Below are 56,119 nucleotides of genomic sequence, written 5' to 3'. Positions count from 1 at the left end.
AGCTGAAATAAAGCGATGACGCTTATTTAGTTATACTATAACGTATTGATCTCGTCCCTTGTGAAGGCGTCTGCATGACTACTCACCTTTTCCCGCTGCACCGTCCGGTCACGCTCGCATCAGCCTCGTCGCTTCCGCCGTCTCGCCACGTCATGGACACCACGCCCAGCGTCCTGTCAGCCATCTTCGAGGACGACGTCAACCTGGCCGTCTGGCAGCGCAGCCTGCCTTCCCACCTCGCGGACTTTTCCACGCTCGTGCTGAGCCTCGATCAGCGCCTGACCGATGAACGTGTCGTGGAGGTACAGGAAGACGTACCTGTGACCCTGACCGATCTGCTGGTCGGCACGCAGGACCTGTTGGGCTACGAGGCCTTCGTGGCCGACGTGACCTGGTTGATGGAAGCGTTCGCCTGTCTGGTCGGTGCGCGTCGGCTGGGATTGCGGGTGCGGGCGCTGCGCGGTGCCATGTGCCCACGTTTTCATGTCGACCAGGTGGCGCTGCGCTTGTTGACCACTTATGCAGGTGCTGGCAGTGAATGGCTGCGCGACGCTGCCGATGCAGAGCGTCCCGAGTGCCTTCACCGGCTGAGCGAAGGGGACGTGGCCTTGCTCAAAGGGGAAAACTGGTCGGGCAACGAGGGGCGCGGCCTGGTGCACCGCTCGCCCAGCGCTGCCCCGGATGCTGGCCGTCTGTTGCTGAGCATTGACTGGTTACAGTGAGGTTGATTAGTAATGGTCTTCCTTCGGCCAGACCCAGACGTCTCCCATGCTGCGTGACATACCGACCCACATCATTGCCGGGCCCCTGGGTGCCGGCAAGACCAGCCTGATCAGGCACTTGCTGTCGCAACGACCGAACGCCGAGCGCTGGGCCGTACTGGTCAACGAGTTCGGGCAGATCGGCCTGGATGCGGCGCTGCTGGATGCCCGCGATCCTGATATTGCAATCAGCGAAGTGGCGGGGGGGTGCCTGTGCTGCGTCAACGGTGTGCCCTTCCAGGTGGCGCTGGGTCGACTGCTGCGCGCACACCGGCCCCACCGGCTGTTCATCGAGCCTTCAGGGCTTGGGCATCCTCTCGAACTGGTCTCGCAATTGGGAAGGCAGCCTTGGGCAGGGGTACTGTCGGTACAACCACTGGTGACTGTTCTGAATGGCAGTGCCTTGGCCATGGGTGCACAGCTTTCGCAGCCACAGCAGGAAGCAATCGCACAGTCGGCGAAGCTCATCATCAACAAATCCGAGCATGTGGACAACACTGCGCGCTTGTTGATAAGTCAGGCATGGCCTGAAAAGCCGATGATCTGGACGGATCACGGGCGTGTGAAACTCACGGATATGCCTGCCCGTGATTCAGCTATAAGTAATTCATTATATGTGGATTTGCCCCCGGCCCGCCTGGACGAAGCCCCATTGCAGTCGGTATGGACCGACAAGACGCGGCCGCTGGTTGCAGTGCACGAGGGCGGATCGGAGTGGAGTTGGGGAGGGCGGTGGCATCCAAACCAGCGGTTTTCCCTGACAGGGATAACCGAGGTGCTGACGTCACTGGATACGCTGCGCGTCAAGGCAGTTATCCACAGCCAGGAAGGATGGGTATCCTTCAATGGTGTCGGAAACGAGCGTGCCCCATGGCAGGCGAGCGAATGGAGACGGGACTCACGGATCGAGCTGATTTTTCCACAGGTTCAGGAAGCCGAACAGCTGGGAAAAGCCTTTTCACGTTGCCTTGTGGATAACTGATCAGGGGTTCCAGCGATCGTGGGTACGCCGCCACTGTTGCATCTCGATGACGTTATCCACAGGGGCTGAAGGCTCGGCCTTGAAGGGGTAGGGAGCCAGTTCGATGTGGATGGCATGGGCACCGAACTGCGTGGCGGTGCCTGGGTGACGGTGTTCGCCCGTGACGGTGAACTCGAAGTCGTAGACCCGTCCCAGGCGCCGCTTGCCGCGCGCATCTGGGATGAACCCGATCCGCCGCAGTGCCACGGTGTCGTCCAGCAACTCCAGGTCGAGCTTGGCGCAGTGCTGCTTGACCCGCTCCAGGGCGCGTTCACGCAGGCCGTGGTTGTGCCACAGCCAGGACCCCAGGGTCAGCAGCACCATCAGGCCGAAGAGGTTCTCCAGGGTCAACATCTGCACAGGCTCCAAGAAAGTGTGATCAGCTTAACCGGACCGGGAGCTTGTCGTACAGGCGCTGGGCGGAGCGTCGCCACGGGCGGCACGGACTTATCCCCAAGTTCGATGAGGCGTCGATCTCATGCGTCGGCGTCGTCGGTTCGCAGGTTCTGATAACGCTCCTGCAGCTCCTGGCGAATTTGCCGACGCTGCTGGCCTTGCACGAAACGGCGTTTTTCTTCGCTGCTCTGGGGCTGGCGGGGCGGCACAGCGACAGGGCGTCGATTGTCGTCCACCGCGACCATGGTGAAGAAGCAACTGTTGGAGTGCCGTACGGAGCGTTGCCGAATGTTCTCGGTCACAACCTTGATGCCCACTTCCATCGACGTAGTGCCGGTGTAGTTCACCGACGCCAGGAAGGTCACCAGTTCACCGACGTGCACAGGCTCGCGGAAGATCACCTGGTCGACCGACAAGGTCACCACATAGGTACCGGCATAGCGGCTGGCACACGCATAGGCCACTTCGTCCAGGTACTTGAGCAGCGTGCCGCCATGGACATTGCCGGAGAAGTTGGCCATGTCCGGCGTCATGAGCACGGTCATCGAGAGTTGGGCGTTTCCAGGTTCCATAATCAGGCTCACGGTTCGGTTGCGATAAAGCGGGGCGACGGAGCGCCCCTGAAGCCAGGGTGCATACGCGAGGGCAGGGGCCGGGGCAAACACGCTGGCCCCCAGGATGCCAAATGAATGTGTCCATCTGTTTCTGCATATTGCACCCGCCGCGTGCGGCAAGTGGCGATGTTACCCTGAGCGTGCTCATGCAAGGTGAGCATTCTTTCACCTAGAACAGTCTGTACTTGCGGCTCGTCGCACCCCGTTCGGGAGTGGGCGGCCGGGCCCGTGCAACGATGACAAGGAGTAGCAACCGCCATGCACGCCGTCGGCTTCATCCAGGACCTGGCCGTGATCATGCTGGTGGCAGGCATGGTCACCATCATCTTCCACCGCCTCAAGCAACCGGTGGTGCTCGGCTACATCGTCGCAGGCTTCATCATCGGGCCGCACACCCCGCCCTTCGGGCTCATCCACGATGAAGACACCATCAAGATCCTCGCTGAACTGGGGGTGATCTTCCTGATGTTCTGCCTGGGCCTGGAATTCAGCCTCAGGAAGCTGTTCAAGGTCGGCGCCACGGCCTTCATCGCGGCGTTTCTCGAGATCGTCCTGATGATCTGGATCGGGTTCGAGATCGGCCGCTGGTTCGGCTGGAGCACCATGGATTCGCTGTTCCTCGGTGCGATCCTGGCGATCTCCTCGACCACCATCATCGTCAAGGCCCTGAACGACCTGAAGATGAAGAACGAGCGTTTCGCCCAGCTGATCTTCGGCGTGCTGATCGTCGAAGACATTCTCGGCATCGGCATCATCGCCTTGTTGTCCGGTATTGCCGTCAGTGGCAGCGTCAGCTCCGGCGAGGTCTTCTCCACGGTGGGCAAGCTGTCGCTGTTCATGATCGTGGCGCTGGTGGTCGGGATCCTGGTCGTGCCCAGGCTGCTGGCCTACGTGGCCAAGTTCGAAAGCAACGAAATGCTGCTGATCACGGTGCTGGGGCTGTGTTTCGGGTTCTGCCTGCTGGTGGTCAAGCTCGAATACAGCATGGTGCTGGGCGCCTTCCTGATCGGCGCGATCATGGCCGAGTCACGCCAGTTGCTGAAGATCGAGACCTTGATCGAACCGGTACGTGACCTGTTCAGCGCGATCTTCTTCGTGGCGATCGGCCTGATGATCGATCCCCAGGTGCTGGTCGAGTACGCTTGGCCGATCGTGGTGATCACACTGGCCGTGGTGCTGGGCAAGATGCTGTCCTGTGGCCTGGGTGCGTTCATCGCCGGCAACGATGGCCGGACTTCCCTGCGTGTGGGCATGGGGCTGTCGCAGATCGGGGAATTCTCGTTCATCATCGCCGCCCTGGGGATGACCCTGCAGGTCACCAGCGATTTCCTCTACCCGGTGGCCGTTGCCGTCTCGGCGATCACCACCTTGCTGACGCCGTACCTGATTCGCGCGGCGGACCCTTTGTCGATCAAACTCGGGCGAGTCATGCCTGGCCGCCTGTCCCGCGTGCTCTCCCTGTACGGCGAATGGTTGCGCAGCATCCAGCCCCAGGGCGAAAGCGCCATGCTGGCGGCCATGATCCGGCGCATCCTGTTGCAGGTCGGCGTCAACCTGGCGCTGGTCATCGCCATCTTCTTCAGCAGCGCCTATTTCGCCGAGCGGCTGGGCGTCTACCTGAGTCAGTGGATCAGCGATGTCGCTCAGCAGAAAGCCTTGATCTGGGGGGCAGCGTTGCTGGTGTCCCTGCCGTTCCTGATCGCGGCCTACCGCAAGCTCAAGGCCCTGTCGATGCTGCTGGCGGAGATGAGCGTGAAGCCCGAGATGGCCGGGCGTCACACGCACCGGATGCGCCGCGTGATCGCCGAAGTCATCCCGTTGCTGTCGTTGCTGGTGATCTTCGTGCTGCTGTCAGCCCTGTCGGCCAGCATTCTGCCCACCAGCGAATTGCTGTTGATCATCGCCGTAGTGGCGGCAGGCGTGGTGGCATTGCTGTGGCGCTGGTTCATCCGTGTGCACACGCGGATGCAGGTGGCCCTGCTGGAAACGCTCGAGAACAACCGCGACCATTGACCCTGAAGAAAAAGGGGTCGCCCGTCCATGACGAGCGACCCCAGGCGCTGACCGATCACACCAGTCAGAAGACAGTGAGACGTGCTCAGCTTTCCAGCCAGACATCCCGGGCCCAGTGCCAGACCGATTCCCAGCTCTCCTCGGTGACGATCTCTTCTTCGCCCGACCACAGCACCACGGTGCCGTCTTCTTCGACGCAGTAGTAATCGCCCCCATCCTCGCACAGCGGGATCAGGTCGCGCGGTACACCGGCATCCCAGGCAGTGGACGCCACGTCTGGCAGGTAGGTGTGGGACTGCGGATCGGTCACGGTGACCGGCTCCAGGCTGCCATAGACGACGTCGCTGACGTTCAGCAAGAATTCCTTGAACACAAACGGAATGTTGATGAACAGCTGCTCTTCGATCTCAACCAGCAGGTCCTCGTCCGGAAGCTCCAGCGGCACCGGTACCGGCTCGTTGGCTTCACGGAGTTGCTCGATCACTTCTTCCACGGTTCATATCCTCTGAACTTGATGACAACGCTGCGCGTTATACCCTAGTCGGCCACTGTGCCAAAAACAAAAACCCCGGGGAAGGCCCCGGGGTTTTCGACGACCCGATCGCGATCAGGCGTTCTGACGGATACCCGCCAGCAGCCAAGGCTGGTTGTCGCCGTGGGCGCGTTCCATGTGCCAGCTTTCGCTGAAGGCTTCACCCTGGTCGAAGCGCGACGTCTTGGACACGCCACGGAAGGTCAGAGTGGCATCGGTCTTGTCGGCCCGCTCGTCGATACCGTCGAGTTGTACCTCGAGGTTGTCGATGTAGGTGGACTGGAAGCCGTCACCCAGGTCAGCGCGCTCACGCTTGAGGAAGGTCAGCATCTGTGGCGTGACGAACTCGGAGATCTTGTCCATCTCGTTGGCGTCCCAGTGCTGTTGCAGCGACTGGAAGTGCGTACGGGCGGCGGACAGGAAGTTCTGCTCGTTGAACCAGGCCGGCGCCTTGATGACCGGTGCTGCAGCCGAGGCCGCCGAACCGCCGAAGACCGAGGCTTGCGGGGCCTGTTGACCGTGAGCTTCACGCTGGAATGGCGCCTGGCCGGCAGCACCGGCCACATGGGGCTGCTGCTGACGACGACGGGCGGCGATGAAGCGGAAGATCAGGAAGGCCACCAGCGCGATGATCAGGAAGTCCAGGATCTGCATGCCCTGGAAACCGTCGCCCATGAACATCGAGGCCAGCAGGCCGCCAGCAGCAAGGCCCGCGAGAGGGCCCAGCCAACGCGAGGCGCCGCTGGCCGCAGCAGGCGCACGGCCTGGTGCGGTCGGTGCTGCGGCCGGCGTGGTGGGTGTGGCTTGGCGTGTCTGGTGGATGGGCGCGGCGCCAGAGCTCTTGCCGCCGCCGAATCGCTTGGCGTTGGCATCCAGGCTCAGCGTCAAACCGACGCACAACGCCAGGAAGATGCTAAGAAAACGTTGCATAAGTGGGATTTCCCGTTTGATGGATTGCACGCGCGTCATGGTGCACAGGTTGGCGCGCGCCTGACCAGCCCCATAATGTTTCGAGCTTTTGCTTGATTGAACGGAAGAAGCCGCTGCGCTAGCGGCCTCTTCCGAAGTACGACCATGAAAAGATCGTAAAGGCGGTAGGAAAATTCAGATGGCTTCGAGCTTGGCGTAGCCCAGCATGAGCCACTTGCTGCCTTCGGCAAAATTGACCTGTACCCGTGCCTGCGGCCCGGAGCCCTCGAAGTTGAGGATCGTGCCTTCGCCGAACACTGCATGCTGGACACGTTGACCCAGGTTGAACGCGGTCTGCGGGATGTTGGCATTGGCGAACAGGCTGCCCGACTGGGTCTGGGTGCCACCGAACGGTCGACTGACGGAATTCGACAGCCGCACTTCCTGGACCAGCCCTGCCGGGATCTCCCGTACGAAGCGCGAGACCTTGTTGTAGGTCTCGCTGCCATACAGGCGACGCGTCTCGGCGTAGGTCATGACCAGCTGGCGCATCGCACGGGTGATGCCCACATAGGCCAACCGCCGCTCTTCCTCGAGACGGCCAGGCTCTTCCAGGCTCATCTTGTGCGGGAACAGGCCCTCTTCCAGACCGACCAGGAACACATGAGGGAATTCCAGACCCTTGGCGCTGTGCAGGGTCATCAGCTGGATGCTGTCCTCGTGCTCGTCGGCCTGCGTATCGCCGGCTTCCAGCGATGCATGGCCCAGGAACGCCGACAGGATGGACAGCTCGCCGTCGTCTTCGCTGGACTCGAAGTTGCGCGCCGCGCTGACCAGTTCCTCGAGGTTCTCCACCCGAGCCTGGCCCTTCTCGCCCTTTTCTTCCTGGTGATAGGGAATCAGCCCGGACTGCTCGATGACGGTCTGGGTCATGGTGTGCAACGGCATGTCGTTGACCTTGATCGTCAGCTGGTCCATCAGCTCGATGAACGCGCCCAGGGCACTGGCCGCTCGCCCTTTGAGCGCCTTGTGCTCGAGCAGTTGGCACATGGCCTGCCACATGGACACCTGGGCATGACGGGCATGCTCGCGAATGGCCTCGACGGTCTTTTCACCGATACCGCGTGGCGGCACGTTGATCACCCGCTCCAGGGCGGCGTCGTTGCCACGGCTTTCGATCAGGCGCAGGTAGGCCATGGCATTCTTGATTTCCGCCCGCTCGAAGAAGCGCTGGCCACCGTAGATGCGGTAGGGAATGCGCTCGCGCAGCAGCGCTTCCTCGAGCACCCGTGACTGGGCATTGGAGCGGTAGAGGATGGCCACCTGATGCCGCGGTGTGCCCTGCTTGAGGATGCCTTCGATGGTCTCGACCACGTAACGCGCTTCGTCGTGCTCGTTGTAGGCGGCGTACAGGCTCAGCGGCTCGCCGTCGCCGACATCGGTCCACAGCTCCTTGCCCAGCCGCCCGCTGTTGTTGGCGATCAAGGCGTTGGCGGCCTTGAGGATACCCGCCGTGGAACGGTAGTTCTGCTCCAGGCGGATCAGCTCGGCGTCCGGGAAGTCGGCGGTGTACTGGTGGATGTTCTCGATCTTCGCGCCACGCCAGCCGTAGATCGACTGGTCGTCGTCGCCGACCGCCATCAGGCTCTCGCCCCCGGCTGCCAGCAGGCGGAGCCAGGCGTACTGAACGGCGTTGGTATCCTGGAACTCGTCCACCAGCACGTGGCGGAAGCGCCGCTGGTAGTGCTCCAGCAGGCTGGGCTTGTCGCGCCACAGGTCCAGCGCGCGCAGCAGCAGCTCGGAAAAATCGATGACCCCGGCCCGTGCGCAGGCCGCCTCGTAAGCTTCGTAGATGCCGCGCATGGTACCCAGGAACAGGTCGCCCCCGGGCTGGATGTGCTGGGGGCGCAGGCCCTCGTCCTTCTGGCCATTGATGAACCACTGCGCCTGACGGGCAGGCCAGCGTTGCTCGTCCAGCCCCAGTTCGCGAATGACCCGCTTGACCAGACGCTGCTGGTCGTCCCCATCGAGGATCTGGAAGTTCTGGACCAGCCCGGCTTCCTGCCAATGCGCGCGCAGCAGGCGGTGTGCCAGGCCATGGAAGGTGCCGACCCACATGCCGGCCGGGTTGATGCCCAGCAATTGCTCGATCCGGTGGCGCATTTCGGCCGCCGCCTTGTTGGTGAAGGTCACCGACAGGATCGAGTGCGGCGAAGCACGCTCGACCTGGATCAGCCAGGCGATGCGATGCACCAGCACCCGGGTCTTGCCGGAGCCGGCGCCGGCCAGCACCAGCTGACGTCCGACCGGCGCGGCGACAGCCTGGCGCTGGGCATCGTTGAGGGAATTGAGCAGAAGAGAGAGGTCATCGGTATGCATCCGGCCATTCTAGGTGGGCAGCTCAGGCCAGAGCAAACGCCGCAGGCAAATAATCGCAGGCCCCGAGACCCGTCGGTCGGCTCAGGCAGGCACTCAGATGTCTCGGCTGAGGATCGGCATCCACTGCGTTCCCTTTTCCGAGCTGATTTCCAGCCTCGACCAGCTGTTGAGGCCAGGTTCTGCGAACTGCACGAGTTGCTCGGTGACCACCTGTGGATGAATGCCTTCCAGCCGTTCGAACGTCAGATGCAGGACCTCCCAGCCGCCACGATGACGGACGGCAGGCCTCGACAGTACGGGCACGATGCCTGCGTGAGGCACGGTAACCCGGCCGAACACGCTGAAGCTTTCGTGGCCTGGACGGGTATCGTTGAACGCGACGAAGGTAGGCGTTTCGATATTCATGAGATGTCTCCTGCGAGGGTGAGCAGCGAATCGGCTGCGTGTGCATCCTCGTGAAAACGCTCGGCGCCAGGCAGCAGGAAGGCGTTCAGCTGCGCCAGTGACTGCCTTGTGCGAACAGATCCAGCAGGTCGAAGGCCTGTCAGGCCCATCCCCATCGGTGGGGCGCATTGCCAGGAAAGCGGTCTCGGCCCTTCACGGCCCAAGGCTCGGACTGGGCGGTTCCGTGTGTATGTAGTATAACTACAAGAAAGCTACAGCCCGGCCTGCCGATCATCACCGAGTCCTTTCCTGTGAATTTGTTGCAACACATCGCCCAATCCCGCCATCTGCTCCGCAAGTCGGAGCTCAAGGTCGCCGATCACGTTCTGCTGGACCCAGCGGCGGTCATGCACAGCTCGATGGCCGACCTGGCGCACAATGTGGGCATCAGCGAACCGACCATCGTCCGATTCTGCCGTGCGATCGGTTGCTCGGGTTTTCAGGACCTCAAGCTCAAGCTGGCCCAGAGCCTGGCGGCAGGTGCCAGCTTCGGCCAGTTCGCCATCCACGAGGACGACTCGGTCGCCGACTACAGCCTGAAGATCTTCGACACCACCCTGCACACGCTCATGGAGGTGCGCGAACACCTGGACGCTCAGGCGCTCGAGCAGGCCGTGCAGGCCATGGCCCAGGCGCAGCGGGTGGAATTCTATGGTTTCGGGGCGTCCGGTGCGGTGGCTGCCGATGCACAGCACAAGTTCTTCCGCTTGCTGCTCAGCGCCGCGGCCTATTCCGATCCGCACATGCAGGCGATGTCGGCCGTCACGCTCAAGCCAGGCGACGTCGCCGTGTGCATCTCCCAGTCAGGCCGCTCCAAGGATCTGCTGATCACCGCCAACCTGGTGCGTGAAACGGGCGCCAGCCTGATCACGCTGTGTCCGAGCCAGACGCCTCTGGCCGAGCTGTCGACGGTCAACCTGGCTATCGACGTGCACGAAGACACCGAGATCTACACCCCGCTGACCTCGAGAATTGCCCACCTGGTGGTGATCGACGTGCTGGCCATGGGCGTGGCCATGGCGCGAGGGCCGAGCCTGGTCAACCACCTCAAGAGCGTCAAGCGCAGCCTGCGCAGCCTGCGTCTGTCGCCCAAGTCGGTGAAGGCTTCGGAAGACTGACACGACCGTCGATCGCCTGTCATGGCGCCGTCATCGTTCGTGCACGCAACGGTCAAACGGCTCCCCCACCCTGAGGCTCCCGCACTCGATCAGGGAGACAGGCACATGAACCGTGACGTCGATGGCTCGTTCAAGCCCAACGCAAGGGCGCGAAAGCAGCAGGAAAAGGACCAGCGCCAGATGGCGTACCGCCGGGCGATCGAGAGCTACTGCGAGCAGCGCCAGCTGCTGCAGACGATCACCGATTACCCGGACCTGTGCGAGATCACCCTATGGCAGGTGGCGGCCGTGACGCCCCCGAAAAGCGCTGCGCAATCTCGTTGACCCGCGTGCGTTCACCGCGCACGAACGTCTGGAACGCCAGGGCCACCGGTGACTGCCGTTTGGCCTTGGAATGCACCAGGCACCAGCTGCGGTACAGCGGCAGCTCTTCGACCGGCAGTTCGCAGAGCAGGCCAGTGGCCAATTCCAGGTGGACGGCATGGCGGGTGAGCAATGCCACGCCCAGGCCAGCGATGGCGCATTCGCGTTGAGCATCGGCGGAGGCGACCTCCAGGGTCTGCCCGAAATGCACGCGCTTTTCCTTGAAGTATTCCTCGAAGGCCAGGCGCGTTCCCGAGCCTTGCTCGCGCAGCAGCAGGGTGTGCGCTTCCAGGTCCTGCAAGCGCAGGCAGCCTTGCCGGCTCAACGGATGCGCCGGCGGGGCCACGGCCACCAGCGGGTTGTTCAGGAAGGGCAGGAAGTCGAGTTCCAGGTCTTGCGGCACCATGGACATGATCACCAGGTCGTCACGGTTGTCCGACAGGCGACGAATCACCTGGGCGCGGTTGACCACAGTCAGCGTCAGGTTCACTTCCGGATGACGCTGGCGGAAGGCCGCGAACAAGTGCGGCACGAAATACTTGGCACTCGATTCGACCGCCAGTTTCAGTTGGCCCTGCAGTGAACCTTGCATGTCGGACAGTTGCATGTCCAGGTTCTCCAGGCGGCCGAAGATATCCCGGCTGGCCCGTTGCAAGGCTTCGGCCGCGTCGGTCAGGTAGAGCTTCTTGCCGACGTATTCGAACAAGGGCTGCCCGACCAGCTCTTCCAGCTGACGGATCTGCAGGCTGACTGCCGGTTGCGTCAACGACATTTCCACGGCCGCCCGGCTGTAGGAACGCAGGTCGCATACCTCATTGAAAATTTGCAGCTGCCGCAATGTCATGCGCATCAATGACTTACGCACCGTTCATTCGCTCCGGCCAGGTCAGGGGCTTTCAGTATAAGTTTCTGCTTATGCTGCACCTAACAAATATTGATTTTTGTTTATTCATCAGCAGCGCTAGGGTGAGCCAGCGACTGATCGACAGCATTGGGTCACGCAAGGACCGGCATGGCCGGGTCGTTTTGTTTCATCGGCTTTGGGAAGACTCTAGTGATAAAAAAAATCCTGATCGCCAACCGGGGTGAAATTGCTGTTCGGATCGTGCGCGCCTGCGCCGAAATGGGGATCCGCTCGGTGGCCATCTATTCCGACGCGGATCGCCACGCGTTGCACGTCAAACGTGCGGACGAGGCCTACAGTATCGGGGCCGAGCCACTGGCCGGTTACCTGAACCCGCGCAAACTGGTGAACCTGGCGGTCGAAACCGGCTGCGACGCGCTTCACCCAGGTTACGGGTTCCTGTCGGAAAACGCCGAGCTGGCGGAGATCTGCGCCGAGCGTGGGGTCAAGTTCATCGGCCCGGCCGCCGAGGTGATTCGCCGCATGGGCGACAAGACCGAAGCACGGCGCGCCATGATCCAGGCCGGCGTACCGGTGACGCCAGGCACCGAGGGGAACGTCGCCGACATCCAGGAGGCGCTCGCCGAGGGTGAGCGCATCGGCTATCCGGTGATGCTCAAGGCCACCTCCGGTGGCGGCGGCCGCGGTATTCGCCGCTGCAACAGCCGTGAAGAGCTGGAGCAGGCCTTCCCCCGGGTCATCTCCGAGGCCACCAAGGCCTTTGGCTCGGCCGAAGTGTTCCTGGAAAAGTGCATCGTCAATCCCAAGCACATCGAGGCGCAGATCCTTGGCGACAGCCAGGGCAACGTGGTGCATCTGTTCGAACGCGACTGCTCGATCCAGCGCCGCAACCAGAAGCTCATCGAGATCGCGCCGAGCCCTCAGCTCACCCCCGAGCAGCGCGCCTACATCGGTGACCTGTCGGTGCGTGCGGCCAAGGCGGTGAACTACGAGAACGCCGGCACCGTGGAGTTCCTGCTCGCCGAGGGCGAGGTGTACTTCATGGAAATGAACACGCGGGTGCAGGTCGAGCACACCATCACCGAGGAAATCACCGGGATCGACATCGTGCGCGAACAGATCCGGATCGCCTCGGGCCTGCCGCTGTCGGTCAAGCAGGACGATATCCAGCACCGCGGCTATGCCTTGCAGTTCCGGATCAACGCTGAAGATCCGAAGAACAACTTCCTGCCCAGCTTCGGCAAGATCACCCGTTACTACGCCCCGGGAGGGCCTGGTGTACGGACCGATACGGCGATCTACACCGGCTATACCATTCCACCGTTCTACGACTCGATGTGCCTGAAGCTGGTGGTCTGGGCGCTGACCTGGGAAGAGGCGATGGACCGTGGGCTGCGTGCGCTGGACGACATGCGGGTACAAGGGGTCAAGACGACGGCGGCGTACTACCAGGAAATCCTGCGCAACCCGGAATTCCGAAGCGGCGAGTTCAATACCAGCTTCGTCGAGAGCCATCCGGAGCTGACCCACTACTCGACCAAGCGCAAGCCCGAAGAACTGGCCCTGGCCATCGCTGCCGCCATCGCCGCTCACGCCGGCCTTTGAGATTCGAGCGGCGCGCGTCGGGCCTCGGCCAGGTCGACCCATCGGCCTTCGCCAGCAGCCAGACGCGTGCAGCCCCAAGGAGATAACAATGTCCAAGAAAATCCACGTTACCGATACCATCCTGCGCGATGCCCACCAGTCCCTGCTCGCCACGCGCATGCGCACCGAGGACATGCTGCCGATCTGCGAAAAGCTCGACAAGGTCGGCTACTGGTCGCTGGAAGTCTGGGGCGGTGCGACCTTCGACGCCTGCGTACGCTTCCTCAAGGAAGACCCGTGGGAGCGTCTGCGCAAGCTGCGCGCGGCCTTGCCCAACACTCGCCTGCAGATGCTCCTGCGGGGTCAGAACCTGCTCGGCTACCGTCATTACAGCGACGACGTGGTCAAGGCCTTCGTGGCCAAGGCCGCGGTCAACGGCATCGACGTCTTCCGCATCTTCGACGCGATGAACGATGTGCGTAACCTGCGTGTGGCGATCGAGGCGGTGAAAGCCTCTGGCAAGCATGCCCAGGGCACCATCGCCTACACCACCAGCCCGGTGCACACCATCGAGGCCTTCGTCACCCAGGCCAAGCAGATGGAAGCCATGGGCTGCGACTCCATCGCCATCAAGGACATGGCCGGTCTGTTGACGCCCTACGCCACGGGCGAACTGGTCAAGGCCCTGAAGGCCGAACAGTCGCTGCCGGTGTTCATCCACTCCCACGACACCGCCGGCCTGGCCGCCATGTGCCAGCTCAAGGCCGTGGAAAACGGCGCCGATCACATCGACACGGCGATCTCCAGTTTCGCCTGGGGCACCAGCCATCCGGGCACCGAGTCCATGGTGGCGGCGCTCAAGGGCAGCGAGTTCGACACCGGCCTGGACCTGGAGCTGCTCCAGGAAATCGGCCTGTACTTCTACGCCGTGCGCAAGAAGTACCACCAGTTCGAGAGCGAATTCACCGCGGTCGACACGCGCGTCCAGGTCAACCAGGTGCCCGGTGGCATGATTTCCAACCTGGCCAACCAGCTCAAGGAGCAGGGAGCGCTCAACCGCATGAACGAGGTCCTGGCCGAGATCCCGCGCGTGCGCGAAGACCTGGGCTTCCCGCCGCTGGTCACGCCCACCTCGCAGATCGTCGGCACCCAGGCCTTCTTCAACGTGCTGGCGGGCGAGCGCTACAAGACCATCACCAACGAAGTCAAACTCTACCTGCAAGGCGGCTACGGCAAGGCGCCCGGGACGATCAACGAAACGCTGCGCCGTCAGGCGATCGGCAGCGAAGAGCTGATCGACGTGCGCCCGGCCGACCTGCTCAAGCCCGAGATGACCAAGCTGCGCAACGACATCGGTGCGCTGGCGCGTTGCGAGGAAGACGTCCTGACCTTCGCCATGTTCCCCGACATCGGCCGCAAGTTCCTCGAAGAGCGTGAAGCCGGCACCCTGGTACCGGAAGCCTTGTTGCCGATTCCGGAAGCCGGTGCAGTGGCGGCGCCGAGCGGGGAGGGCGTGCCGACCGAGTTCGTCATCGACGTGCACGGTGAGACGTACCGGGTCGACATCACCGGGGTGGGCGTCAAGGCCGAAGGCAAGCGCCATTTCTACCTGTCCATCGACGGCATGCCGGAAGAAGTGGTGTTCGAGCCGCTCAACGAGTTCGTCGGCGGTGGCAGCAGCAAGCGCAAGCAGGCCAGCGGGCCGGGCCACGTCAGCACCACCATGCCCGGCAACATCGTCGATGTATTGGTCAAGGAAGGGGACACGGTCAAGGCCGGTCAGGCCGTCCTGATCACCGAGGCGATGAAGATGGAGACCGAGGTACAGGCGGCCATCGCCGGGAAGGTCATGGCGATCCATGTGGCCAAGGGTGACCGGGTCACGCCGGGTGAGATCCTGATCGAGATCGAAGGGTGATCCAGCGCTGACACGAGCAGTCAGGCATCCAGGGCCGCGCCGCGGCCCATCGCGGGCAAGCCCGCTCCCACTAGGGCCCGTGCAGACTGACAGACAGCATGGTCTGCACGACGCCTGAGAGAGCTTCACGGGCTGCACCGCGGCCTATTGCTGGTGAGCCAGTTCTACAGCAGGATCCGTGCAGCCTGCCGAACGGTATCGGTCTGCAGAACCCTGTGGGAGCGGGCTTGCCCGCGATTGCGGCGGCCGCTTCGCTGCATTGCCGACAGGTCCGAAAAGGGCCTCTTACGGCGCATGACCTGCCAGCCCCTGCACGCGCGCTGCTCGACAGTCTTCGAGGCTGTTCCGCTGTCCATCCGGCAACTGATTTTCCTCGCTCAGCCATGCCTCGAACGCTTGCGCCAAGGCTGGCCATTCCCGGTCGATGACCGAGTACCAGGCCGTATCACGGTTCTGGCCCTTGACCACCATGTGCTGCCGAAAGACGCCTTCGAAGGTGAAGCCGAACCGCTGCGCGGCGCGCTGGGATCGGTCGTTCTCGGCATTGCATTTCCACTCGAGCCGACGGTTGCCCAGCGCGAAGGCTTGCCGGGCCAGCAGGTAGACCGCTTCGGTGCCCTTGGGCGTGCGCTGCATGGCGGCACCGAACGCGACATGGCCGATCTCGATCCGGCCCTGTTCGGGGACGATGGACATCAGGCTCAGTTGGCCTTGTACCTGGCCCGTGTCGAGCGCCACCACGGCATAGAACAGGGGGTCGCGGCTCGTGGCATTGCCGCGCAGCCAATGATCGAACAGGTCCCTGTCCGCAAACGGGCCGTAGGGCAGGTACGCCCACAGCGCAGGGTCCGACGACGGCCCCTGGAGCGCAGACCACAGGTCGTCACCGTGACGGGCCGGGTCGAGCGGTTCCAGGCGCACGAAGCGACCGTCCAGCACGTCGGCTGGCGGACGTGTAGCGGGGTGCCAATCAAGCGAAGGGGTCATGTTCATCTCCGGGCGTGTCAAAGCATCTGGCGAAACTGGATGAAGCCGGACCGCTCGGCCACGCGCTCGTACAGTGCGATGGCCGTGGCATTGGTTTCGTGGGTGAGCCAGTGCACCTTGGTGCAGCCGGCTGCACGGGCGGCAGCCCCGACCTGCTCGATCAGGCGACGGCCAATGCCCAGGCCACGCCGTGTGTGGGCCACGTATACGTCTTGAAGATAGCAGGCAGGCTCGAGGCTCCAGTTGGAACGATGGTAGATCCACTGCACCAGGCCGACGGCCTCGCCATCGACCCAGGCCAGGGCCGCATGGGTCGGTTCGGCAGGGTCGAGAAAGCGCTGCCAGGTCACTGCGCTGACGTCATCGGCCAGCGAAGTCTGGTAGAACGCCAGGTAGGCGGTCCACAAGGGCAGCCAGGCGGCATGGTCGGATGCGGTGACAGGGCGTAACGTCAGGTCGGTCATGCAAGCTCCTTCAAGGTTGGCGCATCAGCGCGGCAAGGTGGTTGTCCTGCGGGTCGGGGCTGGCTGCCAGGCCTGCACGCACGCCTTCGCTGTCGGCTTGCGAGCGGTTCTGGCTGAGCTTGCGTGTGCCTTGCAGGCGATGGATCGGCAAGCGAAACCCGACGATCGCGCGCAGCATGCCGGCAAGGTAGTCCTCCGGCGCATCGCTCACCTGCCAGGGGCTGGCCCTGCCGCCTTCGTGCAGGTCAGTGAGGCGGGTGACGATCGTCAACAGGCTCGGTACGTCCTGGATGACTTCGGCCGTGCCATAGGCATGCACCGCCAGGTAGTTCCACGTCGGCACCGTGCGGGGGTCCTCGGCCTTGCTCGGGTAGTACGTGGGGCTGACGTAGGCGTTGGCGCCCGCGAAGACGAGCAAGGCCTCGCCACCTGCAGCCAGGTCTTGCCACTGGCGGTTGGCGCGGGCGAGGTGACCGTACACCGTCCCCTGTTCACTGTCGTCGACATCGACGACCACAGGCAGATGGGTCGCCAGCAGACCCTGCTCGCCGTGCGTGACCAGAACGGCCAGTCGCGTCTGACGCATGAGGCTGTGAAGGCGTTCGAAGTCGTGGTCCTGATGAGGGCGGGCGGTATACATGACGGCGATCCTTGCGAAAAGAGCCCCATCGTAGGCAGGCTATTGGCGCTGCGTAAGAGCCATTGAGCGTTCACTTGAAGGGTCCAATCCGTGCCGCCACCGTCTGTCTCCCTCCCGTTCGATCCTGCCGGCCTCGTGTTCGACGGTCGTCAGGCACTGGCGCGACAGCTGTACCAGGCCCTGCGCCAACGCATGCTGGACGGCCGCTTGAGCACAGGCACACGCATGCCGGCCTCACGTGTGTTGGCCACCGCCTTGGGCGTTTCACGCAATACCGTGGTGCGTGCCTATGATCAGCTCCAGGCTGAAGGCTTTATTGCAGGCCATGTCGGAGATGGCACCTATGTCGAAGCCCTCACGCATGTGTCCACAGATCTATCCACAGACTTACCCCCAGGGATATCAACAGGGTTATCCACAAATGTAGCGCCAGACACTGGCCAACCGTCCAGTCAGTTCGGTTTCGCGGACGCTTCGAAGCGCCTGGCGTCGCCTGTGCTGGCCCTGCCACCTGGTACGCCACCCAAGGCCTTCCGGGTCGGTGTTCCTGCCTTCGATCTCTTTCCTTTCAAAGTATGGAGTGCCCTGCAGGCAGGCTTTTGGCGCCACCCCGATCCTGCACTGCTCGGTTATGGCGATCCGGCGGGAGACCCTGGATTGCGAGAGCTGATTGCAGCCTACCTGCGCGGATCAAGAGGTCTTACGTGCACAGCTGATCAAATCCTGATCACCCAGGGCGCCCAGGAGGCCATTACCCTTTGTGCACAACTGCTCGTACCACACGCAGGGTGTGTGGCTGTGGAAAACCCCGGCTACCGTGCGGCAGGGCATGCGTTTGCCGCCAACGGGTGCCAGGTGGCAGGCATCCCTGTGGACAAGGACGGGTTATGCGTGGAGCGTCTGACGGCGCTCGAAGGGTGCCAGGCCGTCTACGTCACGCCTGCCCATCAGTATCCCACCGGCGTCACCCTGAGTCTGGCACGCCGCCTGGCGCTGCTGGAGTGGGCCGAACGGGTCGGGGGGTGGGTGATCGAAGACGACTACGACGGCGAGTACCGCTACAGCGGGGCTCCTCTGGCCCCCCTGGCAGCCCTGGATCGCCAGCAGCGCGTCGTCTACATCGGCACGTTCGGCAAGATCGCGTTTCCGGCCCTGCGGCTGGGCTATCTGGTCTTGCCTCGTCACCTGGTGGCGTCCTTTGTCCAGCGTCGAGCGCTCGCAGTGCGTCATTCCGAAGTCGGCACACAGCAGGTGATGGCCCGGTTCATCGCCGACGGGCACTTCCAGCGGCACATTCGCCGCATGCGCCGCGCCGCCCTCAGCCGTCGCAACGTGCTCAAGGCCGGTTGGCCCACGGACATTCCCGGCCTGGCCGCCATGCCGGCCGTCGTGGCAGGCCTGCACGTGAAGGTCGACGTCGAGAGCCTGGCGCTCGAGCAGGCCTTGGTCGCGTCGGCACGCACGGCCGGGGTCGAAATCAACCCCTTGAGCGATTACTGGACGGGGCCTGTGGAAACCGCCGAGGACCGGCCCACGGGGCTGGTGCTGGGCTTCGCTGCCGTGCCGGAGCCTGCCATCGCCGAAGCGACGATGCGGCTGCGCAAGGCCTGGCGCGCAGGGCGGACGCCTGGAGCGCAGGCATAAAAAAAGGGCCCGGAGCGCTAGGCTCGGGCCCTCAAAGGTTGAGAGGTGTCTAGTCCCTCGACCTGGTGAGCGGTGCTGCGTCGGTCACGCCTTCAGCGGAACCAGACGGGGTGCGATCATGTTTTCCGGACGCAGGATGTCATCGAGCATCGCGTCGTCCAGAAGGCCTTCTTCGCGAACCAGTTCCAGCACGCCGCGCCCGGTTTCCAGGGCGACACGGGCGATACGGGTGGAGTTCTCGTAGCCGATGTAAGGGTTCAGGGCAGTGACCAGGCCGATCGAATGCTCGACCAGCTCACGGCAACGCTGTTCGTTGGCAGTGATGCCGACCACGCAGTGCTCGCGCAGCATGTCCATGGCGCGTTGCAACAGGCGGATCGAGTCGAAGATCTTGTAGGCGATCAGCGGCTCCATGACGTTGAGCTGCAGCTGGCCACCTTCGGCCGCGACGGTCAGCGCCAGGTCGTTGCCCATGATGGCGAAGGCCACCTGGTTGACCGCTTCCGGAATCACCGGGTTGACCTTGCCTGGCATGATCGAGCTGCCGGGCTGACGCGCAGGCAGGTTGATCTCGTTGATGCCGGTGCGTGGGCCGCTGGAGAGCAGGCGCAGGTCGTTGCAGATCTTCGACAGCTTGACCGCGGTACGCTTGAGCATGCCGGAGAACAGCACGAAGGCGCCCATGTCGGACGTCGCCTCGATCAGGTCGGCCGCCGGAACCAGCGGCTGGCCGCTGATCAGCGCCAGGCGCTGCACGGCCAGGGCCTGGTAGCCAGGGTCGGCGTTGATGCCGGTGCCGATGGCGGTACCGCCCAGGTTGACTTCGGTCAGCAGCTCCGGTGCCAGGCTGCGCAGACGGTTGAGGTCTTCGGTCAGCGTGGTGGCGAAGGCGCGGAATTCCTGGCCGAGGGTCATCGGCACGGCATCCTGCAGCTGGGTACGGCCCATCTTCAGGACGTGGTCGAATTCCTGGCCTTTGCCGGCGAAGGCCTGGATCAGGCTGTCGAGGCTGGCCAGCAGGGTGTCGTGACCCAGCAGCAGGCCCAGGCGAATGGCGGTCGGATAGGCGTCGTTGGTCGACTGCGCCATGTTCACGTCATTGTTCGGGTGCAGGTACTGGTATTCGCCTTTCTGGCGGCCCATGACCTCCAGCGCGATGTTGGCGATGACCTCGTTGGCGTTCATGTTGGTCGAGGTACCGGCGCCACCCTGGATCATGTCCACCACGAACTGCTCGTGGTAGTCGCCACGGATCAGGCGTGCGCAGGCTTCGCTGATGGCGGCGTGCTTGGCCTCGCTCAGGTGGCCCAGCTCACGGTTCGCATCGGCCGCGGCTTGCTTGACCATCGCCAGACCCACGACCAGCTTCGGGTAGTGCGACAGCGGGACGCCGGACAGGTGGAAGTTGTTGGTGGCGCGAAGCGTCTGGATGCCGTAGTACGCATCGGCAGGGACTTCGAGGGTACCAAGCAGATCTTTTTCGACACGGAACGATGCAGCGGAGGACATGATAGAGATCATCTCGATTTTGACCCGGCACACGCCGGAATGCCGTCAATGCTAGGGATTTGAAGGTTTGCCGGCCAATGCTGTTGCACGCTAACCTATGCACAAACGGCATAACGATCGATGTGACGCCGACGTGTGTTCGAGCGTGTTCCATGGTGGTGCAGACGGAGCGTGGTGAATGAATCTGGAAAGCAAATGGCTCGAGGACTTCAGTGCCCTGGCGGCGACCCGAAGCTTCTCGCAGGCGGCCGAAAAACGCTTCGTCACCCAGCCGGCGTTCAGCCGACGCATCCGCAGCTTGGAAGCGGCCCTGGGGCTGACACTGGTCAATCGCTCCAGGACACCGATCGAGCTGACCGAGGCAGGCCAGCTGTTCCTGGTCACGGCGCGCACGGTGGTCGACCAGCTGAGCGAAGTGGTGCGCCACCTTCATCATCTCGAAGGCGGGCAGGGCGAGGTGGTGCAAATTGCCGCGGCGCACTCGCTGGCCCTGGGGTTTTTCCCGCGTTGGGTGGCGCAACTGCGCAACGAAGGCCTGAACATCGCGACGCGTCTGGTCGCCACGAACGTGGGTGAGGCCGTGCATGCGCTGCGCGAGGGTGGCTGTGACCTGATGCTGGCGTTCTACGACCCTGACGCCGCACTGCAGATGGACGCCGAGATCTTCCCTTCCTTGCACATGGGAACGACCGAGATGCTGCCGGTTTGCGCCGTCGATGGAGAGGGTCGGCCACTCTTCGATCTGGAAGGCGACGGCAGTGTCCCGTTGCTCGCCTACAGCGCCGGTGCCTTTCTCGGGCGCTCGGTGAGCCTGTTGCTGCGTCAGCGCAAATTGCGCTACACCACGGTCTACGAAACGGCGATGGCCGACAGCCTCAAGAGCATGGCGCTGGAGGGCCTGGGCATCGCCTGGGTACCGCGTCTGTCGGTGCGCGCCGAACTCGAGCGCGGCGAACTGGCCATCTGCGGCACGGCGCATTGGCATGTGCCGCTGGAGATTCGCCTGTACCGCTGCGCACTGGTGCGCAAGGCCAACGTCCGCCTGCTGTGGCGCAAGCTGGAGTCGTCCAGCGCGCAGGCGGAGGGTTCAGCGTCTTGAGTTCACCTGCAGGTACTCGGCGATTTTGGCCCGGTTGGCCTCGCTGTAGCGGTAGCAGTTCGAGCGTAGCGGGACGCGGGGGTGCGTGTACGTCTCGCAGACCCAGCCATTGAACCTGAGTTCGGCGTCTTCATGGGTGGCCGACAGCAGATGGCCGATCTCATGGGCAGGCGCCGAATAGGCATTCAGCGAAGCGATCGCGGTCGTACCCTTGTAAGCGGCAAGCCCTGCGTTGTAGTTCAGGCCAGAGCGGTCGTACACGCCCCGCGTCAGCAACAGGTGCTTGCGCATGAACGAGAACGGGAGCGCCTGCGGCAGGTAACTGATCTCTTGGGTGAACCGTCGCAGAATGTCCGCAGACGCCAGGCCGACGTAGTCGATGTCGGTGACCGCCGGCACGTTGCGCCGAAAGACCAGCTCGATCGGATGCGTGGTGAAGCGACGCATTTCGTCCAGCCAGTGCTGGAAATACTGCGCGTGCACGGCGGCCTCGTCGACATCGGCCAGTTCGTCGTGCAGGTAGACCGTGACGACCAGCGAGCGCGCCGCGAGCGCGGGCCCGACGTGCACGGAGACGCACAAGGCAAGCAACACGACGAAGGATTTCAAGATGCGCATGGGGTGTCCTCCAATGGGAAAGGGACACGGACGGTAGGCGAGCCGACGTTTCTCTGGCATCGGGAAAGCCTTCGTTGCGCTTCGCGAGGCCGGCTTGCCCGTGATGGACGGGGGTGGGCGGGCGCTCGGGCGTTAGGCTATACTCCCGCGCCTTCGACCCACCGGTCGATTCAGAATCCGTATGACGAGCCACGCCGGTACCCGCGCGTGGCTCGTTGCTTTTGGCGCGCCGCAGGGCGCTTGCAGGAGAGGCACGACGATGAGTGCACTGGTTGGCGTGATCATGGGCTCCAAGTCCGATTGGTCCACCCTTAGCCACACCGCCGATATGCTGGAACGGCTCGGCATTCCCTACGAGGTGAAGGTGGTGTCCGCCCACCGTACCCCGGACCTGTTGTTCCAGTACGCCGAAGAGGCCGAAGGCCGTGGCATCGAGGTGATCATCGCCGGTGCGGGTGGCGCTGCCCACTTGCCGGGCATGTGTGCGGCCAAGACCCACCTGCCGGTGCTGGGCGTGCCGGTGCAGTCGTCCATGCTCTCGGGTGTCGATTCACTGCTCTCGATCGTGCAGATGCCGGCAGGCGTGCCGGTCGCCACCCTGGCCATCGGCAAGGCCGGGGCGGTCAACGCCGCGCTGCTGTCGGCGAGCATCCTGGGCGCCCGCTATCCTGAGTATCACGCAGCGCTCAAGCAGTTCCGCAACGAGCAGACCGAAACCGTCCTGGACAATCCGGACCCGCGTCAGGCCTGAGGCTATCCCCATGAAGATCGGTGTAATCGGTGGCGGCCAGCTGGGCCGCATGCTGGCCCTGGCGGGAACGCCACTGGGCCTGGAGTTCACCTTCCTCGACCCGGCCGTCGACGCTTGTGCCGCGCCCCTGGGCCAGCACCTGCTGGCCGGCTACGACGACCAGGACGCCCTGCGTCGCCTGGCCGACCAGGTCGACCTGGTGACCTTCGAGTTCGAGAGCGTGCCGGCCGAAACGGTCGCGTTCCTCTCGCAGTTCGTACCGGTCTACCCGGGCGCCGAGGCGCTGCGTATCGCGCGCGATCGCCTGTTCGAGAAAAGCCTGTTCCGTGACCTGGGCATTCCGACCCCGGCGTTCGCCGACATCCATTCGCAGGCCGATCTCGAGGCGGCGGTGGCCCGCATCGGCCTGCCGGCAGTGCTCAAGACCCGCACGCTGGGCTATGACGGCAAGGGCCAGAAAGTCCTGCGCAGCGAACAGGACGTCGTCGGGACCTTCGCCGAACTGGGCGCGGTGCCGTGCCTGCTCGAAGGCTTCGTGCCGTTCACCGGCGAAGTGTCGCTGATCGCGGTGCGTGCACGCGATGGCGAGACGCGCTTCTACCCGCTGGTCCACAACACCCACGACAGCGGCATCCTGCGCTTGTCGGTGGCCAGCCAAGCGCATCCCTTGCAAGGGCTGGCCGAGGACTATGTCGGCCGGGTCCTGAAGGCGCTGGACTACGTCGGCGTGATGGCGTTCGAGTTCTTCGAGGTCGACGGTGGCCTCAAGGCCAACGAGATCGCGCCACGGGTGCACAACTCCGGGCACTGGACCATCGAGGGCGCCGAGAGCAGCCAGTTCGAGAACCACCTGCGCGCCATCGCCGGCCTGCCGCTGGGTTCGACCGCCAAGGTCGGCGAAAGCGCAATGCTCAACTTCATCGGCGAAGTCCCTCCGGTGGCGAGCGTCGTGTCGATCGAGGGCTGCCATGTGCATCACTACGGCAAGGCCTTCAAGGCCGGTCGCAAAGTGGGCCATGCCACGCTGCGTTGCGCCGACCTGCCGACCCTGCGCGCGCGGATAGCCGATGTCGAGGCCCTGATCGCCGACTGATGGAACCTCCGCGCCTCGCGCGCTCTCTGAAGTGGCACACGCCCATCGTCTCGGTGGGCCTTTCATGTCATTTCAGAGGGATTCTTCATGGGTATCATCGGCACCATCTTCATCGGCCTCATCGTCGGCCTGCTGGCGCGCTTCCTGAAACCCGGCGACGACAGCATGGGCTGGATCATGACCATCCTGCTGGGCATCGCCGGTTCGCTGGTGGCCACCTACGGTGGTCAGGCGCTGGGCATCTATCAGGCGGGCCAGGCTGCCGGCTTCTTCGGCGCACTGATCGGCGCTATCGTGCTGCTGGTCATCTACGGTTTCATCAAGAAACGTTGATTGCAGGCTAGAATGCGCGGCAATTCATCTGGGTTGCCGAGCGTTCTCCATGCGTGCCTTGTTTTTCCTCCCGCTTGTCCTGGCCAGCGCCCTGGCCCACGCCGAACTGCCTGAGACCGACTGGCTCGACCTGATGCCGCGGTCCGACCAGAAGGCGCTCGAGCAGATGCCCGACATCGACCACAACTCACCCGAAGCTTTGGGCACCTTCACCGACAAGGGCGGCCTCAAGCAGGGCAAAGGGTTGCCGGCAGTGATGTATTCGACCAAGACCGTGCCTGCCCTCAACGGCAAGCACATCCGCCTGGGTGGCTACCCCGTGCCGCTCGAAAGCGATGCCAAGGGCCACAGCACGCTGTTCTTCCTCGTGCCGTATCCGGGGGCCTGCATTCACGTGCCGCCGCCGCCGCCGAACCAGCTGGTGCTCGTGCGCTACCCCAAGGGGCTGAAGCTCGACGACATCTACACGCCGCTGTGGGTCAGCGGGACGCTCAAGGTCGAGAAGGTCAGCAATGACCTGGCCGACGCAGCCTATGCGCTGGACGCCAGCCAGGTGCGCGTGGTCGAGGACGCGGACCTGTAGGCCCATACCAGGCGGCTCTGCGCCGCCATCGTGCGGGAAGGCGACGCTTACAGCGCCTCGCAGGTGAAGCGCACGCTCAGTGCATGTGTTTGGCCAGGCGCCAGCGTCACGGTGTCGTCCCAGGCATTGGCCGTCTCGATGCACAGCATGCCTTGCCACGCCTCGTCGGCCATGTCCGGCAACGCGCGTGCCCGCTCGGTCCATGGGTTCCAGATCACCGCCGAGCGCGACCCTGTGGTATGCAGGCTGAGTCGACGTGCCCAGGCCGGGTCGACGATCGCCAGGTGATCCGGCGCGTCCAGGTAGATGCGGTCGGTTTCGCCGGCGAAGGTCAAGGCCCCCTGTTGCCGGCGCGTTGCCCACTCGGCCAGGGTTTCCACGTAGTCCAGGCCGTCGACGCCCTCGACGCTGACCTGGCGCACGTCACTGACCGCCAGGTAGCTGTGCAGCGCCTGGCTGAAGGTGACGTCGTCCTGGCCGAGGTTGTGGCTGGTCAGGGTCAGGCGCAAGTCGTGCGCCAGCTCGACGGTCAACGTCAGCCGCACGTGGTGCGGCCACCCCGGCAGCGCGCCCTCGGCCTGGGGCAGGTGCAGCGTCATGCGCAGCCCGTCCTCGGTCGATTCGATGCCCGACGACTGCCACTCGCGGGTACGCGCCAACCCATGGGCAGGCGCCTCGGCGTCGTGGTACATCGCCTGGACGGCCTGGGGGTTGCGTTGCAGGTTGCCGAACCAGGGCCAGCACACGGGCACACCGCCGCGCACCGATTTGCCCGTGTGGAACAGGGCCTCTTCGCTCAGCCATACCACCGGCGGCTGATCGCTCTGGCGATAGCGGAGTACCTGGGCGCCCTGGCGGGCGATCACCAGTTCGGCGCTGCCGGTGGTGATGCGCCAGCAATCAAGGTCGCCAAGGCGCAGGGTTTCGACCGTGTGATCCATCATGTGCAAGCCTCATTGAACGATGCCAGGCAGAGCGTCGGACAGTGCCGACGCCTCGAGCGTTGCTGTACCTAGCGACGCGGAACGGAACGTGTGCGCCCGCTGCCATCGATGGCGACGAAGACGAAGACCGCTTCGGTCACCTTGCGCCACTCGCTGGACAGCGGATCGTCGCTCCACACCTCGACCATCATGCGGATCGAGCTGCGACCGATGTCCTGGGTCTGGGTGTAGAAGGACAGTTGCGCGCCTACGGCGACCGGTACCAGAAACGCCATGCGGTCGATCGCCACCGTGGCGACCCGTCCACCCGCGACCCGGCTGGCCATCGCCGTGCCCGCCAGGTCCATCTGGGCGACCAGCCAACCGCCGAAGATGTCGCCGAAGCCGTTGGTTTCACGCGGCAGCGCGGTGATCTGCAAGGCCAGGTCGCCTTGCGGGATAGGATCTTCTTGTTCGAGCTCAATCATGCGAGGGGCCTCTGACCCGTGACGCTGCATTAGGTGGCGCTTGGACGGGCACGGTGGGAAACGGTTCAGCCAAAGCGCTTACTCTACGCTGATTTGGGGGGTTGGGGGGGAGTGCTGAGCTGCAAGCGACAAGCTACAGGTCGCACGCGCACGGTCGTGCGGCGAGTCAGGTGCTGGCAGGCCGTCGAGGCCACGCCAATTTGCAGCTTGCAGCCCGTTTGCTATGGTGACCGGCCCGCCAGGCGCCGCGGAACCCGCGGCGTGCATGACCCCGACCGAGAACGACAATGACTTCCGTGCCAGCCAGTACCGAACATCCCCCACGCCCGCTCACCCGCAGCGACTACAAGACCCTGTCGCTGTCGGCCCTGGGCGGCGCGCTGGAATTCTACGACTTCATCATCTTCGTGTTCTTCGCCACGGTGGTCGGCAAGCTGTTCTTCCCCCCGGAGATGCCCGAGTGGCTGCGCCTGATGCAGACCTTCGGCATCTTCGCCGCCGGGTACCTGGCCCGGCCGCTGGGCGGCATCGTCATGGCGCACTTCGGCGACCTGCTCGGACGCAAGAAGATGTTCACCCTGAGCATCCTGATGATGGCCCTGCCGACCCTGGTGATGGGCCTGCTGCCTACCTACGCGCAGATCGGCCTGCTGGCGCCGGTCCTGTTGCTGCTGATGCGCGTGGTGCAGGGCGCGGCGATCGGCGGTGAAGTGCCGGGCGCCTGGGTGTTCGTGTCCGAGCACGTACCGGCCCGCAACACCGGCTATGCCTGCGGCACCCTGACCGCCGGCCTCACCGCCGGCATCCTGCTCGGTTCGCTGGTGGCGACCTTGATCAACAGCCTCTACACCCCGGCGCAAGTGGCCGACTATGCCTGGCGCATTCCGTTCCTGCTGGGCGGTGTGTTCGGCCTATTCTCGGTCTATCTGCGCCGCTGGCTGCACGAAACCCCGGTCTTCGCCGAAATGCAGACGCGCAAGGCGCTGGCCGCCGAGCTGCCGTTGCGCACCGTGCTGCGTGACCACCGTACGGCGGTCGTGCTGTCGATGCTGCTGACCTGGCTGCTGTCGGCCGGCATCGTGGTGGTGATCCTGATGACGCCGGCCCTGCTGCAGACGTTCTATCACGTCAGCCCCACCGATGCGCTCAAGGCCAACAGCCTGGCGATCGTCCTGCTCAGCGCAGGCTGCATCGGCACCGGCTGGCTGTGCGACCGCTTCGGCGCCGGGCGCGTGCTGGCCATCGGCAGCCTGCTGCTGCTGGCCAGCTCCTGGACCTTCTACCACAGCCTGGCCACGCGGCCGGACTGGCTGTTCGGGTTGTACGCCGTGACCGGCCTGTGCGTCGGCGTGATCGGCGCGGTGCCCTTCGTCATGGTCAAGGCGTTTCCGGCAGTGGTGCGCTTCACCGGCCTGTCGTTCTCCTACAACGTGGCCTACGCCTTCTTCGGCGGCCTGACGCCGATGGCGGTCACCGCGCTGCTCAAGTTCAGCTCGATGGCGCCCGCGTATTACGTGGCGGGCCTGTGCGGCCTGGGTCTGTCGATCGGGCTCTACCTGATGCGCCGCCAGCGCTGAGCCGATGCTCCACGCGAGGCCCACGAGGGCCTCGCACCCCCCGGCGAGCCTTTCGCGCTCGCCGTGCTGGCCTTTCATCCAATTGTCACATTGTGGTCATAGAGTCTTCACGCGGCCTGCAGATACTTGGGCCCGATCCATCCAGCACCCCACCTATTCCTGCTAGGAGCAAGGCATGAAACTGAAGCGTTTGATGGCGGCCCTGACATTCGCTGCCGCTGGCGTCGCCACCGCCAACGCGGTTGCCGCTGTCGATCCTGCAATCCCGACCTACACCAAGACCACCGGTGTATCGGGCAACCTCTCCAGCGTCGGATCCGACACCCTCGCGAACCTGATGACCCTGTGGGCCGAGGCCTACAAGAAGGAATACCCGAACGTCAACATCCAGATCCAGGCCGCCGGCTCCTCCACCGCGCCACCGGCGTTGACCGAAGGCACCGCCAACCTGGGCCCGATGAGCCGCAAGATGAAGGACGTCGAGCTGCAGGCGTTCGAGCAGAAGTACGGCTACAAGCCCACCGCCATCCCGGTGGCCGTCGATGCCCTGGCCGTGTTCGTGCACAAGGACAACCCGATCAAGGGCCTGACCATGGCGCAGGTCGATGCGATCTTCTCGTCCACCCGCCTGTGCGGTGCCAAGAGCGACGTCAAGACCTGGGGTGACCTGGGCGTGACCGGCGACCTGGCCAACAAGCCGGTGCAGCTGTTCGGTCGCAACTCGGTGTCCGGCACCTACGGCTACTTCAAGGAAGAAGCCCTGTGCAAGGGCGACTTCAAGCCCAACGTCAACGAGCAGCCAGGGTCGGCTTCGGTGGTGCAGTCGATCAGCAGCTCGCTGAACGGCATCGGCTACTCGGGCATCGGCTACAAGACCGCCAGCGTCAAGACCGTGCCCCTGGCCAAGAAAGAGGGTGGCGAGTTCATCGAGGACAACGAGACCAACGCCCTGAACGGCAAGTACCCGCTGTCGCGCTTCCTCTACGTCTACGTCAACAAGGCGCCGAACAAGCCGCTGGCACCGCTGGAAGCCGAGTTCGTCAAGATGGTGCTGTCCCAGGCTGGCCAGCAGGTCGTGGTCAAGGACGGTTACATCCCGCTGCCGGCCAAGGTGGTCGACAAGACCCTGGCTGACCTGGGCCTGTCCCACGCCGGCAACGTCGCCAAGCAGTGATGTGAGGAGGAAGGGGCCGGCAACCGGCCTCTTCCACGACTTTCCAGTCCGACGCCAGGCTCCCTGCGCGGCGGGCTTTCTTGCGTCAACGCGCTGTCATGTTTTTGTCATACGGGACCGCTAGGGTGTGCGCATGAATGATCTGGCCAACTCCACCATGACCCAAAATTCTCCTCCCGTGCGGATTGATTTCAATACGCCCGAGCTGCAACGCAAGCGCCGTCTGCGCGCCCTCAAGGACCGCCTGACGCGCTGGTACGTGCTGGTCGGCGGGCTTGCCGTGCTGGCAGCCATCACCTTGATCTTCTTCTACCTGGCCTACGTGGTGCTGCCGCTGTTCCAGGGCGCCGAACTGACCAGCAAGAAGGCCCTGACGCCGACCTGGCTGCAGCAGGATGCCGGCAAGCCGCTGATGATCGCCCTCGAAGAGCAGAATCTGGTGGGCATGCGGGTTTCCGACCAGGGTCAGGTGCTGTTCTTCGACACCAAGACCGGCGAGGCACTCAAGCGCGTGAACCTGCCTCTGCCAGTCGGCACCCAGGTCACCTCCATCGGTGCCGACCAGCCTGGCAGCCCGCTGGTGGTGCTCGGCCTGTCCAATGGCCAGGCGCTGGTGTTCAACCACAGCTACAAGATCACCTACCCGGACAACAAGAAAACCATCGATTCGCAGGTTGGCTATCCCTACGGGGAAACGCCGTTCACCCTGGACGAGCAGGGCCGTGCCCTGGACCACGTCAGCCTGAACGTCAACGGCGAGACCCTGGTCGTGGCCGGCTCCACCGGTGCGCACCTGCAGGTACTGTCGCTGACCCGCGAAGAGAACATGATGACCGGCGAGGTCAGCACCGAGCAGGCCCGTATCGACCTGCCGCAGATGACCGAGGCGGTCAAGGCATTGTACGTCGACCCCCGTCAGCAGTGGCTGTACGTGATCAATGGCCGGGCCAACGCCGACGTCTTCAGCCTGCGCGACAAGAGCCTCAATGGCCGCTACAAGCTGCTCGAGGACGGCACCGCCGAAATCACCGCTAGCACCCAGCTGGTCGGTGGCATCTCGCTGATCCTGGGCGACTCCAAGGGTGGCCTGGCCCAGTGGTTCATGGCCCGCGACCCGGACGGTGAGCAACGCCTCAAGCAGATTCGCACCTTCCAGATGGGCACCGCGCCGGTCGTGCAGATCGATGCCGAAGAGCGCCGCAAGGGCTTCGTCGCCCTCGACAGCGCAGGCCAGCTCGGCGTCTTCCACAGCACCGCCCACCGTACCCTGCTGGTCGAGCCGGTGGCCGACGGCGCAGGCATCCTGGCGCTCTCGCCACGGGCCAACCGCATCCTGATCGAAGAAGGTGGCAAGCTGCTGCCGCTGAGCCTGCGCAACCCGCACCCGGAAGTCTCGATGAGTGCGCTGTGGGGCAAGGTCTGGTACGAGAATTACGACGAACCCAAGTACGTCTGGCAGTCGACCGCCTCCAACACCGACTTCGAGCCCAAGCTCAGCCTGTCGCCCCTGACCTTCGGTACCCTGAAGGCGGCCTTCTACGCGATGATCCTGGCGGCTCCGCTGGCCATCGCCGCCGCCATCTACACCGCCTACTTCATGGCGCCAGGCATGCGCCGCAAGGTCAAGCCGGTGATCGAGCTGATGGAGGCGATGCCGACGGTGATCCTGGGCTTCTTCGCCGGCCTGTTCCTGGCGCCCTACCTGGAAGGCCACCTGCCCGGTGTGTTCAGCCTGTTCCTGATGCTGCCGGTCGGTATCCTGCTGGCCGGCTTCATCTGGAGCCGACTGCCCGAGTCGTTGCGCCTGCGCGTCCCGGATGGCTGGGAAGCGGCGATCCTGATCCCGGTGATCCTCTTCACCGGCTGGCTGGCCCTGTCCATGAGCCCGTTCCTCGAGACCTGGTTCTTCGGCGGCGACATGCGGCTGTGGATCACCAACGACCTGGGGATCACCTACGACCAGCGCAACGCCCTGGTGGTCGGTATCGCCATGGGCTTCGCGGTCATCCCGAACATCTACTCGATCGCCGAAGACGCCGTGTTCAGCGTGCCGCGCAGCCTGACCCTGGGCTCGCTGGCCCTGGGCGCCACGCCCTGGCAGACCTTGACCCGCGTGGTCATCCTGACCGCCAGCCCGGGCATCTTCTCGGCGCTGATGATCGGCATGGGCCGTGCGGTCGGGGAGACCATGATCGTGCTGATGGCCACCGGCAACACCCCGGTGATGGAGATGAACCTGTTCGAAGGCATGCGCACCCTGGCCGCCAACGTCGCGGTGGAGATGCCCGAGTCGGAAGTCGGTGGCAGCCACTATCGCGTCTTGTTCCTCGCCGCGCTGGTGTTGCTGATGTTCACCTTCGTGATGAACACCTTGGCCGAGCTGATTCGCCAGCGTCTGCGCAAGAAATACTCGTCGCTTTGATAGAAAGGTAGAGATCCGTGAAAAAGGATTCCCTCAAGGGCTGGTTCAAGAGCGGCGCTCCCGGCGTCTGGATCAGCGGTGGCGCCGTCGCCATCGCGGTGATCATGACCGTGGGCTTGCTGGCCGTGATCGCCGTCCGTGGCCTGGGTCATTTCTGGCCTGCTGACATCGTCCAGGCCACCTACAAGGTGCCTGGCCAGGCCGATCACGTGGTGATCGGCGAGGTGGTGCAGGCCGAAGAAGTCCCCCGCGCCCGCCTCAAGGGGGCCGGGCTGCCGGTCCCGGACGAAGGCCCGGAGTTCATGACCCGCGAGCTGGTGAAGATCGGCAACCGCGACCTCAACGGCAACGATTTCAGCTGGGTCGTCGGCGAGTGGCTGGTGGACCCGCAGAAGCCTGCCGACCTCATGGCCCTGGAACGGCGCGAGTGGGGCAACTTCTACGGGTACCTGGTCAGCGTCAAGGAAGACGGCCGCGTGGTCGCCGAAGGGCAAGCCGCCTGGGCCGAGCTGCAAACCCGGCTCAAGCGCGCCAGCCAGTTGGCCGACCAGCTGCAGCGTCTCGAAAAATCCGACATCGGCGCCATCAACCATGGACTGGAGCGCCTGCGCCTGCATGGCCGCAAGCTGGAACTCGACGGCAAGCTCGACGCCGCCGCCCAGGCCGACATGGACGCCGAGCGCGCCGAACTCAACAGCCGCTACCAGGCGATCGAGGAGCGGCTCGGCACCCTGCACCGGGACTTCGCCCGCGATGCCCTGGTGGCACGCGATGGCAACGGGCGCGAGGTGGAGATCAACCTGAGCAAGGTGGTCCATGCCTACCAGCCCAACGGCATGTCCACGCTGACCAAGCTGAGCACCTATTTCAGCAAGGTCTGGGAGTTCCTGAGCGACGATCCGCGTGAGGCCAACACCGAGGGCGGGATCTTCCCGGCCATCTTTGGCACCGTGATGATGACCTTGATCATGGCGGTGATCGTGACCCCGTTCGGCGTGCTGGCCGCCGTCTACCTGCGCGAGTACGCCCGCCAGGGTCCCGTCACGCGGCTGATCCGTATCGCCGTGAACAACCTGGCCGGTGTCCCGGCGATCGTCTACGGCGTGTTCGGTCTGGGCTTCTTCGTCTACGTGCTGGGCGGCTCCATCGACCGACTGTTCTTCCCCGAAGCCCTGCCGGCACCGACCCTCGGCACCCCCGGGCTGCTCTGGGCGTCGCTGACCCTGGCGCTGCTGGCCGTGCCGGTGGTGATCGTGGCCACCGAGGAAGGCCTGGCACGCATCCCGCGCACGGTCCGTGAAGGCTCCCTGGCGCTGGGCGCGACCAAGGCCGAGACGCTGTGGAAGATCGTCCTGCCCATGGCCAGCCCGGCCATGATGACCGGCATGATCCTCGCCGTGGCCCGTGCCGCGGGCGAGGTGGCGCCGCTGATGCTGGTGGGCGTGGTGAAGCTGGCGCCGTCGTTGCCGCTCGATGGCAACTACCCCTACCTGCACCTGGACCAGAAGATCATGCACCTGGGCTTCCACATCTACGACGTCGGCTTCCAGAGCCCCAACGTCGAGGCCGCGCGGCCCCTGGTCTACGCCACCGCCCTGTTGCTGGTGCTGGTGATCGCCACCCTGAACCTGTCGGCGGTCTGGATTCGTAACCACCTGCGTGAAAAGTACAAGGCACTCGACAGCTGAAGCCTTCGAGCCACACGTCACCCGCGGCGAGCCGATCGTCGCGGGCGCCCCACGGTGAAGCTTGCAGCTCGAAGCGACTAACGGAGTAAGAACATGCAACACGACACGCATTCCCGCGGCATCGACATGAGCGCGCTGGGTCGCGACAAACAGGGCCTGCGCCTGGCCGACGAAACGGTGGCCATCGAAGTCCCGGGCCTGAGCCTGTTCTACGGTGACAAGCAGGCCCTGTTCGATGTCGCGATGAACATCCCCAAGCAGCGCGTGACGGCCTTCATCGGTCCGTCCGGCTGCGGCAAGTCGACCTTGCTGCGCACCTTCAACCGCATGAACGACCTGGTCGATGGCTGCCGGGTGGACGGTGCGATCAACCTGTATGGCAACAACATCTACCGCAAGGGCGAGGACGTCGCCGAGCTGCGGCGCCGGGTGGGCATGGTCTTCCAGAAGCCCAACCCGTTCCCCAAGACCATCTACGAGAACGTGGTCTACGGCCTGCGTATCCAGGGCATCAACAAGAAGCGCACCCTCGACGAGGCCGTCGAATGGGCGCTCAAGGGCGCCGCGCTGTGGGACGAGGTCAAGGACCGCCTGCATGACTCGGCCCTGGGCCTGTCCGGTGGCCAGCAGCAGCGTCTGGTCATCGCCCGCACCATCGCCGTCGAGCCGGAAGTCCTGCTGCTCGACGAGCCGTGCTCGGCGCTGGACCCGATCTCCACGCTCAAGGTCGAGGAGCTGATCTACGAGCTCAAGTCCAAGTACACCATCGTCATCGTCACCCACAACATGCAGCAGGCCGCGCGCGTTTCCGACTACACCGCGTTCATGTACATGGGCAAGCTGGTAGAGTTCGGCGACACCGACACGTTGTTCACCAACCCGGCCAAGAAGCAGACCGAAGACTACATCACGGGGCGTTATGGCTAGTGGGGTGGTGGGGGTGTGAGCTGCATGCTCAACCCTGATGCAGAACGTACAGCCCACACGCATACCTTTGAAAGCTTGAGGCGCGCGGCTTGCCGCTGGCAGCCTCTCGGCGGAGCGAACCATGATCAACAAAGAAAGCCTCACCCACCATATTTCGCAACAGTTCAACGCCGAGCTGGAGGAGGTGCGCAGCCACCTGCTGGCCATGGGCGGGTTGGTCGAGAAACAGGTCAACGACGCCGTGACCGCGTTGATCGATGCCGACTCCGGCCTGGCCCAGCAAGTGCGCGAAGTCGACGGCCAGATCAACCAGATGGAGCGCAACATCGACGAGGAGTGCGTGCGCATCCTGGCCCGCCGCCAGCCGGCGGCCTCCGACCTGCGCCTGATCATCAGCATCTCCAAGTCGGTGATCGACCTGGAGCGCATCGGCGACGAGTCGACCAAGATCGCCCGCCGGGCCATCCAGCTGTGCGAAGAGGGCGAGTCGCCTCGAGGCTACGTGGAAGTGCGCCATATCGGCGATCAGGTGCGCAACATGGTCCGTGACGCCCTGGATGCCTTTGCCCGCTTCGACGCCGACCTGGCCTTGTCCGTGGCCCAGTACGACAAGACCATCGACCGTGAGTACAAGACCGCGCTGCGCGAGCTGGTGACCTACATGATGGAAGACCCGCGCTCGATCTCGCGCGTCCTGAGCGTGATCTGGGCACTGCGCTCGCTGGAGCGGATCGGCGACCATGCGCGCAACATCGCCGAACTGGTGATCTACCTGGTCCGCGGCACCGACGTGCGGCACCTGGGCCTCAAGCGCATGCAGGCGGAAGTGCAGGGCAGTGATGCCATGCCCGCTAATGTTCCGGCACCGGCGGACGATAACTAAGGTCTGTCCCGAGCACTGGCGTGCGGCCTGCAGGCCACGCTGCTCGTTCAAGGTAATGCCTCGCGCAGGGCCACCCAGGCATCGCACCGGATGCCGCGGTGGCCTTCGTGCGTCTGGCCGACCCTGGACACCCTCACGCCGTGCACGGCAGGTGGGACTCGTATCGCATTGGACTTTGGCACATGGCCAGCAGTCGGCGGTATGCTAGCCAGGAGTCGAAAGGAGTGGCGATGAGTAAAGTCAAAGTGCTGGTCGTGGACGATGCCCCGTTCATTCGCGACCTGGTGAGAAAGTGCCTGCGCAATACCTTCGCAGGCGTCGCGGTCGAAGATGCGGTCAATGGACGCAAGGCCCAGGTATTGCTCACCCGTGAGCGTTTCGACCTGGTGCTGTGCGACTGGGAAATGCCCGAGATGTCCGGTCTGGAGTTGCTGGCCTGGTGCCGTCAGCAGCCCAGCATGGCGAGCATGCCGTTCATCATGGTCACCAGCCGCGGCGACAAGGAGAACGTCATCCAGGCCATCCAGGCCGGGGTGTCCGATTTCGTCGGCAAGCCCTTTACCAACGAGCAACTGTCGAGCAAGGTCAAGAAGGCCATGGCCAAGATCGGCCGGCTGGCCGATCTGGTCGCCAGTGCGCCGGTGCGTCCGGCCTCTACCGGCAACGATTCGCTGGCCGCCCTGACCTCGGGCCGCAGCGAGGCGCCCCGTCCGGCTGCCGGCAGCGCACCGGCACCGGCTCCGGCGCCTGCTGTCCCGCAGCGTGCGCCAGCGGCGGCGCCTGCTGCCGTGTCGTCGCCTGGGCCGGGCCGTGGCCAAGGTCAGCTGCGACTGGCCAGTGGCGCTCAGCCGTGCGTGATCAAGGCCCTGAGCCTGAAGGAAGCGTTGCTGGTGGTGCGACGTGGCGAGGCATTGCCTCAGGTGCTCGAGAGTGCGGTACTCGACCTGGAGCAGGGCGAGCAAGCCGAAACCGCACGGCTCAATGGCTACCTGCACGCCGTGGCCGCGTTGGAGCCCCGGCCCGAAAGCGACTGGCTGCAGCTGACCTTCAAGTTCGTCGATCAGGATGCCCAGAAGCTGGACTACCTGTCGCGACTGATCGCGCGTGGAACGGCGCAGAAGCACTTCACACCGGGGGCTTGAGCAGGCGAGTACGCCTGAAAGCCAGCCAGCGGCGGCATTGGCCCTGTCGCTGGCAAGCCAGCCCACACGCGTCTGCCTTCACGTCGAGCAGGCTAGGGGCGTGTGGCTCCCGCCCAGGTCAGCGCAGCCTGCCAGGAAACAGCGTCTGCTCAGTATTTTGTGGGAGCGGGCTTGCCCGCGATGAAGCCTCTGCGGTACTGATTCAAGACCCGCAGATCAGGTCGATGCCGCGCCCCCAGGACGAGGGCGCGGCAGGGCCAGCGGTCAGTCCAGCAGGACCACCTTCGCCAGCACGATCTTCGGGCCCTTCATCTTCTTGATGATGATGCGCAGGCCCTCGACTTCCAGGACTTCCTCTTCTTCCGGCACGCGCTTGAGCGTCTCGTAGACCAGGCCCGCCAGGGTTTCGGCCTCGATGTGATCCAGGTCCACGCCCAGCAGCCGTTCGACCTTGAACAACGGCGTATCGCCACGCACCAGCAGCTTGCCGGGCTGGTAGGCGAGGATCCCGCGCTCGGTCTTGCGGTGCTCGTCCTGGATGTCGCCGACCAGCACTTCGAGCACGTCTTCCATGGTCAGGTAGCCGATGACCTTGCCATCGGCCTCCTCGACCAGCACGAAGTGCGCGCCACCCTTGCGGAACTGCTCCAGCAACTGCGACAGCGGCATGTGCCGCGACACCCGCTCCAGGGGGCGCGCCAGGTCTTCCAGGTCGATGGTCTCCGGCAAGTGAGCCAGGTCGGCCAGTTCCAGCAGCAGGTCCTTGATGTGCAGCAGGCCGGTGTACTCGCCTTTCTCGGCATCGTAGACCGGGTAGCGGCTGAACTTGTGCCGACGGAACATCGACAGGATTTCCTTGAGCGGCGCCTTGGCGTCGAGGCTGATCATGTCTTCGCGGGAGTTGGCCCAGTCGACCACCTCCAGCTCGCCCATCTCCACGGCCGATGCCAGCACACGCATGCCCTGGTCGCTGGGGTCGTGACCCCGGCTGGAGTGCAGGATCAGCTTGAGCTCTTCACGGCTGTAGTGGTGCTCGTGGTGCGGGCCGGGCTCGCCTTGGCCGGCGATGCGCAGGATACCGTTGGCGCTGGCGTTGAGCAGGTAGATGGCCGGGTACATCAGCCAGTAGAACAGGTACAGCGGCACCGCCGTCCACAGCGACAGCAGCTCGGGCTTGCGGATGGCCCAGGACTTGGGCGCCAGCTCGCCGACCACGATGTGCAGGTAGGAGATCACGAAGAAGGCGACGAAGAACGAGACGGCCTTGATCAGCTCCGGCGTGTCCACGCCCGCAGCGGCCAGTACGGGTTCGAGCAGGTGCGCGAACGCCGGTTCGCCGACCCAGCCAAGGCCCAGGGATGCCAGGGTGATGCCCAGCTGGCACGCCGACAGGTAAGCGTCGAGCTGATGGTGCACCTTGCGCAGGATGTTGCCGCGCCAGCCGTGCTGTTCGGCGATCGACTCCACACGCGTGGCGCGCAGTTTGACCATGGCGAACTCGGCGGCGACGAAGAAGCCGTTGAGCAAGACCAGGAACAGCGCGAAAAGGATCATGCCGAAATCGGCGAACAGGGAGGTGAAACTGATACCAGGGGAAGGGTCCATGATGGGGTTTTACGGGGTCCGTCGTGTCAGGGAAAGAAAGGGCCGCCGGTGGCGTGCGCCACTGCGAGACAGCCAATGTAGCGGCTGGACGCCCAAATGCAAAGGGCTGCCCTCAGACAGACGTCGCTGAAAGCACCTGGTTCGACGGGAAATGACAGGTGAACGTGCTGCCATGCCCGAGCACGCTGGTGATCTCCAGGCGCCCGCGGTGACGCAGCAGCACGTGCTTGACGATGGCCAGGCCCAGGCCGGTGCCACCGGTATTCGAGGCACGGCTCGAATCGACCCGGTAGAACCGCTCGGTCAGCCGAGGCAGGTGCTTGGCGTCGATGCCGATACCGGTGTCCTGCACGCGCAGGTGCGCGCCCTGGGCATCGCTCCACCAGCGGATGCGGATCTGACCGCCGTCACGCGTGTACTTCACGGCATTGAAGATCAGGTTCGAGAACGCGCTGCGCAGCTCGGCCTCGCTGCCCTTCAGGCACACCCCCGGCTCGACGTCGAGGGTGATCTGCTGACCGCGTTGCCCGGACAGTGCCGTGGCATCGCTGTGGATCGCCCGCAGCAAGGGCTCGATGCTGACCGGTTGACGCTCGGACGGGTAATCGGTGGCTTCGAGCTTGGCCAGCAGCAGCAGGTCGTTGAGCAGCGTCTGCATGCGCTCGCTCTGCTGGTGCATCTGCTGCAAGGCACGGGCCCAGCGCGGGTTGATGTCGTCGACGTTGTCCAGCAAGGTTTCCACGTACCCCGTGATGACGGTCAAGGGCGTACGCAGCTCATGGGACACGTTGGCGACGAAGTCCTTGCGCATCTGTTCGAGCTGGTGGATGCGGGTCACGTCGCGCACCAGCATCAGGTGTTCGTTGTTGCCATAGCGGGTGATGTGCAGCTGGACGCGCAGGTGATCGTTCACCGGCGAAGGGATCTCCAGCGGCTCGAGGTAGTTCTCCTGCTCGAAGTATTCCTTGAACCGCGGGTGGCGCACCAGGTTGGTCACGGGCTGCCCGCCGTCCTGTGGGGTCTTCAGGCCGAGCAGGGTTTCGGCGGCGCGGTTCCACCATTCCAGGTTGCCTTCGCTGTCGAGCATGATCACGGCGTCACGCAGGGCTGCGGTGGACTCCTGGACCCGGTCGATGACCGCCTGCAGGCGGCCGCGAACGCGCTGGTCGCGGCGTTGCAGGTGATAGATGCTGTCGAACACCTCGCCCCACAGGCCGTAGCCATCCGGCGGCGCTTCATCGGGCTGGTGGTTGCGCAGCCAGTCGTGCAGGCGCAGTAGCTGCTTGAGGGTCCAGGCCAGGTAGAGCGCCAGGCCGATGGCCAGGCTCCAGCCATAATGGCCACTGATCAGGCCGGCCAGCAGGCACAGCGAGACCAGGAGGATCAGGTGACGACTCAGGATGGTGTAGCAATTCTGGTTCAATTGCCGGTCCTTCGGAGCGTGGGGAGGGCGGCGCGGCGCACGGGCCGCAGGCCGCTGACAGGGCGTTCAGGCTAGCACTTGGTGGAAAAACGATACCCCGTGCCGCGCACGGTCTGCACCAGGTTTTCGTAGGCTTCGCCCAAGGCTTTGCGCAGGCGCCGGATGTGCACGTCGACCGTGCGCTCCTCGACGTAGACATTGCCGCCCCACACCTGGTCGAGCAGTTGACCACGGGTGTAGGCGCGCTCCTGGTGCGTCATGAAGAATTGCAGCAGGCGGTACTCGGTCGGCCCCATCTCGGCAGGGCGGCCGTCGATGGTCACGCGGTGGCTGATCGGGTCGAGCAGCAGGCCACCGACCTCGATGGGCGCCTCGCCATCGCTGGGGCCGGTCCGGCGCAGCACCGCCTTCAGGCGCGCCACCAGTTCACGGGGCGAGAACGGCTTGGTGATGTAGTCGTCGGCACCGACCTCGAGGCCCTGGATCTTGTTGTCTTCCTCGCCCTTGGCGGTGAGCATGATGATCGGGATGTCGCCGGTCAGCTCGTCGCGCTTGAGCCGCCGCGCCAGCTCGATCCCCGAGGTGCCGGGCAGCATCCAGTCGAGCAGGATCAGGTCCGGCTTGCGGTCGACGATGATCGCATGGGCCTGTTGCGCGCTGTCGGCTTCCAGGCAGTCGTAGCCGGCCATTTCCAACGCCACGGCGATCATCTCGCGAATGGGCGCCTCGTCGTCGACGATCAGAATGTTCCTGCCAACCATGCTCAACCTCTCCTGGAAACGATCTCGTGGCCCGCATTAGATAACGGAATTATTGCAGCTGTGTGACAACTGCTCAGTCGCCCCCGGAGCCCTGGCTCAGCGCACCGCGTAATCGAGCACGACCCCCAGAAACACCAGCAACCCCGCCCAGTGGTTGTGCAGGAACGCCTTGAAGCATGAGGCCCGGTCCCGCGCGCGGGTCGAACGGTACTCCCAGGCGAAGCACAAGGCCGCGCCCAGCAGCCCCAGGTGGAACCCGCCGCCCAGACCGAACGCCTTGCCTGCCAGCAGCAGGCAGCCCAGCGAGGCCAGCTGCAGACCCAGGATGATCTGCCGATCGGCCGCGCCGAACAGGATCGCCGTCGACTTGACGCCGATCTTGAGGTCATCGTCGCGGTCGACCATGGCGTAGTAGGTGTCGTAGCCCACGGTCCACAGCAGGTTGGCCAGGTACAACCACCAGGCGCTGGCCGGCAGCGTTTCGTTGGCGGCCATGAAGGCCATGGGAATTCCCCACGAGTAGGCGGCGCCCAGCACCACCTGCGGGTAGTGGGTGTAGCGCTTCATGAATGGGTAGCAGAACGCCAGGGCCACCGCGCCGAACGACAGCCCCACGGTGGCGGCATTGGTGCACAGCACTAGCAAAAAGCTCGCGACCACCAGGATGGCGAACAGCGCCAGCGCCTCGCGGCCCTTGATGCGCCCGCTGGCCAGCGGGCGGTCGGCGGTACGCTTGACGTGGCCGTCCACCTTGCGGTCGGCGAAATCGTTGATGGCGCAGCCGGCGGCGCGCATCAGCACCACGCCGAGCGTGAAGATCAGCACGTTGGCCAGCGTCGGGCTGCCATTCCCTGCGATCCAGACCGCCGTCAGCGTCGGCCACAGCAGCAGGTAGATCCCGATGGGCCGATCCATGCGGCTGAGCTGGACGAAGTCCCAGGCGCGCGGGTGCAGGCGGTTGAGCGACTTGAGCATCTGCTGGTACATCAGTTGGTGTCCTCGAGCGCGGCGTGCCAGAAGGCAGGGAGAAAGACCTCGGCGACCAGCAGTTGCAGCCCGTCACGCTCGAAACGCGAGCGGCGCCCCCAGCATCCCTGGCCCTGGACGGGCACAGGCAGCCACGTGTCGGGGTAGCGACAGGTTTCGATGGGGTGGCGGGTGAAGGCCTGGTCGCAGAACAGCAACTCGCCCAGCGAGCGTGTCCCCAGGTGCTGCAGATCGAGCCCCCCTTCGACCAGCGCACGACGCGACGCGACGCTGCGGGCGAAGACCCAGGGCTGGCCTCGACCCCTCAGGTACACCTCGCGTGCCCAGCCTTGCTCGCCGGGCGCCAGGCCCAGTGCGGCACACTCGTCGTCACGCAGCGTCTGCCACCCCTCGAAGAGCGGCACGACGTCGAAGCGATCCTGGGACAGTGCAGTCAGGCGCCGTGTGAGCGAGCCCTGGTCGAACAGCCAATCGAGCCTCAACGGGTCGATCGCAGGGGCTGCCTGGGCGTAGGGCTGCCACAGGGCAGCGATGGCTTGCGAGGGGTCGTAGGGCACGTTGTCGAGGGCTGTCACGGGCTGAGGAAGCGCCGAGCTTAGCATGATTGAAAGGCAGCTTCCGCAAGGCGCGGCCCGGCGAACGCTGGGCCAAACCGCACCAATGCGCCTCGACGCAGGGCAGAAGCGCCACCTGTCCGCCTGATTGAGGGGGAGGACTGGCGTGCGTCACCACGGCGTGCCATTCTCAACCGCGTCTGTCTCAGCCTGGAAGCCGCGTCGTACCCCTGGACACTCCGCCCAGCGCACTGCACGGCATAACAAAAAGAATTCCGTCAAAGAGGCTCTACCATGCGCAAACCACAGCTCGCTACCGTCATCTCGGAAGAAACCGGCCTGAACAAGGACAAGGCCAACGAGGTGCTCAACGCGATACTGGACACCATCACGCAGGCGGTCGACAGCCAGAGCGTGACCTTGGTGGGCTTCGGCACCTTCGAAAAGCGTCACCGGGGCGCCCGTAACGGCAAGAACCCGCAGACCGGCGAGGCCTTGCAGATCAAGGCCAGCAACACGGTCGCCTTCAAGCCTGGCAAGGCATTCCGGGACCTGCTTCAGGGCGACACCGCTACACCAGCCACGAAAGCATCCGGCACCGCCAAGTCCAAGACGGCGGCTTCGCCTTCCAGGGCCGCCCGTACAGCCAAGGGCGCGCGCTGAGGGGGTCACCACGCCAGGGCAAGGCGACCGGCCTGTGCTCGGCGCATCAGGCCCGGCTGGCATTCGGCGCGTGCGCCGATAGACTGCCGGGTACCTTCGTTTTCGAGATGTCACGATGAAGTTTCGCGTTCTCTTGTGGGCCATGGGCCTGCTCATGGCCAGGGCCAGCCGTTCCAACCCGGCCTTTCGCAAGCAGTTGCAGGACAAGGACCTGGTGTTCCAGATGCAGACGCTCGATGGGCGTGTCGCACGGCACTTCATCGTCAAAGACCTGCGCGTCACCAGCCGGCGAGGCCTGCATCCCCAGCCGGCGTTCGCCATCGCCTTCAAGGATGCGCCCTATGGCTACGCGACCCTGCAAGCCAAGAACAAGCAGCTGGCCTTCATGCAGGGGGTTCAGGACAAGGGCATCCAGATCAAGGGCAATCCGGCCCTGGTCATGTGGTTCCAGGGCCTGATGAAACACCTGCGGTCACGCCGGCCGGCCTGAGGCCGGTGGCGCGTGTCGCTCAGAACTGCGAGGCCAGCTCGCGCAACAGGGCTTCAGCATCCAGGATCCGGCCCACGACCTCTTCGGCTTTCTGGCGCGACAGGTGCAGGCGGTCGAGCAGGGCGTCGGGGATTTCCAGCTCAGGGCCACTGCCGATGCCACGCGCGCGCAACAAACGCGTCGCCAGGCAGACCAGGTTCGCGAACGCGGCATGCTCGCCCGCATAGTGCGCGTCGTGCTGGAAGCGCAAGGCCGTGGCCAGCTCGTCCGGCATGTCCCACAGCCCCAGCAGCCAGGCGCCCATCTGTTCACGGGTGATGCCCAGCAAGTGCTGCTCGATGTAGGGGTGGCTCAAGTGTGGGTTGACCTCCAGGTGACGGCAGATCAGCGAGAAGTGGGGCGGGAACACGTGGGCCAGCAGCAGGTAGCCGAAGTTGTGCAGCAGGCCCCCCAGGTAGGTCAGACCCCCTTCCGGTCGTTCGGCCCTGGGCATGGCCCGGGTCAGGCCTTCGATCACGGCAGCGGTGTAGATCGATTGCTGCCAGTAGGGCGTGTCGTGCTGGGGATGGTCCTTGGGCAGGCTCAAGGTCTTGCCCAGGGCAAGCCCCAGCGCCAGGTTGATCACCAGGTCGAAGCCCAGCACCCGGCCGATGGCGTCCTCCACCGAGCGGATCTTGCCGGGAAACGCGTAGTAGGGCGAGGCCGCCCAACTGACGACCTGGGCCGCCAGGGCCGGATCGGTTTCCACCACACGGGTGATGTCGTCGATGCTGGCATCGGGGTCCACGCGCAGCTTGATGATCTTCTGGGCCGAGTCGGGCAGCGGCGGGATCTCGATGGTCTGCTCGAGACGCTGCTGGATGCGCCGCGCCGTGAAGGCCTGGACCGCCCGACTGATCTCCTTGGAGTCGTCCTTGCGGTCGAGATTGAAATGGATGTTGCGCACCGGCTCGCCGAAGCTGCCGGCGCTGGCCTTGGCCAGCAGGCGCTTGAACTCGGTCAGCGTCAACTCCAGCAATACCCCCGTCTCGCCAGACTGGATCAGCAGCGAATCGGTCTCCAGCACGCTCTGTTCGTACAGGCACGGCGAGCTGGTCAGCGCCGGAATCGCCGGCAGGGTCTTGAGGCCATGCTTGTCGAGCATCTGCCGCAGTCGGGCGACCGGCACGGCCGTCAGCGTGCGGCCCGTCAACTCGGTCAGGCGCTTGAGGTCCAGCAGATGGCTGCACGGGAACAGCACCATCAGGGCGCCGACTTCGTCATCCAGCAGCACCGCCTGGATCTTGCGGGCTGGCAAATGCTCGGGCTGGTCTGGAACCTCGCGGTAGGCCACGCCCAGCTTGTCGAGCAAGCAACAGATCACGGACGGTGCATGAGTGACGGTGGTTTCCAGAGCAACTTCAGTCATGATGGCGACCCAGTGTTAAACGCAAAATATAAACGGTCCTCGAATGCGGACGGTTCCATGTGAAGCAGGTCACACTTGGCCATATTGCTGGCCATGGCGCAACCAACGGTCGAGCAGGGGGCTGACGTGATGCGGCCAGCGGGCCAGCAACGCCTGTGCTGCGTCACGCACGGCCGGCAGCAGGTCCGCATCGCGCATCAGGTCGGCTACCTTGAACTGTAGCAAGCCAGTCTGGCGCGTACCGAGCATCTCGCCGGGACCGCGCAGCTCGAGGTCTTTCTCGGCGATCACGAAGCCGTCATTGGTCTCGCGCATGATCCCCAGGCGCTGCCGGCCGATCTGCGACAACGGCGGATGGTACAGCAGCACGCAGTGGCTGACGGCGCTGCCGCGGCCCACGCGGCCACGCAGCTGATGCAGCTGAGCCAGGCCCAGCCGCTCGGGGTTCTCGATGATCATCAGGCTGGCGTTGGGTACGTCGACACCGACCTCGATGACCGTGGTGGCGACCAGCAACTGCAGGTGGCCAGCCTTGAATTCGGCCATGATCGCTGCCTTCTCGGCGGGCTTCATGCGGCCGTGGATGAGGCCCACGCTCAGCTCGCCCAAGGCGCTGCCCAGGTCCTCGTAGGTGCTCTCGGCTGCCTGGCAGGTGAGTTCCTCGGATTCCTCGATCAGGGTGCAGACCCAATAGGCCTGACGGCCCTCGGCGCAAGCGGCCCGCACCCGCTCCACCACTTCGAAGCGCCGGCTGTCGGCTACCAGCACGGTGTTCACCGGGGTACGACCGGGTGGCAGCTCGTCCAGGACCGACGTGTCCAGGTCGGCGTAGGCGCTCATGGCCAGGGTCCGTGGAATCGGCGTGGCGGTCATGATCAGCTGGTGCGGACACAGGTCGCCGCCCACCCCCTTCTGGCGCAGCGCCAGGCGCTGCTGGACGCCGAAGCGGTGCTGCTCGTCGATGATCGCCAGGGCCAGGTGCTTGAACTTCACTTCCTCCTGGAACAGCGCATGGGTGCCGACCACCATCGGTGCGCCGTTGGCGATCTGTTCGAGGGCGCTGACCCGGGCCTTGCCCTTGAGCTTGCCCGCCAGCCAGGCGACCTCGAGGCCCAGGGGCTCGAGCCAGCGCTTGAAGGTGATGAAGTGCTGCTCGGCCAGGATCTCGGTCGGCGCCATCAGCGCCACCTGGTAACCCGCCTCGAGCGCCTGCAGCGCCGCCAGGGCCGCCACCACGGTCTTGCCGGCGCCGACATCGCCCTGCACCAGTCGCATCATCGGTTCGGCCTGGCTGAGGTCGTAGGCGATCTCATTGCCCACGCGCTGCTGCGCGCCGGTGGGCTGAAAGCCCAGGTTGGCCAGGTAGCGAGCGGGCAATCGACTGGCTTTGGGCAGTACCGGAGCACGCAAGGTCCGCAGGCTCTCGCGCACGCGCTGTTGCGACAGCTGGTGCGTCAGCAGCTCTTCGAACGCCAGGCGGTGCTGGGCCCAGTGATGCCCTTCGGCCAGTTCGTCGACATCCGCGTCCGCAGGCGGGTTGTGCAGGTAGCGAATGGCCTCGTCCAGCGGCGACAGCTGGTAGTCGCGGGCCAGTTCGTCGGGTATCCAGTCCGGCAGGCTGCTCGGGCCGAGCTGCGCCAGGCTCTGCTGGCACAGCACGCGCAGGCGTTGCTGGGTCAGGCCCTCGGTGGTGGGGTAGATCGGCGTCAGCGTCTGCTCGACCGCAGGCGGTGGCTCGTCACCATTGAGGGCGCGGTATTCGGGATGGTAGATCTCGAGGCCCGAGGCACCAGGGCGGACCTCGCCATAGCAGCGCAGGTGAGTGCCCCGCTTGAGGCCTTCGCGCTGCGCATGGCTGAAGTGGTAGAAGCGCAGGCTCAGCACGCCGCTGCCGTCGCCCATGCGCACCACCAGGCTGCGGCGCTTGCCCATCACCACGTCGGCGCCGCTGACCACGCCCTCGACCACGGCGTCCTGCCCAGGGCGCAGGGCACCGATGGGGATCACGCGGGTGCGGTCCTGATAGCGCAGGGGCAGGTGGAACAGCAGGTCCTGCAGGTTTTCCAGGCCGACCTTGGCGAGTTTCTGTGCCATGGCCTCGCCCACCCCCTTGAGCGCGATGACCGGCACCTTCGACAGCTCGCTCATGGGTCAGACCGACGGGTCCACGGGCGGCTTGGCGACCGAACACAGCCGTATCGAGTCGGCGAGGATCTCGATGGCCTTGGGCCGTGGGAAGCTGGCACGCCAGGCGATGGCCACGGTGCGGAACGGCGATGGCGCCGTCAGCGGGCGGACCTCGATGACGCCCGGCGCATAGTGATGGCTGTGCACGGCCGACAGCGGCAGGATCGAGATGCCCAGGCCAGAGGCGACCATGTGCCGGATGGTTTCCAGGGAGCTGGACTCCACGGTGGTATGGCGTGACCCTTCGCCCCCTTTGGTCAGGGTCGGGCACGCTTCCAGGACCTGGTCACGGAAGCAGTGGCCCTCGCCCAGCAGCAACAGGCTCTTGTCGTTGAGGGCCGCGGTGTCGATGCTTTTCTTGGCGGTCCAGGGGTGATTGCTGGGCATCAAGGCATAGAACGGCTCATCGTAGAGCGGCATGGTCAGCACGTCGGCCTCGTTGAACGGCAGGGCGATGATCACCGCGTCGAGCTCACCGTTGCGCAGCTTTTCGCGCAGCACGTGGGTGAAGTTCTCTTCGATGTACAGCGGCATCTGCGGGGCGACCCGGTGCAGCTGCGGGATCAGGTGCGGGAAGAGATAAGGACCCACGGTATAGATGGCACCGACCTTGAGCGGGGCGGTCAGCTGGTTCTTGCCCGCCTGGGCCAGTTCGCGGATGCCCTGGGCCTGCTCGAGGACCTTCTGGGCCTGGGCCACGATGCTTTCGCCGACCGGCGTCAGACGGACCGCGCTCTTGCTGCGTTCGAAGATCAGCACGCCCAGCTCGTCCTCGAGCTTCTTCACGCCCACCGACAGGGTCGGCTGACTGACGTGACACCGTTCGGCGGCGTGGCCGAAGTGTTGCTCTTGGGCGAGTGTGACGATGTAGCGGAGTTCTGTGAGGGTCATAACGTGCGTCCATGAAGTTGCGGCCCCAGCATAGCGGCTGCACTCGATGGACGCACGCTATCAGACGTGCGTTTTCGCGACAGGCGCGCCTTCAGCGGCGATCCAGGGAGTACACGAAGGGCGCGACCACCTCGATGCTGCCGTTGTTCAGCACTTCCTTGGGCGGCTTGGGCACCGGCTGTGCCCGTCGGATCATCTCCAGCGTGGCACGGTCCAGGGCTGCGCTGCCAGACCCGTCGGCCAGTGCATAGGACAGGATCCTGCCTTCGGCGTCGACCGTGAAGCGCAAGCGGTTGATGCCCTGCAGGCCGCGACGGCGCGCGTCCTCGGGGTAACGCTTGTACTTGGCCAGGTGCCGCAACAAGTCGCTCTGCCAGGTTGGCAGGGCCTTGCTGTTGGACGCGACGCTCGGCGCCGGTGCAGCCGAGGGTTTCGGCGGTGCGGGCGTTGGCGGCGTTTCGGCCACAGGCTCGGTCGGCGGCTTTTCCTGGGGCGGCTCAGGCTTCTTCTCAGGCTTGGGCGGCTGCGGCTTGGGCTTGGGCTGAGGCTTGGGCGGCTTGGGAATGGCGATCTTGGGTTTCGGCGCTTCCGCGACCTTGGGCAGCGGAGGCTCCTCCACCGGCGTCGGCGGTTGTGGCGCGGCCTTCGGGGGCGGTGGCGGGGCCGGCTCGGGCAGAGGGGCCATCTGGACCATCATGGCTGCGGGGGGCAGCTCGATGACCTGTGGCTTGGTCCAGTTCATGGCGAGCAGCACCGCAGCGGCATGCAGGCCGAGCACAAGCGCCAGGCTGCCACTGTAGCGTGCCAGGTTATGCCGCTTCTTGGTCATTTCTTGGCTGCCGTCTCTAGTCCGACCAGGCCGACCTTCAGGTAGCCTGCCGCGCGCATGGTGTTCATCACCTCCATCAGGTCGCCGTAGTCGACACCCTTGTCGGCCTGGAAGAAGATCGTGGTTTCCTTGTCGCCCTTGGTGCGGGCATCGAGCATCGCACCGAGCTGACCGGGTTGCGCCACCAGGTCATCGCCGACGTACAGCTTCTGGTCGGCCTTGACGCTGACGAACACCGGTTTTTCCGGCCTGGGTGCCGGCTTGGCGGTCGAGGCCGGCAGGTCCACCTTGATGTCGACGGTCGCCAGAGGCGCAGCCACCATGAAGATGATCAGCAGCACCAGCATCACGTCGATGAACGGCGTGACGTTGATTTCGTGGTTCTCGGCGAGGTCGTCGCCACCTTCGTTGAGATGCAGGCCCATGGCTTACCCCACTTTCACCATGTGGGGGGCGGCGCGGTCGCTGCCCTGATGATCCAGGTCACGGCTGACCAGCAGCAGGACCTGGGCCGAGGCGTCGGACACCTGCGCCTTGTAGCCGGCGATGGAGCGGGCGAAGACGTTGTAGATGACGACTGCCGGAATGGCCGCGACCAGGCCCAGGGCCGTGGCGAGCAAGGCTTCGGCGATACCGGGGGCGACCACGGCCAGGTTGGTGGTCTGCGTCTTGGCGATGCCGATGAAGCTGTTCATGATGCCCCAGACGGTGCCGAACAGGCCGACGAAGGGTGCGGTGGAACCGATGGTGGCGAGTACGCCGGTACCGTTGCTCATGTTGCGACCGCTGGCCGCGACCAGGCGCTCCAGACGGAAGCTGACGCGTTCCTTGATGCCTTCCTTCTCGCGGGCGTTGGCCGACAGGCGCATCTCTTCGAGGGCGTCGTGCACCAGGGTATGCGCCAGGGTGCCTTCCTTCTGGCTCGACTCGCTGGCGTCGCGCAGGGTGGCGGACCTCTTCAGCGTGGCGATCTCACCGCGCAGACGGCGTTTGGCGCCGAGCAGCTCGAGGCCCTTGGCGATCCAGATGGTCCAGGTGATGATCGACGCGATGGCCAGGCCGATCATGACGGCCTTGACCACCACGTCGGCGTTCTTGTACATCCCCCACGGCGACAGGTCGTGCGCCATGCCGAGGCTGGTGTCCTCGACCAGCGCCTGCGTGTCGTCGGCGTCAGCAGGCGCCGGGGTGGCGGCAGGCGTATTCGGCGTCGTCGCGCTGGACGCCGCAGCGGCTGGCGCGGTCGCCGTGGAGGTGGCCGGCTGCGTGGCGGGTTCGTCTGCCAGGGCGGCCGGGGCCAGTGCCAGGCTGAACATCAGCGCGGCAATGGCGCGCCAGGCGCGCGAGGTGGTTGGCGAAGCGGAGGATGGAATACGTGTCATGCTGGCCGGACCTGATGAAGATGAAGGTGGATGTCCTCGAGGCCTGGGGACGGCCGAGAACAGGCAGGCCGGCATTATTGCAATTAATTCTTGTTAGCAGAAGCAATAGAGTATCTTTTTTTTACAAACGGCTTGCGCTTGCGGGCTCGAATCGGTTCGAAGGCAAGGCATGGGAGACGCATTGATGTCCGAACGTTACGCAATGATCGTGGGCTGCGGTGACGTGGGCAGCCGCCTGGCGAAACGACTGCTCGCCCGGGGCTGGCAGGTCAGCGGATTGCGCCGTCATGTGGACGGGCTGCCCGACGGTGTGCAGCCGGTCGCCGCCGACCTGCACCAGGCGCAGTGTCCGGCGGCCTGGCCGCGGCAGGCGCCGGACTACCTGATCTACTGCGTGGCGGCGAGCCAGCATGATGAAGCAGGCTATCGCGCTGCCTACGTGGACGGGCTAAGGCACGTGCTCGACTGGCTCCAGGCGCATGGGCAGCGGCCCCGGCGGCTGCTCTTCGTGTCGAGCAGCAGCGTGTATGGGCAGCAGGCCGGCGAATGGGTGGATGAAACCTCTGCCACCGAACCGCAGGGGTATTCGGGACGGTTGATGCTGGAGGCCGAGCAGCTGGCCCTGGACAGCGGCCTGCCCGCCACCGTGGTGCGCCTGACCGGGCTCTACGGGCCGGGACGGCAGTGGCTGCTCGGCCAGGTGCGCCAGGGCTACCGGGTCACCGAAACCCCGCCCCTCTATGGCAACCGCATCCATGTCGATGATGCGGCCGGGCTGCTGGACTTCCTGGTGCAGGCCGACGTGCAAGGCGTGCCCTTGCAGACGCTGTACCTGGGCGTGGACGATGCACCTGCCCCCCTGTTCGAGGTCGTCGCGTGGCTGCGGCAGCAACTGGGCGTTACCGAATGGTCCGATCAGGCGCGCGTACGGCGTACGGGCAGCAAGCGCTGCAGCAATGCGCGGGCCAGGGCGCTGGGTTGGGTACCTGCATATGCGAGCTACCAGGAGGGCTATGGCGCCCTCCTGGCCTCGTCATGACCTGATCAGTCGCGCTCCAGCAGCCACTGGCGTGGCCCCGGTGTCAGGTTCGGCATCTGGTCGGCTGGTGTGCTGTTGAGCGCCTGGAAGATTTCCAGCTCGTCACCGTCGCGCTTGAAGATCCATGGCCCACCCTGCTGGTTGCGCTCGAGCCACAGGCTGTCGTATTCGCCGCTGAGCGCCGTGCAGTCGCCCGCCAGGCACAGTGCGTAACGGTCAAGCTGCGGCAGGCCTTCGACCTTGCCGTCGTCGTGGAAGCGCACCTGTGCACCTTTGCCAGGGCCTTCGACGATCTGCCACTCGCCCCCCAGATAAGCGGCGTAGAGGGCTTTCTCGAAGCTCGCGCCCACGGGCGCTTCGGCAGCGGCAGGCGTGGTGGCGCGTTCGAAGTCCAGGCGTGGCGCCTGATCGCGGCTGGCTTGCACCAGCTCGTCACCGTCCAGGTCGAGGTGTTCGGTCTGGCCATTCTCGAAGACGACCCGCCATGAGGCGTCATCCGCCTCCAGGCGTCCCTCGGCCACTTCGAAACCATTGCTGTAGCTGGCCTGGTGGCGATTCATGTCGATCTTCCACTCGAAGATCGGGCCGTTGCCGGCCAGCGCCTTGCGCAGGCTGACGCCCTTGGCGGCCGCATCGATCGCATTCTGGTTGAGCCAGGTGCCGTTGTAGTCTTCAGGCACATGGCTTGCGCAGCCGCCCAGTACCAGGGCAGCCAGGGAGATGAGCACTGCACGTTGCATGAGGGATCTCTTCTGGAGGGGGCGACAGGCACCAGGGCCTGTCGCAGGAAGCGTCATTCCAGGACCAGGATGGCGTCCATTTCGACCTGGGCGCCTTTCGGCAGCGCGGCGACACCGATGGCGGCGCGGGCAGGGTAGGGCTGCTGGAAATAGCGGCCCATGACCTCGTTGACCGTGGCGAAGTGGCCGAGGTCGGTCAGGAAGATGTTGAGCTTGACGATGTCCTTGAAGGACCCGCCCGCCGCTTCGGCGACGGACTTGAGGTTCTCGAAGACCTGGACGGTCTGCGCCTCGAAGCCCTCGACCAGTTCCATGGTCGTGGGATCGAGCGGAATCTGCCCGGACATGTAGACGGTATTGCCCGCCTTGATGGCCTGGGAGTAGGTGCCGATGGCGGCCGGGGCCTTGTCGCTGTTGATGACGGTCTTGGTCATGGTGACTCCTTGTTGTTGACGGGCTACGCGCGCATGCGAGTGATCCGGACCACACCGAGCAGGGTGCGCAGCTTCTTGATCACGCGTGCCAGGTGCACACGGTCACGCACGCTGACCACCAGCTGGACCACGCTGACCCGACCGTCGCGCTCGTCCATGCTGATCTTCTCGATGTTGCCGTCGGCAGCGTTCACGCTGCTGGCCAGCAGGGCGATCAGGCCACGCTGGTGCTCCAGTTCGACTCGAAGCTCGACGTTGAATTCGCCGGTGACGTCCTTGGCCCAGGACAGCTGGACGCATTTTTCCGGGTTGTGACGGATTTCGCTGATGTTCCGGCAGTTCTCCAGATGCACCACCATCCCCTTGCCCGCCGACAGGTGCCCGACGATGGGGTCGCCCGGGATCGGCGTGCAGCACTTGGCATAGCTCATCACCAGGCCTTCGGTGCCACGGATGGCGAGCGGCCCTTCCGGTGCCGGGAGCTGTTCGCCCTCGGTCGAGAGCAGGCGCCGGGCCACGACATAGGCCATGCGGTTGCCCAGGCCGATGTCTTCGAGCAGGTCTTCGATCAACTCCAAACGGTACTCGTCGAGGATCGATTGGACGCGCTCGACGGGGATCTGCTCGAGGCCGCTGTCGAAGCCGGTCAGGACCTTGTTGAGCAGGCGCTCGCCCAGGTTGATCGATTCGGAGCGGCGTTGCAGCTTGAGGGCATGGCGGATGTGCGTGCGTGCCTTGCCGGTGACCACGAAGTTGAGCCAGGCCGGGTTCGGCCGGGCCCCGGGTGCGCTGACGATCTCCACCGTCGAGCCGCTTTGCAGCGGCTCGGACAGCGGGGCCAGACGCCGGTTGATGCGGCAGGCGATGCAGCTGTTGCCGACGTCGGTGTGCACCGCGTAGGCGAAGTCGACGGCCGTGGAGCCCTTGGGCAGCTCCATGATCCGGCCCTTGGGCGTGAAGACGTAGACCTCGTCCGGGAACAGGTCGATCTTCACGCTCTCGATGAATTCCAGGGAGTTGCCGGCCCGCTGCTGCAGCTCCAGCACACCCTTGACCCACTGACGGGCGCGCGCATGGTTGCCCTTGGGCTGCTCCTCGTCATTGGACTTGTACAGCCAATGGGCGGCGATACCGTTGTTGGCCATCTCCTCCATTTCGCGGGTGCGGATCTGGATCTCGATGGGCACGCCGTGCATGCCGAACAGCGTCGTGTGCAGCGACTGGTAGCCGTTGGCCTTGGGAATGGCGATGTAGTCCTTGAAGCGGCCCGGCAGCGGCTTGTACAGGTTGTGGACGGCACCGAGCACGCGGTAGCAGGTGTCGACCTTGTCGACGACGATCCTGAAGGCGTACACGTCCATGATCTCGTTGAAGGCGCGATGCTTGCCGCGCATTTTCTTGTAGATGCCGTACAGGTGCTTCTGCCGACCGCTGACCTCGCCGTCGATTCCATCGACCGCCAGGCAGTGAACCAGCGACTGCTCGATCTTGCCCACCAGCTCCTTGCGGTTGCCGCGGGCGCGCTTGACCGCCTGGTGAATGCGCTCGGAGCGCATCGGGTGCATGGCCTTGAAGCCGAGGTCCTCGAACTCCACGCGCACGGTGTGCATGCCCAGGCGGTTGGCGATGGGGGCGTAGATCTCGAGGGTTTCCTTGGCGATGCGCCGGCGCTTCTCGCCAGACAGCACTTCCAGCGTGCGCATGTTGTGCAGACGGTCGGCCAGCTTGACCAGGATCACGCGAATGTCGCGCGCCATGGCCATGGCCATCTTCTGGAAGTTCTCGGCCTGCGCCTCGGCCTTGGTCTCGAAGTTCATCTGGGTCAGCTTGCTGACCCCGTCGACCAGTTCCGCGACGGTCTCGCCGAACTGCTGGCTGAGCGCTTCCTTGGCGATGCCGGTGTCTTCGATCACATCGTGCAGCATGGCGGCCATCAGGCTCTGATGGTCCATGTGCATGTCGGCCAGGATGTTGGCCACCGCCAGCGGGTGGGTCACATAAGGCTCGCCACTACGGCGACGCTGGCCGTCGTGCGCCTGCTCGGCGTAGAAATAGGCGCGCCGGACCAGGTTGACCTGTTCCGGGCCCAGGTAGGACGACAGCCGATCGGCGAGGGCTTCTATACTCGGCATGAGTGAACCTCCTGCCGGACAAGGTGACCTGGCGCCGCGCGATGTCGACCGGGCATGATTCAGACGGCCTCGTTGGACTCGTCCTCGAATGCCGCGAAGACGGGATCTTCGGTGACGATTTCTTCAGCCGCGATGAACTCGGGGGTGACGATGCCTTCGGCGATTTCGCGCAGGGCGACGACGGTAGGCTTGTCGTTTTCCCATGCCACGCGTGGCTCTTTGCCGCCGGTGGCCAGCTGGCGGGCACGCTTGGTCGACAGCATGACCAGCTCGAAACGGTTATCCACGTGTTCCAGGCAGTCTTCAACAGTTACGCGGGCCATGGTCTTCCTCAGTAGCAGATGCGATAGGCAGGCAGCCCAGAATGGGCGAGCGGACTCGGTAGTTTAAAAAATCACCAGCCAATAGGGAAGGCCTGTTTTGCGGCCTGCCGCCAGGCGGGCAGCCCGAGACGTGCGTGCCAGGTCGGACAATACCGCGTACGACGTCGGTTGCACAGCCCGCGCGCGGGCTTCAGCGCAACAAGGCGCCCCGCAGTCGGGGGGTCAGCTCCTCGAACAGGGCCTGCACCGAACGCAGCGCACGGCAGTCGGGGCGGGTCAGCAGCCACAGCTGCGTATCGCAGCCGGGCAAGGGATCGCTCAACGCTTCGACGCCCGGCAGGTCACGCACCATGTAGTCGGCGAGCGCCGTGACGCCCAGGCCCTTGCTGGCCAGCTGTGCCAGGGTCGACATGCCGCTGCACTGGTAGCGGGGCATCAGGTCCGGGTAGTGTCGATTGCGCCAGAGGGCGGTCGGGTGATCCTGCATCGAATCGTCGAGTGCGATCCAGGGCACGGCGGTGGGCGCCTCGGCAAGACGCTCGCGCCATTCGGGCTGCCCGCAGATGACGTAGGAGGTCGAGCCCAGGCACCGACCGACCAGGTGTTCGGGCGGTGTGTTGGTCAGGCGCAGGGCGATGTCGGCATCGCGTCGGCTGAGGTTGGCGAAGGTGTTGGAGGTGCTCAGCTCCAGCGAGAGGGCCGGATAGCCCGGCATGAAGTCGGCCAGGGCCGGCAGCAGGAGGCTGTGCAGCACGGCCTCGGTGCAGGTCAGTCGTACCGTCCCGCTGACGACCTGCTCGCCGCTGGTCAACGCGATGCGGGCGGCGTCGAGGGCCTGCTCGGCACGCTCGGCCTGTTCGGCCAGCGCCTGGGCGGTGTCGGTGGGCAGGTAGCCCTTGCGACTCTTGACGAACAGCGCCGTGCCCAGCGCCGACTCCAGCCGGCGGATGGAGCGAAACACGGTGGACACGTCGACCTTGAGCAGCTCGGCGGCCTTGGCCAGGGAGCGACCGCGCTCCAGGGCGAGCACCAGCGTGAGGTCGGCATGGGAAATCTGATATTGCATAGGTGCACGCTCTGATTGCCAAAACGCCAATGTCTGTTGCATGAGGGCCATTTTATAGTGAATCGACACCCGCTTGGCAAACGGGGCCCACACCTCGCTTCACCGGCCTGCCCGACGTGAGGTTCAAAACAATAAGTCGCCCGCTTTCCGCCCCGGCACGGTCCGTTCAGGGTCGTCGTCTGGTCAGCAGAGGATGTAACGCCATGTCGGTCTTCACCTGCGCCACCTCCCTGTTATGCCCTGCACGCGCTTGCCGCGCGCCGGTTCGCCTTCACAACACGCGTCACCGCTCTACAATGGCCGTTTCGATTCGACGGGCCCTTCACCATGACGCTTCTTTCAGCCCTGCGGCCATCTCTTCCAGTGTCCGGCGCGCGTCGCCCGACCCGCGTTCCCCGCTCCTGTGACGCCGGGCCGACCGCCTGTGCCGACATGTGCACGGCATGAAGCGCTGGCTTCATGCACGCCCCCTACAACAACTCCAACAAGCGACGGCAGACATCCATGAGTGAACACAGCGAAACCCGTCAGCCCCCCGATGCGCCCACCCTCTCCACCACCTCGGGGAAAGGGCTGGCCAAGGGCCGGCTGGGCCTGCTGGCGAGCATCGTGCTGGGTATCTCGACCATTGCACCGGTCTACACCCTGACCGGCGCCCTCGGCCCGACCGTGCGCGAGGTCGGTGCCCATTTGCCGGCGGTGTTCATCGTCGGCTTCCTGCCCATGCTGCTGGTCGCCCTGGGCTACCGTGAACTCAATGCCGCCGAGCCGGACAGCGGTACCTCCTTCACCTGGTCGGCACGTGCCTTCGGCCCGATGATCGGCTGGATCGGCGGCTGGGGGCTGGTAACCGCCACCACCATCGTGCTGTCCAACCTGGCGGGCGTCGCGGTGGACTTCTTCTACCTCTTCCTGGGGCAGATCACCGGCAGCGAGGCCGTGGTCGCCCTGAGCGACAACCTGTTGGTCAACGTCACCACCTGTTGCGTGTTCATCGCCCTGGCCGTGTGGATCTGCTGCCGCGGCATGGGCACCACCATGAGCGTGCAGTACGGCCTGGTGGCACTGCAGTTGCTGGTGCTGATCGGGTTCGCGTTCGCCGCGTTCGGCGAGACCACCGCGCCGGCACCCCTGGCGTTCGATGTCGACTGGTTCAACCCGTTCGCGGTCGGCTCGTTCTCGGCCTTCGCCGCCGGCCTGTCGCTGTCGATCTTCATCTTCTGGGGGTGGGACGTCTGCCTGACCGTCAGTGAGGAATCGGTCGGCAGCGAGGAAGTGCCTGGCAAGGCGGCGACCTGGACGGTCCTGCTGATCCTGGGCCTGTACCTACTCACCGGAATCGC

At 64.8% G+C, this 56,119-nt stretch carries 54 protein-coding genes (1 of these 54 only partly in view); 24 read left to right on the top strand and 30 right to left on the bottom strand.

All coding sequences use genetic code 11. From position 1 onward, the window contains the following. The first annotated feature begins 152 nt into the window (after positions 1-152). Complete coding sequence (locus tag G7Z99_RS08965) at positions 153-722, top strand: DUF1826 domain-containing protein (protein WP_181093393.1); 570 nt, start codon at positions 153-155, stop codon at positions 720-722. A gap of 46 nt (positions 723-768) precedes the next feature. Next, complete coding sequence (locus G7Z99_RS08960) at positions 769-1,743, top strand: CobW family GTP-binding protein (protein ID WP_181093331.1); 975 nt, start codon at positions 769-771, stop codon at positions 1,741-1,743. On the opposite strand, the gene G7Z99_RS08955 is transcribed toward G7Z99_RS08960, so the two are convergent. Both G7Z99_RS08955 and G7Z99_RS08950 read right to left on the bottom strand, forming a co-directional pair. Next, on the bottom strand, positions 1,744-2,136 hold the full coding sequence (locus G7Z99_RS08955; RefSeq protein WP_181093330.1) for a DUF3301 domain-containing protein: 393 nt from the start codon (positions 2,134-2,136) through the stop codon (positions 1,744-1,746). 122 nt (positions 2,137-2,258) lie between these two features. Beyond that, on the bottom strand, positions 2,259-2,750 hold the full coding sequence (locus G7Z99_RS08950) for an acyl-CoA thioesterase (RefSeq protein ID WP_181093328.1): 492 nt from the start codon (positions 2,748-2,750) through the stop codon (positions 2,259-2,261). Between the two features lie 300 nt (positions 2,751-3,050). Between G7Z99_RS08950 and G7Z99_RS08945 the strand changes: the two genes are divergently transcribed. Next, a complete protein-coding gene (locus G7Z99_RS08945) occupies positions 3,051-4,805 on the top strand; it encodes a cation:proton antiporter (RefSeq protein WP_181093327.1) in 1,755 nt (584 codons plus the stop codon). Between the two features lie 85 nt (positions 4,806-4,890). On the opposite strand, the gene G7Z99_RS08940 is transcribed toward G7Z99_RS08945, so the two are convergent. The 4 genes from G7Z99_RS08940 to G7Z99_RS08925 form a co-directional block, all read right to left on the bottom strand. Beyond that, on the bottom strand, positions 4,891-5,298 hold the full coding sequence (locus tag G7Z99_RS08940) for an SMI1/KNR4 family protein (protein ID WP_181093325.1): 408 nt from the start codon (positions 5,296-5,298) through the stop codon (positions 4,891-4,893). Positions 5,299-5,412: 114 nt separating this feature from the next. Then, entirely contained in the window at positions 5,413-6,267 is an 855-nt protein-coding gene (locus tag G7Z99_RS08935; protein WP_181093323.1) for a Tim44 domain-containing protein, read from the bottom strand. Positions 6,268-6,441: 174 nt separating this feature from the next. After that, on the bottom strand, positions 6,442-8,625 hold the full coding sequence (gene uvrD / locus G7Z99_RS08930) for a DNA helicase II (RefSeq protein ID WP_181093317.1): 2,184 nt from the start codon (positions 8,623-8,625) through the stop codon (positions 6,442-6,444). Positions 8,626-8,718: 93 nt separating this feature from the next. Continuing rightward, positions 8,719-9,030 (bottom strand): hypothetical protein, encoded by a 312-nt coding sequence (locus G7Z99_RS08925; RefSeq protein WP_181093315.1) that lies wholly within the window; start codon positions 9,028-9,030, stop codon positions 8,719-8,721. A gap of 290 nt (positions 9,031-9,320) precedes the next feature. Here G7Z99_RS08925 and hexR point away from each other — a divergent pair, with 290 nt between their 5' ends. Both hexR and G7Z99_RS08915 read left to right on the top strand, forming a co-directional pair. Then, positions 9,321-10,187, top strand: a complete 867-nt coding sequence (hexR, locus tag G7Z99_RS08920; protein WP_181093313.1) for a transcriptional regulator HexR — start codon at positions 9,321-9,323, stop codon at positions 10,185-10,187. A 105-nt stretch (positions 10,188-10,292) separates the two neighbouring features. Beyond that, the gene (locus G7Z99_RS08915; protein ID WP_181093312.1) at positions 10,293-10,511 is read left to right on the top strand and encodes a PA3496 family putative envelope integrity protein; all 219 of its coding nucleotides are present in this window, start codon (positions 10,293-10,295) and stop codon (positions 10,509-10,511) included. On the opposite strand, the gene G7Z99_RS08910 is transcribed toward G7Z99_RS08915, so the two are convergent. Then, positions 10,453-11,415 (bottom strand): LysR family transcriptional regulator, encoded by a 963-nt coding sequence (locus tag G7Z99_RS08910; RefSeq protein WP_181093310.1) that lies wholly within the window; start codon positions 11,413-11,415, stop codon positions 10,453-10,455. The two genes, G7Z99_RS08915 and G7Z99_RS08910, sit on opposite strands and share 59 nt — an antisense overlap. Before the next feature lie 189 nt (positions 11,416-11,604). On the opposite strand from G7Z99_RS08910, the gene G7Z99_RS08905 reads away from it, so the two are divergent. Together G7Z99_RS08905 and oadA are read left to right on the top strand one after the other, a co-directional pair. Next, on the top strand, positions 11,605-13,020 hold the full coding sequence (locus tag G7Z99_RS08905; RefSeq protein WP_181093308.1) for an acetyl-CoA carboxylase biotin carboxylase subunit: 1,416 nt from the start codon (positions 11,605-11,607) through the stop codon (positions 13,018-13,020). Between the two features lie 88 nt (positions 13,021-13,108). Beyond that, positions 13,109-14,917 (top strand): sodium-extruding oxaloacetate decarboxylase subunit alpha, encoded by a 1,809-nt coding sequence (gene oadA / locus G7Z99_RS08900; RefSeq protein WP_181093307.1) that lies wholly within the window; start codon positions 13,109-13,111, stop codon positions 14,915-14,917. Positions 14,918-15,202: 285 nt separating this feature from the next. Here the strand turns inward: oadA and G7Z99_RS08895 are convergent, their stop codons facing one another. The 3 genes from G7Z99_RS08895 to G7Z99_RS08885 are packed head-to-tail and all read right to left on the bottom strand — an operon-like array spanning position 15,203 to position 17,008. Continuing rightward, positions 15,203-15,904 (bottom strand): GNAT family N-acetyltransferase, encoded by a 702-nt coding sequence (locus G7Z99_RS08895; RefSeq protein ID WP_181093305.1) that lies wholly within the window; start codon positions 15,902-15,904, stop codon positions 15,203-15,205. Between the two features lie 17 nt (positions 15,905-15,921). Next, entirely contained in the window at positions 15,922-16,368 is a 447-nt protein-coding gene (locus G7Z99_RS08890; RefSeq protein ID WP_181093303.1) for a GNAT family N-acetyltransferase, read from the bottom strand. Between the two features lie 10 nt (positions 16,369-16,378). After that, positions 16,379-17,008, bottom strand: coding sequence for an FMN-binding negative transcriptional regulator (locus G7Z99_RS08885; RefSeq protein WP_181093301.1), 630 nt, complete (start codon positions 17,006-17,008; stop codon positions 16,379-16,381). A gap of 90 nt (positions 17,009-17,098) precedes the next feature. On the opposite strand from G7Z99_RS08885, the gene pdxR reads away from it, so the two are divergent. Further along, on the top strand, positions 17,099-18,652 hold the full coding sequence (gene pdxR / locus G7Z99_RS08880; protein ID WP_181093300.1) for a MocR-like pyridoxine biosynthesis transcription factor PdxR: 1,554 nt from the start codon (positions 17,099-17,101) through the stop codon (positions 18,650-18,652). Between the two features lie 84 nt (positions 18,653-18,736). On the opposite strand, the gene aspA is transcribed toward pdxR, so the two are convergent. Further along, positions 18,737-20,161, bottom strand: coding sequence for an aspartate ammonia-lyase (gene aspA / locus G7Z99_RS08875; RefSeq protein WP_181093298.1), 1,425 nt, complete (start codon positions 20,159-20,161; stop codon positions 18,737-18,739). A 178-nt stretch (positions 20,162-20,339) separates the two neighbouring features. Between aspA and G7Z99_RS08870 the strand changes: the two genes are divergently transcribed. Beyond that, a complete protein-coding gene (locus G7Z99_RS08870; RefSeq protein WP_181093297.1) occupies positions 20,340-21,260 on the top strand; it encodes a LysR substrate-binding domain-containing protein in 921 nt (306 codons plus the stop codon). Here the strand turns inward: G7Z99_RS08870 and G7Z99_RS08865 are convergent. Then, positions 21,249-21,878, bottom strand: coding sequence for a hypothetical protein (locus G7Z99_RS08865; RefSeq protein WP_181093295.1), 630 nt, complete (start codon positions 21,876-21,878; stop codon positions 21,249-21,251). The genes G7Z99_RS08870 and G7Z99_RS08865 overlap by 12 nt on opposite strands. A 259-nt stretch (positions 21,879-22,137) precedes the next feature. Between G7Z99_RS08865 and purE the strand changes: the two genes are divergently transcribed. From purE to G7Z99_RS08845, 4 genes are all read left to right on the top strand, one after another. Continuing rightward, positions 22,138-22,629, top strand: a complete 492-nt coding sequence (gene purE, locus G7Z99_RS08860) for a 5-(carboxyamino)imidazole ribonucleotide mutase (RefSeq protein WP_181093293.1) — start codon at positions 22,138-22,140, stop codon at positions 22,627-22,629. Positions 22,630-22,639: 10 nt separating this feature from the next. Further along, the gene (locus G7Z99_RS08855) at positions 22,640-23,722 is read left to right on the top strand and encodes a 5-(carboxyamino)imidazole ribonucleotide synthase (protein WP_181093292.1); all 1,083 of its coding nucleotides are present in this window, start codon (positions 22,640-22,642) and stop codon (positions 23,720-23,722) included. Positions 23,723-23,809: 87 nt separating this feature from the next. Continuing rightward, complete coding sequence (locus tag G7Z99_RS08850) at positions 23,810-24,055, top strand: GlsB/YeaQ/YmgE family stress response membrane protein (protein WP_060391985.1); 246 nt, start codon at positions 23,810-23,812, stop codon at positions 24,053-24,055. A 49-nt stretch (positions 24,056-24,104) separates the two neighbouring features. Beyond that, positions 24,105-24,638, top strand: coding sequence for a DUF3299 domain-containing protein (locus G7Z99_RS08845; protein WP_181093290.1), 534 nt, complete (start codon positions 24,105-24,107; stop codon positions 24,636-24,638). A 47-nt stretch (positions 24,639-24,685) separates the two neighbouring features. Here G7Z99_RS08845 and G7Z99_RS08840 read toward each other — a convergent pair whose 3' ends face one another. Then, complete coding sequence (locus tag G7Z99_RS08840) at positions 24,686-25,582, bottom strand: D-hexose-6-phosphate mutarotase (RefSeq protein ID WP_181093288.1); 897 nt, start codon at positions 25,580-25,582, stop codon at positions 24,686-24,688. A 68-nt stretch (positions 25,583-25,650) separates the two neighbouring features. Continuing rightward, the gene (locus G7Z99_RS08835) at positions 25,651-26,049 is read right to left on the bottom strand and encodes an acyl-CoA thioesterase (protein WP_060391988.1); all 399 of its coding nucleotides are present in this window, start codon (positions 26,047-26,049) and stop codon (positions 25,651-25,653) included. Positions 26,050-26,336: 287 nt separating this feature from the next. On the opposite strand from G7Z99_RS08835, the gene G7Z99_RS08830 reads away from it, so the two are divergent. The 7 genes from G7Z99_RS08830 to G7Z99_RS08800 all read left to right on the top strand — a co-directional run bounded on the left by G7Z99_RS08830 (position 26,337) and on the right by G7Z99_RS08800 (position 35,862). Then, entirely contained in the window at positions 26,337-27,626 is a 1,290-nt protein-coding gene (locus G7Z99_RS08830; protein ID WP_181093287.1) for an MFS transporter, read from the top strand. Positions 27,627-27,801: 175 nt separating this feature from the next. Further along, a complete protein-coding gene (locus tag G7Z99_RS08825) occupies positions 27,802-28,800 on the top strand; it encodes a phosphate ABC transporter substrate-binding protein PstS (protein WP_181093285.1) in 999 nt (332 codons plus the stop codon). 133 nt (positions 28,801-28,933) lie between these two features. Beyond that, positions 28,934-31,222, top strand: a complete 2,289-nt coding sequence (locus tag G7Z99_RS08820) for an ABC transporter permease subunit (RefSeq protein ID WP_181093284.1) — start codon at positions 28,934-28,936, stop codon at positions 31,220-31,222. A 17-nt stretch (positions 31,223-31,239) separates the two neighbouring features. Beyond that, positions 31,240-32,910: a phosphate ABC transporter permease PstA gene (gene pstA / locus G7Z99_RS08815; protein ID WP_181093282.1), complete on the top strand. Its 1,671-nt coding sequence runs from the start codon at positions 31,240-31,242 to the stop codon at positions 32,908-32,910. A 93-nt stretch (positions 32,911-33,003) separates the two neighbouring features. Continuing rightward, complete coding sequence (pstB, locus tag G7Z99_RS08810) at positions 33,004-33,837, top strand: phosphate ABC transporter ATP-binding protein PstB (protein ID WP_181093280.1); 834 nt, start codon at positions 33,004-33,006, stop codon at positions 33,835-33,837. Between the two features lie 121 nt (positions 33,838-33,958). Beyond that, positions 33,959-34,720: a phosphate signaling complex protein PhoU gene (phoU, locus tag G7Z99_RS08805; RefSeq protein WP_181093279.1), complete on the top strand. Its 762-nt coding sequence runs from the start codon at positions 33,959-33,961 to the stop codon at positions 34,718-34,720. Between the two features lie 230 nt (positions 34,721-34,950). Continuing rightward, a complete protein-coding gene (locus G7Z99_RS08800; protein ID WP_181093277.1) occupies positions 34,951-35,862 on the top strand; it encodes a response regulator in 912 nt (303 codons plus the stop codon). A 264-nt stretch (positions 35,863-36,126) separates the two neighbouring features. Here the strand turns inward: G7Z99_RS08800 and G7Z99_RS08795 are convergent, their stop codons facing one another. From G7Z99_RS08795 to G7Z99_RS08775, 5 genes are all read right to left on the bottom strand, one after another. Next, positions 36,127-37,467: a hemolysin family protein gene (locus G7Z99_RS08795; protein ID WP_181093275.1), complete on the bottom strand. Its 1,341-nt coding sequence runs from the start codon at positions 37,465-37,467 to the stop codon at positions 36,127-36,129. A gap of 112 nt (positions 37,468-37,579) precedes the next feature. After that, a complete protein-coding gene (gene phoR / locus G7Z99_RS08790; protein ID WP_181093273.1) occupies positions 37,580-38,890 on the bottom strand; it encodes a phosphate regulon sensor histidine kinase PhoR in 1,311 nt (436 codons plus the stop codon). A gap of 71 nt (positions 38,891-38,961) precedes the next feature. After that, on the bottom strand, positions 38,962-39,651 hold the full coding sequence (gene phoB, locus G7Z99_RS08785; protein ID WP_181093271.1) for a phosphate regulon transcriptional regulator PhoB: 690 nt from the start codon (positions 39,649-39,651) through the stop codon (positions 38,962-38,964). Positions 39,652-39,747: 96 nt separating this feature from the next. Then, positions 39,748-40,638 carry a 4-hydroxybenzoate octaprenyltransferase gene (ubiA, locus tag G7Z99_RS08780; RefSeq protein WP_181093269.1) on the bottom strand — a complete coding sequence of 297 codons (891 nt, stop codon included), beginning with the start codon at positions 40,636-40,638 and terminating at the stop codon, positions 39,748-39,750. Continuing rightward, on the bottom strand, positions 40,638-41,195 hold the full coding sequence (locus G7Z99_RS08775; RefSeq protein WP_308812285.1) for a chorismate--pyruvate lyase family protein: 558 nt from the start codon (positions 41,193-41,195) through the stop codon (positions 40,638-40,640). Before G7Z99_RS08775 ends, ubiA begins: the two co-directional genes overlap by 1 nt. Positions 41,196-41,486: 291 nt before the next feature. Between G7Z99_RS08775 and G7Z99_RS08770 the strand changes: the two genes are divergently transcribed. Together G7Z99_RS08770 and G7Z99_RS08765 are read left to right on the top strand one after the other, a co-directional pair. Continuing rightward, complete coding sequence (locus G7Z99_RS08770; protein ID WP_181093265.1) at positions 41,487-41,855, top strand: HU family DNA-binding protein; 369 nt, start codon at positions 41,487-41,489, stop codon at positions 41,853-41,855. A gap of 115 nt (positions 41,856-41,970) precedes the next feature. After that, positions 41,971-42,345, top strand: a complete 375-nt coding sequence (locus tag G7Z99_RS08765; RefSeq protein WP_181093264.1) for a helicase — start codon at positions 41,971-41,973, stop codon at positions 42,343-42,345. Positions 42,346-42,364: 19 nt separating this feature from the next. On the opposite strand, the gene G7Z99_RS08760 is transcribed toward G7Z99_RS08765, so the two are convergent. The 6 genes from G7Z99_RS08760 to exbB form a co-directional block, all read right to left on the bottom strand. Further along, positions 42,365-43,753 (bottom strand): aminoacyl-tRNA deacylase and HDOD domain-containing protein, encoded by a 1,389-nt coding sequence (locus G7Z99_RS08760; protein WP_181093262.1) that lies wholly within the window; start codon positions 43,751-43,753, stop codon positions 42,365-42,367. A 69-nt stretch (positions 43,754-43,822) separates the two neighbouring features. After that, positions 43,823-45,901 carry an ATP-dependent DNA helicase RecG gene (recG, locus tag G7Z99_RS08755; RefSeq protein ID WP_181093261.1) on the bottom strand — a complete coding sequence of 693 codons (2,079 nt, stop codon included), beginning with the start codon at positions 45,899-45,901 and terminating at the stop codon, positions 43,823-43,825. 3 nt (positions 45,902-45,904) lie between these two features. Further along, on the bottom strand, positions 45,905-46,831 hold the full coding sequence (locus G7Z99_RS08750; protein ID WP_181093259.1) for a hydrogen peroxide-inducible genes activator: 927 nt from the start codon (positions 46,829-46,831) through the stop codon (positions 45,905-45,907). Between the two features lie 91 nt (positions 46,832-46,922). Further along, a complete protein-coding gene (locus G7Z99_RS08745; protein ID WP_181093257.1) occupies positions 46,923-47,660 on the bottom strand; it encodes an energy transducer TonB in 738 nt (245 codons plus the stop codon). Then, a complete protein-coding gene (exbD, locus tag G7Z99_RS08740) occupies positions 47,657-48,085 on the bottom strand; it encodes a TonB system transport protein ExbD (RefSeq protein WP_060392006.1) in 429 nt (142 codons plus the stop codon). The genes G7Z99_RS08745 and exbD overlap by 4 nt, the downstream gene beginning before the upstream one ends. 3 nt (positions 48,086-48,088) lie before the next feature. Beyond that, entirely contained in the window at positions 48,089-49,042 is a 954-nt protein-coding gene (gene exbB / locus G7Z99_RS08735) for a tonB-system energizer ExbB (protein ID WP_181093256.1), read from the bottom strand. A 184-nt stretch (positions 49,043-49,226) separates the two neighbouring features. Between exbB and G7Z99_RS08730 the strand changes: the two genes are divergently transcribed. Next, entirely contained in the window at positions 49,227-50,081 is an 855-nt protein-coding gene (locus G7Z99_RS08730; RefSeq protein ID WP_181093254.1) for an SDR family oxidoreductase, read from the top strand. Positions 50,082-50,086: 5 nt separating this feature from the next. Here the strand turns inward: G7Z99_RS08730 and G7Z99_RS08725 are convergent, their stop codons facing one another. From G7Z99_RS08725 to G7Z99_RS08705, 5 genes are all read right to left on the bottom strand, one after another. Then, entirely contained in the window at positions 50,087-50,821 is a 735-nt protein-coding gene (locus G7Z99_RS08725; RefSeq protein WP_181093252.1) for a hypothetical protein, read from the bottom strand. A gap of 53 nt (positions 50,822-50,874) precedes the next feature. Continuing rightward, positions 50,875-51,255, bottom strand: coding sequence for a RidA family protein (locus G7Z99_RS08720; protein WP_181093250.1), 381 nt, complete (start codon positions 51,253-51,255; stop codon positions 50,875-50,877). A gap of 23 nt (positions 51,256-51,278) precedes the next feature. Then, positions 51,279-53,387, bottom strand: a complete 2,109-nt coding sequence (spoT, locus tag G7Z99_RS08715; protein ID WP_181093248.1) for a bifunctional GTP diphosphokinase/guanosine-3',5'-bis pyrophosphate 3'-pyrophosphohydrolase — start codon at positions 53,385-53,387, stop codon at positions 51,279-51,281. 59 nt (positions 53,388-53,446) lie between these two features. Beyond that, positions 53,447-53,710 carry a DNA-directed RNA polymerase subunit omega gene (gene rpoZ / locus G7Z99_RS08710; protein ID WP_016394025.1) on the bottom strand — a complete coding sequence of 88 codons (264 nt, stop codon included), beginning with the start codon at positions 53,708-53,710 and terminating at the stop codon, positions 53,447-53,449. 190 nt (positions 53,711-53,900) lie between these two features. After that, positions 53,901-54,776 carry a LysR family transcriptional regulator gene (locus G7Z99_RS08705; protein ID WP_181093247.1) on the bottom strand — a complete coding sequence of 292 codons (876 nt, stop codon included), beginning with the start codon at positions 54,774-54,776 and terminating at the stop codon, positions 53,901-53,903. 504 nt (positions 54,777-55,280) lie between these two features. Here G7Z99_RS08705 and G7Z99_RS08700 point away from each other — a divergent pair. After that, positions 55,281-56,119 carry the 5' portion of an APC family permease gene (locus tag G7Z99_RS08700; RefSeq protein ID WP_181093245.1) on the top strand. 697 nt of this gene lie beyond the right edge of the window, so 839 of the gene's 1,536 nt are visible here — the first part of the coding sequence; the start codon lies at positions 55,281-55,283; its stop codon lies beyond the right edge, outside the window.

The sequence above is a fragment of the Pseudomonas entomophila genome (assembly GCF_013523165.1).
Classification (GTDB): domain Bacteria; phylum Pseudomonadota; class Gammaproteobacteria; order Pseudomonadales; family Pseudomonadaceae; genus Aquipseudomonas; species Aquipseudomonas entomophila_A.
The sequence above is the reverse complement of the archived record's forward strand: the minus strand, read 5'-3'. Positions and strand labels throughout refer to the sequence as shown.

Coding starts and splice junctions, on each gene's coding strand:
- G7Z99_RS08965 (WP_181093393.1), top strand. CDS start 153: ATGGACACCACGCCCAGCGTCCTGTCAGCCATCTTCGAGGACGACGTC.
- G7Z99_RS08960 (WP_181093331.1), top strand. CDS start 769: ATGCTGCGTGACATACCGACCCACATCATTGCCGGGCCCCTGGGTGCC.
- G7Z99_RS08955 (WP_181093330.1), bottom strand. CDS start 2,136: ATGTTGACCCTGGAGAACCTCTTCGGCCTGATGGTGCTGCTGACCCTG.
- G7Z99_RS08950 (WP_181093328.1), bottom strand. CDS start 2,750: ATGGAACCTGGAAACGCCCAACTCTCGATGACCGTGCTCATGACGCCG.
- G7Z99_RS08945 (WP_181093327.1), top strand. CDS start 3,051: ATGCACGCCGTCGGCTTCATCCAGGACCTGGCCGTGATCATGCTGGTG.
- G7Z99_RS08935 (WP_181093323.1), bottom strand. CDS start 6,267: ATGCAACGTTTTCTTAGCATCTTCCTGGCGTTGTGCGTCGGTTTGACG.
- uvrD (WP_181093317.1), bottom strand. CDS start 8,625: ATGCATACCGATGACCTCTCTCTTCTGCTCAATTCCCTCAACGATGCC.
- G7Z99_RS08925 (WP_181093315.1), bottom strand. CDS start 9,030: ATGAATATCGAAACGCCTACCTTCGTCGCGTTCAACGATACCCGTCCA.
- G7Z99_RS08915 (WP_181093312.1), top strand. CDS start 10,293: ATGAACCGTGACGTCGATGGCTCGTTCAAGCCCAACGCAAGGGCGCGA.
- oadA (WP_181093307.1), top strand. CDS start 13,109: ATGTCCAAGAAAATCCACGTTACCGATACCATCCTGCGCGATGCCCAC.
- G7Z99_RS08895 (WP_181093305.1), bottom strand. CDS start 15,904: ATGACCCCTTCGCTTGATTGGCACCCCGCTACACGTCCGCCAGCCGAC.
- G7Z99_RS08890 (WP_181093303.1), bottom strand. CDS start 16,368: ATGACCGACCTGACGTTACGCCCTGTCACCGCATCCGACCATGCCGCC.
- G7Z99_RS08885 (WP_181093301.1), bottom strand. CDS start 17,008: ATGTATACCGCCCGCCCTCATCAGGACCACGACTTCGAACGCCTTCAC.
- aspA (WP_181093298.1), bottom strand. CDS start 20,161: ATGTCCTCCGCTGCATCGTTCCGTGTCGAAAAAGATCTGCTTGGTACC.
- G7Z99_RS08870 (WP_181093297.1), top strand. CDS start 20,340: ATGAATCTGGAAAGCAAATGGCTCGAGGACTTCAGTGCCCTGGCGGCG.
- G7Z99_RS08865 (WP_181093295.1), bottom strand. CDS start 21,878: ATGCGCATCTTGAAATCCTTCGTCGTGTTGCTTGCCTTGTGCGTCTCC.
- purE (WP_181093293.1), top strand. CDS start 22,138: ATGAGTGCACTGGTTGGCGTGATCATGGGCTCCAAGTCCGATTGGTCC.
- G7Z99_RS08855 (WP_181093292.1), top strand. CDS start 22,640: ATGAAGATCGGTGTAATCGGTGGCGGCCAGCTGGGCCGCATGCTGGCC.
- G7Z99_RS08850 (WP_060391985.1), top strand. CDS start 23,810: ATGGGTATCATCGGCACCATCTTCATCGGCCTCATCGTCGGCCTGCTG.
- G7Z99_RS08845 (WP_181093290.1), top strand. CDS start 24,105: ATGCGTGCCTTGTTTTTCCTCCCGCTTGTCCTGGCCAGCGCCCTGGCC.
- G7Z99_RS08840 (WP_181093288.1), bottom strand. CDS start 25,582: ATGATGGATCACACGGTCGAAACCCTGCGCCTTGGCGACCTTGATTGC.
- G7Z99_RS08835 (WP_060391988.1), bottom strand. CDS start 26,049: ATGATTGAGCTCGAACAAGAAGATCCTATCCCGCAAGGCGACCTGGCC.
- G7Z99_RS08830 (WP_181093287.1), top strand. CDS start 26,337: ATGACTTCCGTGCCAGCCAGTACCGAACATCCCCCACGCCCGCTCACC.
- G7Z99_RS08825 (WP_181093285.1), top strand. CDS start 27,802: ATGAAACTGAAGCGTTTGATGGCGGCCCTGACATTCGCTGCCGCTGGC.
- G7Z99_RS08820 (WP_181093284.1), top strand. CDS start 28,934: ATGAATGATCTGGCCAACTCCACCATGACCCAAAATTCTCCTCCCGTG.
- pstB (WP_181093280.1), top strand. CDS start 33,004: ATGCAACACGACACGCATTCCCGCGGCATCGACATGAGCGCGCTGGGT.
- phoU (WP_181093279.1), top strand. CDS start 33,959: ATGATCAACAAAGAAAGCCTCACCCACCATATTTCGCAACAGTTCAAC.
- G7Z99_RS08800 (WP_181093277.1), top strand. CDS start 34,951: ATGAGTAAAGTCAAAGTGCTGGTCGTGGACGATGCCCCGTTCATTCGC.
- G7Z99_RS08795 (WP_181093275.1), bottom strand. CDS start 37,467: ATGGACCCTTCCCCTGGTATCAGTTTCACCTCCCTGTTCGCCGATTTC.
- phoB (WP_181093271.1), bottom strand. CDS start 39,651: ATGGTTGGCAGGAACATTCTGATCGTCGACGACGAGGCGCCCATTCGC.
- ubiA (WP_181093269.1), bottom strand. CDS start 40,638: ATGTACCAGCAGATGCTCAAGTCGCTCAACCGCCTGCACCCGCGCGCC.
- G7Z99_RS08770 (WP_181093265.1), top strand. CDS start 41,487: ATGCGCAAACCACAGCTCGCTACCGTCATCTCGGAAGAAACCGGCCTG.
- G7Z99_RS08765 (WP_181093264.1), top strand. CDS start 41,971: ATGAAGTTTCGCGTTCTCTTGTGGGCCATGGGCCTGCTCATGGCCAGG.
- G7Z99_RS08760 (WP_181093262.1), bottom strand. CDS start 43,753: ATGACTGAAGTTGCTCTGGAAACCACCGTCACTCATGCACCGTCCGTG.
- recG (WP_181093261.1), bottom strand. CDS start 45,901: ATGAGCGAGCTGTCGAAGGTGCCGGTCATCGCGCTCAAGGGGGTGGGC.
- G7Z99_RS08750 (WP_181093259.1), bottom strand. CDS start 46,831: ATGACCCTCACAGAACTCCGCTACATCGTCACACTCGCCCAAGAGCAA.
- G7Z99_RS08745 (WP_181093257.1), bottom strand. CDS start 47,660: ATGACCAAGAAGCGGCATAACCTGGCACGCTACAGTGGCAGCCTGGCG.
- exbD (WP_060392006.1), bottom strand. CDS start 48,085: ATGGGCCTGCATCTCAACGAAGGTGGCGACGACCTCGCCGAGAACCAC.
- exbB (WP_181093256.1), bottom strand. CDS start 49,042: ATGACACGTATTCCATCCTCCGCTTCGCCAACCACCTCGCGCGCCTGG.
- G7Z99_RS08730 (WP_181093254.1), top strand. CDS start 49,227: ATGTCCGAACGTTACGCAATGATCGTGGGCTGCGGTGACGTGGGCAGC.
- G7Z99_RS08725 (WP_181093252.1), bottom strand. CDS start 50,821: ATGCAACGTGCAGTGCTCATCTCCCTGGCTGCCCTGGTACTGGGCGGC.
- G7Z99_RS08720 (WP_181093250.1), bottom strand. CDS start 51,255: ATGACCAAGACCGTCATCAACAGCGACAAGGCCCCGGCCGCCATCGGC.
- spoT (WP_181093248.1), bottom strand. CDS start 53,387: ATGCCGAGTATAGAAGCCCTCGCCGATCGGCTGTCGTCCTACCTGGGC.
- rpoZ (WP_016394025.1), bottom strand. CDS start 53,710: ATGGCCCGCGTAACTGTTGAAGACTGCCTGGAACACGTGGATAACCGT.
- G7Z99_RS08705 (WP_181093247.1), bottom strand. CDS start 54,776: ATGCAATATCAGATTTCCCATGCCGACCTCACGCTGGTGCTCGCCCTG.